Raw genomic sequence first — 57,671 nt, 5'->3', positions numbered from 1 at the left:
CGATAAACACCTCGTGCCCGTTGGCCACCAGCACCGACACGCCGCCCGGGGTCAGGGAAAGGCGACGTTCATCATTGTTGACCTCTTTCGGCAGACCTATTTTCAGGGAGATCTCGGAGTTGGATTTCATCAACCGCTGCTCTAGAGTCTTTATGCCGATCTCTTCGGTTTCAAGGGGATTGATATCCATAAATAAATGTTGTTTGCCCAATGTTGTGTGAATATTTTGAACAAATTAATTTAAACAGTTCCTCGAAGCAAAAAGGGTTTGAAAAACGTGAGAAGCACGGATGCCAGAGTAACACAAGTGGTTATGAGAAGTAATGACAATGGAATCGAAAAAGGTAACGCGAGCTGAAGCTCGCAAAGGAATGCAGGATAGATTACGTTAAAGCAGGCATAAGGAAGAGTGAATATTTAAAGAAAGCCTGAGGTCACGAACCAAAGCTCCCAGTACAGGTATAAACAAACCCGGGTTGAATCATATTTAAAACAAAGAATCAATTACCAATAACTAACAGCCAAAAATGAGTATCCGTCCAAAAAAAAGTTTAGGCCAGCATTTTTTAAAAGATACCAACATGATTGAGAAAATTGCGGGTGCGCTGAATGCGGGCCCGGGGCACCGCATAATTGAAATCGGTCCGGGTACCGGCCTGCTGACGGAGGGTCTATTGAAACGGTATGAGGATGTCGTAGCAGTTGAACTGGACCAGCGGGCGGTTGAGGTGCTGAAGCAGAAATTCCCGGAATTGAGGATCCTCCACAAAGACATTCTTGATATAGATTTTGAAGAGCTCGTCCTTGAAAAAGAGAAGACCCATGTAATCGGGAACCTGCCCTACTATATAACCAGCCAGATCCTGTTTCTTCTGCTGGAAAATCGTGCACTGCTTGCTGACGCCCTGCTGATGATGCAGAAGGAGGTGGCCGAGCGACTGGTCGCCAATATCCGTACAAAAGACTACGGAATACTCAGCGTGCAGACGCAGCTGATGTGCACGCCCGAAATCCTGTTCGAGGTGCCCCGCCAGGTCTTTACTCCCCAGCCCAACGTAGACAGCGCCATGGTGCGACTGCGTTTTGACCAGGGGCCGCTTACGTGCTCCGATCCGCATCTCAAAACGGTGGTTCGCACCGCCTTTAACCAGCGCAGAAAAAAGCTGAGTAACGCGCTTAAACCGATTATCGACAAGAGCGCCCTGCCCGATGGCTTCGATTTTGACAAACGGGCAGAAGCCTGGGAGCCATCTGTTTATGAAAAGTTGACAGCCCTTCTTGAGGAAGATGGCATTTTGACCTGAAATTTCGGCTTCCAAAATTAGTTGACATTGACCAATATTTTGTAATTGGCATGTTTCAGCCGGCAAACCACCCTTTCAGTGTTTGTTGATAACATTTTTATCCATTCCCCAAAGTTTGGTACGGTACTTGCTCATATATGTACCTGAGATACTCAGTGATGTTGTAATGGACTGAGTCAAAAAATTACATGGAACTGAATTTTCAACTTCAACTATTAACTTAAATTAGGGAGTCATACATATGGCTAAAACAAAAATTAAACCCTTGAGTGATCGCGTGTTGGTTCAGCCTGAACCCGCCGAAGAAAAGACAAGTTCGGGTATTATTATCCCGGATACAGCTAAAGAAAAACCTCAAAAAGGTACTGTGGTAGCTGCCGGTCCGGGAAAGGTAGAAAATGGAACCAAGATCGACATGTCGGTTGCCGAAGGCGACAAAGTTCTGTATGGCAAGTACTCAGGTACCGAAATTACATTGGATGGTGAGGAATACCTGATAATGCGAGAAGCCGATATTTTAGGAATTGTTTCCTAATGCAATTCACGAATTTTTTCAAAATTATAAAACTGAAAATTAATCAAACTACAGGAGAACTATGTCTGCAAAATTAGTTCACTACGATATGGAAGCCCGCGATGCGCTAAAGCGCGGCGTTGACAAGCTGGCGAATGCTGTCAAGGTTACGTTGGGCCCACGTGGACGCAACGTTGTAATTGAAAAATCATTTGGCGCGCCAACCGTAACCAAAGACGGTGTAACGGTTGCTAAAGAGATTGAGCTTTCCAACAAGCGTGAAAATATGGGAGCTCAGATGGTAAAGCAGGTTGCTTCCAAAACGAGCGATAACGCTGGTGATGGAACCACCACTGCTACCGTGCTTGCCCAGTCCATTATTCAAACGGGACTGAAAAACGTAACGGCCGGTGCCAACCCGATGGAATTGAAACGGGGTATCGAAAAGGCTGTTGACGCTATTGTTGCCAGTCTCCAGGCACAAAGCAAGGAGATCAGCGACCGAAACGAGATCGCCCAGGTTGGTACTATTTCTGCCAATAATGACGAAACGATCGGCAACCTGATTGCCGATGCGATGGAAAAAGTGGGTAAAGATGGTGTTATAACGGTTGAAGAAGCCAAAGGTATCGAAACCCATCTCGAAACGGTTGAAGGTATGCAGTTCGACCGCGGCTATCTTTCCCCGTACTTTGTGACCGATTCTGAGAATATGGTCGCTGCAATGGAAGAGCCCCAGATCCTGATCTTCGACAGCAAGATCTCCAACATGAAGGATCTGCTTCCCATCCTTGAAAAAGTGATCCAAACCAACAAGCCGCTGTTGATCATCGCCGAGGATATCGAAGGCGAAGCACTGGCTACACTGGTTGTTAACAAACTGCGCGGTTCACTGAAGATTGCTGCGGTCAAAGCTCCTGGCTTTGGCGACCGTCGCAAGCAGATGCTCGAAGATATCGCTATCCTTACCGGCGGTACCGTGATCTCTGAGGAGCGTGGATACAAGCTTGAAAATGCTACGCTTGATTATCTTGGTACGGCTGACCGCGTCAACGTGGACAAAGACACCACGACAATTGTTGGCGGCCAGGGTAACGACAAGGATATCAAGGCGCGCATCAACCAGATTAAAGGTCAGATCGAAAGCACCACGTCTGACTATGACCGCGAAAAACTGCAGGAACGCCTTGCCAAGCTGAGCGGCGGCGTGGCTGTGCTGAATATCGGCGCGGCTTCCGAGGTTGAGATGAAAGAGAAGAAAGCACGCGTAGAAGATGCGCTTCACGCTACCCGGGCTGCCGTTGAAGAAGGTATCGTACCCGGTGGCGGAGTTGCCTTTATCCGTGCACAGAAAGCCCTGGATGATCTTGAAGGAGAAAACCCGGATCAGCAGGTAGGATTCGATATTATCCGGCGTGCGCTTGAAGCACCGCTGCGAAGTATCGCTGATAATGCCGGTGCCGAAGGCTCTATCGTTGTTCAGAAGGTGAAAGAAGGAAAAGATGCATTCGGCTACAACGCTCGTACCGATGTGTACGAAGACCTGATTGGAGCCGGTGTGATCGACCCGACGAAAGTAGCCCGAACGGCTCTCCAAAACGCCGCTTCTGTAGCCGGACTGATGCTGACCACTGAGGCCCTCGTCTCTGACAAGCCTGGCAAAGGCGATGATGACGATGATGACGGACCTGCCGGCGGTGGCGGAATGCCTGGCGGTATGGGCGGCATGGGAGGAATGGGTGGCATGGGCGGCATGATGTAAGCCGACCTGTTTAACCACTCAGACTTTTCGTGCGTCTGAACATATTAAGGCCTCATTCCCGTTTCGGGAGTGGGGCTTTTTTTATTGGCTATTCATGGGATAAATGCGTTCCTCCCTGGAGAAGGAGAAATCTATGATTAGGCCAGTAGATGGGTAGGAACAAGTTGCTAACCGGTATATGCTAGGATGCCCAGTCAGGATCTTGCGCTATTAAAAAGTAACGAAAGCCATTTTTCTTGGCAGGGAGCATTCCTTTTTTATGAATATAAACGAAGCCAACAAATCACCGGTCGGGAATTGTAAATTCAGAATGAAGAAGGATGAATTTCGAAGGGGGGAGGAAGGTTTAAAGCTGAAGGTTGCAGGTTGAAAGTTTGTCCAGGGGCGAATGAAAATTGCCTGCTCTCACGGCCTTGAATGGGACGCGGAAGCCGAAGTAAAATCCAGTACAGAAACCAGGCTGCATGTCGCGTCTAAACGAGCTTCCACACGGAGCGTGGGCCCATTTTTTTGGAGTAAGAGGGTGAGCTATCGTCTTGTTGTATTGGTATGCATCTCCTCGGCTTCACGGGCAAGAGAGAGAACGGCATCGCGGTACAGGCTGCTGGGATTGTACCGGAGCACCGCGGTTTCGATGCTGCCGGTCCGCTCTTTAAAATATGACAGGTAGTTGGCGATAGAGAGGATGTTGTTGTTAACGTCAAAAATGTCGCTGCCAACAAACCATTTATTGATGGAATAGGGGATGAATTGACCATATGACATCGCCCCGGCATAACTTGATTTCAGTTCAAAAACATCCAGCTTGTTACGGGTGGTAAAATCCAGCAGCTCCTTGAGCTGGGCTTGCGCAAAATCAGCCCGGTAATCCACCAGATACATCGAAACATACGAATTAAAGGGGTTGTAGCTACCAAAGTTCTTTCCGAAATCTGACTCAATTCCAATGATGGCGGCAATCACATATTTCGAAATTCCGTACGTTTCTTCCGCTTTTTGGAGTTGTTCGGTGTGGGTTTCCATAAAGCTGGTAATGTTCCGTTTTTTGTGCTCAAATCCCAGTATGCGCTTGTATTGCTCCATACCCAGGGATTTTTTTTCGGCTGAATTCCGGAAGCGATCCCCGATCTTTTCATAAATTTCGAACCGTTCATCCTCCAACAGCGAGCCGATGGTATATCCCTGTTGCTTGAGGTAGGCAACAAGAGTTTGCAACCGCTCGTCATATTTGTCAAGCGGGGAGAGGGAGTCTTGCTCCTCCGTAACGGTAAGAACGGCAGTTGAGCTGTTTTGTGAGAGCAGTGCCTGCCCCTGGCCCAGACTTGCTGTTCCCGTAAAAAGGATAAGAATAAAGATAGCAGTTTTCCCTGCTGTAGCCTGTAGAATATTACCCATTATATCACTCCAACTAAATGATTGTTAACCCATCTATACGTAAGATAAAATATCGTGGGTAACAGGCAAATAGGGGATCTCATTATTTTCAGCATCTGATGTTGTGTTTTTACTGTTCCCTGAATGCAGTCGCATTCGTTTTTCCTGGTTAAAGGCGAACGGAATAAAGGTAACCGTCATAAAAAAGGCCCGGTCGTCATGGCCGACGACCGGGCTTAAAGCAGGGTGGGAGGTTTACTCGTTGTTCAATACGGGCATGGTCCCCCTGTAATGTTCGGCGGCGTTGATATCCATGATGTCAAACCGCTTAAAATGGTTCTGCAGGCGCCTCCAGAACAGGGTAAAGTTTTTCTTTGATTTTGGGGTCCAGTCCAGTTCTGCGATCGCCATTGCGCGCGGGTATGCCATATACTCGGCCTTGTCGGGCGACTTTATATACTCGGTCCATACATTGCCCTGGGCCCCCAGTACGTGTTGAGCCTCCTCTTCGTTAAGTACGTCGGGCACCGGTTCAAAGGAGTAGGTTTTTTTCAGGGTGGTAAACCCACCGATAGCAAGGGGCTCGGTCTGCGGGTCGGCCTGGTAGTAGTCCAGGTAGACGTGGGAGGTGGGGGTCATTACGACGTCGTGCCCCTGCCTGGCGGCAGCGATGCCGCCTTCGATTCCGCGCCAGCTCATGACCGTGGCGTTGGGGGCCAGGCCGCCCTCAAGGATCTCATCCCACCCGATAATCTGTCGTCCATGCTCATTGAGAAAACGCTCCATGCGGGTGATAAAGTAGCTCTGCAGTTCGTGCTCGTCCTCCAGTCCCTCGCGCTGGATCACTTGTTGCGCCACTTCGCTCTCTTCCCACTGCGCCTTGGGCGCTTCATCGCCACCGATATGGATGTATTCGCTGGGAAACAGTTCCATCGTTTCGGTCAGCACATCCTCCAGGAATTTAAAGGTTTCTTCCCTGGGACAGTAAATATCCTCGAAAATACCCCATGTCGTCTGTACCTGGTAATCACCGTCTTCCCGGCAGCCAAACTGTGGGTAGGCGGCGAGGGCGGCACTGGAATGACCGGGCATCTCAATTTCGGGGATGATCGTGACATACCGGTCCCGGGCATATTCAACGACTTCCCGGATCTCTTCCTGAGTGTAGTATCCGCCGTAGCGCTCCCCGTCATAGATGCCGGAGCCGTAATGGCCCACCAGCGTGGAATCGCGCCACGCTCCCACTTCTGTGAGCCTGGGATACTGCTCGATTTCGATACGCCAGCCCTGGTCTTCTGTCAGGTGCCAGTGGAACCGGTTCATCTTGTACATAGCCAGGATGTCGATATATTTTTTAACAAACTCGACCGGAAAGAAATGGCGGGCCACATCCAGGTGCATGCCGCGGTAGGTAAATCGGGGATAATCATCAATCTCCACGGCAGGTACCATCCACTCTACGTCCTGCGGTGTCAGTGACGGATCGGTGTGCTCTATCTCGGGCGGAAGAAGCTGCCGCAGCGTTTGAACACCGTAAAAAACGCCTTGAGCGGAGGGCGACTGAATAGTTACTCCCTCTTCATCAGAGGTCAGGATGTACGCCTCCTTATTTTGATAGCTTCCCTCGTCGTCGATGGTTAGACGGATGCTGTTTTCGTTGCTGGCGGAAGTGGTTACCTCCAGAGAGTACCAGGTAGCCGAGTTGATCAATTTAGCCAGGAATTCTCCCAGTTCCTCGAGTTCGGCATTGCCTTCATCCACAACGATCGAGGTTTCAGGGGTAAGTTGAAACTGCCCCTGGTTGACTTGCTTGTGTACTGGTTCGGGTATGAGGCTCAACGTTTGGCGTTTGACCTGATCTGGCGAACCGCAGCCTGCAACAATGGCTGCAATGGATAATAGAATTAAAAGTCGTTGTACTTTCATCTCAATCTGCTTTAAATGGTTGAGTAATTCGATAAAATTCTATTTAAAGGATAGGGCTTTGCACAAGCCTCAATTCTTTGTTCTGAGGGAGTTTTGCTCTCCCGTTAAAAGTTCAATAAGGTTGGGTGTACAACTACCACCCAATAAAATAGCAGGTTCAGCAAAGGTCCCAGGATTGTCTATCTACTAATGCCTGCTGAATAATCTGTATTACATCCATTTGATCTTAAATAGATTGTCGTGCAGCAATGGTTTTGGCCCTATCACGTGGCGAAAAAGCTATAGATGATTCTTCATTTAAGTTTTGCGACAATGAGTGAAGGCGAACATTTAAAATGTTTTTGACAGGTTACCTGTCATTATCGATTTGTAGCGGGTGTAATAATAATTTTCCTGAATTCAATAGGTCCATGGTCGCCCTGCAGCATGACCGGGCCGGGTTCTCCTTCGTTACTGTCGAGCGCCCCGCCCGTGATGCCGGGAATGGGTCGGTTGCAGATTACTTCGGTTCCGTTGAGTTCCACGGTCACCATCCGGCCGCTCAGCGTGATGTCGTAGGTTTGCCATTCGCCCGCTTTTTTGGCCGCATTAACCGTGGGATCAATAAAACCGTAGATGCCGCCGATGTAGTGACTTTCCGGTTCAACCCCGTAATTATCGGCGATCTGCACTTCATATCGTCCCCGGAGATAAATTCCGCTGTTGCTGCCTTCCGGGTACCGGAACTCCACATGCAGCTTGAAATCGTCGAATTTCTGTTTGGTTACCAGGTTGCCGCCCGCTTCCGGGTTCACCAGGATGCCGTTTTCCATTCGGAACTGGTTGTTTTTCGGAATGATCCACTGGGAAAGATCCTGATCGAGCAGGTCGATTGGCTGGCCCCATTCCGGTTTTTCATCCCGCACCAGGGAAGGCGCCCGCACTCCTGTCCATTCCAGCTTGTTGCCATCGGGCCCGATCGTCCATCCCGAAAGGGTGCCGTCGTTTAGTGCAAATACGAAATGAGGGTCGGGATACTGCTGCATCCATTGTGGCGGAATGGTAAAACTGTAGGTATCGCTTTGCTCATCATACTTTATCTCCGAAATAGGACGAGCACTGCCCGCGGCGCCCACATACCGGCCGACAAGCGCCTGGTTACCGGAGGTCTTGATTTCCAGCCAGGAGGGCAATTGTCCGTCCGGCGTTTCTATTGTTATATCCCATTGCCCGGCAGCTTCAGCACCCGGAATGCCGGATTGAGCCAGCGAGCTGCCGGCAGCAAGTGAGAAAATAAGCATTGATACCGTTGCGAGTATAATGTTGGATATCTTCATGGATGTTTGAATGAACATATTGAGATAAAATGTTAAGGCCCGAGTATTTCGTCTGGTCATTTTGTCCCATACCCGGGTGTATGTTATTTGATTTCAGTAATGTTGATGTTTCTGAATTCCACGCGCGAATTATGATTTTGCAGGCCGATATAGCCTTTCCTGCGTTTCAGACCCGGATGCTCCGTCACCTTTTTCAGGTGATTCACAAGGCTTGTGTTGAGAATCAACTGGCCATTCAGCGTTACCTTGATATTCGGGCCGTCTGCCACGATCACCATTTGTTGCCATTCGCCGGCCGGTTTGGATACGCGCCTGGAGGGCGCCTTGATATCGTAGATACTGCCGGTATATTGCCAGGGCTGCAGACCCGCATATTGGTCTGCATAATCATCCAGCAGTTGAATTTCGAGTCCCTGGTAAGCGGGGTCGTCCTGGTGCGGAGCTCGAAGGAAAACACCGCTGTTTCCGCCTTCCGGCAGCCGGTATTCAAGCTCCAGCTTGAAATTATCGTACATTTCCGTAGTCGAAAGCCATCCGCCCCCGGCGCCTTTTTCCCATTCTTCTCCGTCGCCTTTAGTATAAAGCAGGCCGTCATCGGCGTTCCAGCTTCCGGCATTGCCGCCGACCCGCTCCCAGCCGGCAAGGTCTTCGCCGTTGAACAGCGGTTCCGTACGCGGTATCTCACGAATAAATACATTTTTAAAATACAGCGGCGTATTGTGCGCCTGCAGTTCGATCTGTCCTTCCGGGTAGATCGGCTTGTCGCGGTTCCAGTAATTTTCGAGCACAACATTTGGTACCACGAGCTGACCGTTCAGGTGCACAGTCACGCGCTCACCAATCATTTTAATTCGCATATGATTCCACTCACCAACCGGATTATCGGCATTTACCAGCGGCTCACTCAGGTGATTTTGGTTGTTGTAAAGTCCACCGGAGCCGACCGGCCACTGCGTGATGTCCCAGATCTGAACCTGGGGCGTACCGCGCAGGTAGACGCCACTGTCGCCGCCCGGCTCAATTTTCCAGTCCAGGAGCATCTCAAAATCCTTGTAATCTTTTTCAGTGGCCAGACTTTCACCATTGCCGTCGAAAAAGAGGATGCCGTCACGGACCGACCAGTGCTGCTGCATGATGCGGTCGGCCTCTTTTTGGGCTTCAGCCAGTTCCTCTTTACTCATTTGAGCGCGTACTTCGGGATTTTCGACGAGTCCTTTCCAGCCATCGAGATTTTCTCCGTTAAACAGGGCCGTAAAGCCTTCGGGCGGGTGGTTCATCCCTCCGCCCACTTCCGTATCGCCGGAATAATCCGGGTAGTAAACATTCAGGTCGCGTACCTGGATATTCCGGAAAGCGACTTCATCACCGTGGCCAAGAAAGCCGATATGCCCGCTGGTACGCAATAATCCGGGATGCTCTTCTCCATCCACCGTGTTGGGGGTGGCGGCCTCCTCGAGGTTGGTATCCAGGATGGTCACGCCGTTGAGCTTGACCGTAATCTGCGAACCGTTGGCGATGACTTCCTGCGTATTCCACTCACCGACCGGTTTCAGGTGGCCGCGCTGTGCCGGGGCAACGCCATATACGGAACCATGATACTGGTAAGGCTGGAGATCGGTATACTTCTCGGCGGTATTGTCCAGGATCTGAAGTTCCATGCCCTCGTAGGCGGGATTACCCTGCAATGGCGACCGAATTGCCAGGCCATTGTTGGCCCCGGGCGTCAGCTTGAATTGAAAACGCAGGATAAAGTCGCTGTACTCCTGCGTGGTAAAAATATTGCCACTTTCCCCATCCCGGTGGATCAGCTGGCCGTCGCGGACTTGGTAGGCCTCCGTGTCGCCGGTCCAGCCGGAAAGGTTTTCCCCGTTGAACAACGAGGTAAAGCCTTCGGCAGCCTGCTCCTGGGTTTGGATCTCACCGATAAACTGCTCTATTTGTGCTCTTGTGGTGCTGTCCGTGGTAGCCTCCAGTACCGCAAGTGTTTTGTCAGTACCGTCAAACTCATTGGCAAAATTGTAGGAAGGCGCCAGTATCTCGGCAGCAGAACGGAGCGCTTCATTCCTGACCGGTTCATCATGGCTGTCAAAATAGTGAGCCACCGCTTTTAAAGAGGCCGTGGACTGGATGCCTGAAAGTGCTTCCAGCAGTGTACTCTTTTGTTCATTTCCAGATACGATTTCAATGGCGTCCGTTAGAAATTGCACTTTATCAGAGTCCGAATACCTGGAATCCCGTACAAGCCGGATATAGCCGTCAACAAGTGCGGGACGTTCTGACGGAGAGGTATTTTGGATCACGGTTTTAAGCGGCTGGATGGCATCGGCTTCAGGCCAGTTTGCCAGCGCCGTTTTTGCAGCTGACTGAATTTCTCCGTTTGAATGCGTTGTGGCCTCAATGGCCGTCTCCATTGCTTGTTGCCCACCGATCGCCGGTAGTATTTCTATCAGGTGGACGGACTGGCTCTCAGAGCCGCTACCCAGGGCCTCAATAACAGGAGCGGCCGCGTTTTCCTCCCCGGATGTATTAGCCACATGTACCACCGCTTCCTTGACAAGGTTGATTTCCTGGTCATTACGGGCCTGGTTTAAAAGTCCCACCAGGGTTGAGAGATCATCCGCGGTGGCGATGTCTCTTGCGGAACGGAGGATCGCCAAGCGTACCTGGCGGTCGGCACTGCCGAGTTGCCCCAACAGGTCATCAAGATACTGACTGCTTTGGCGCTCGCCCACAATTTCAATAAGAGCGACCCGCGCCCCGGTTGAGAAGCGAGCCCATCGCTGGGTTGCAGCGGCGTACAACGGCTTCGATGGCAGTTGCTGGAGTGCAGTTTGAATCGCCTTAATTTCACCCGGTTGGTCGGCACGGTCCAGCGACTGCAGCAGAACGGGGATCGACTCTGTTTTCCCGAGTGGAACGGATGCATTGATTGCTGCGAGTCGGACATCTGGATTGCTATCCCGTAAAAATGGTCTCACCTCCGACCAGGCTGAGCTGTCACCGCGTTTCCCGAGCGCTTCAATAATGTCGGCTTGCACAGAAGGATTACTCTGGTCAAGTTGATCAACCAGCCTCTCGGTAATCTCACTACCATCCATTTTCTGTATCAGGGAAAGGGAGGCGGCCCGTAATTCGGGATTGGGATCCTGCACGGCATCAAACAGAAGGCCGGCTGCGATCTCCCCTTCAACTTCAAAAATGGTGGTTAGTGCTGCCGTCTGGACATGAGTGGGATGATCCCCGGCATAGATATCCCGGGCAAGTTGGCTGCCTTGCTGCGCGTATCCTTCTTCTGCCAGCCGCTGCGCAAGGGTAAGCCTGTACTGAACCGGGTCTCCGGCCGAAATGAACGGGGTAGCCCCGGGATCTCCCGTGTTGGCAAGAGCGTAGAGCAGTGCGTCCCGTGTATCCGGATCACTGTTTTCGGTTAACGAGGACGCCTGGTTTATGAGGGCGGGTACGGGGCGCTGCATATCGCCAAGCACTTTCAAGGGGGCGACTTTTTGGGAGCCTTCTAGGTCGGAAAGTTCCTCTGCCAGTGCGTTCGCTGCTTGTTCCGTATTGATACTCCGCAGCGCATGGGCCGCCGGGCCGTTGAGTGCTGCATCTCCCAGGAATGATCGCAGGAGCGGAACCGACCGGTTCGTGCCGATCAGTTCAAGCTGTTCCAGCAGGAAAATGTCAACCGCGACCGGGTGATCTCCGCGCAGCTCTTCGAGGATTACTTGTTCAACCTGGGCGCGCCCGTCACCATTTCCGGGATCCGATACAAATTTTGCGAGACCGTTTACGGCGTAGCGGGCGTTGGTGTCATCCCCGGTGGCCGTCCCGTCGAGCATATCCACCAGGTTGTGAACCGCGGGAGGGCCCATTTCGAGGATCCTGCTGTTCAGCCAATCCCGTTCGGTTTTGTCGGCAGCCGGCATCTGGGCGACAACTTCCGTCAGATTATCGAGCTGGTCAGGGGTCAGTTGCCGGCTGGTACTTTGTACAGCCTGGTTGGACGGCGCGCAGGAGGCTGCTGCAAAGACCAGCAGGAGTACAATTATTGGGTTAAAACGTTTCATTGTCGAGGAGTGATCTAGTTTATTTGATATCATTTCAGGCATTTGTTTCAGTCAGTACTTATATCTTCCAGGGGGCCCGCATCGGCTGATTGATCAGTCGGTTGGCCGCTTCGTCATCTATAAATTGCTCATTCTCGGGGTCGAATTTCAGCTCACGCCCCAGGCGTATGGCGATTTTCCCGAGGTTGACCAGCGTGCAGGACCGGTGCCCGTTTGCTTCATTTAAAGCGAACGTTTGCCGGTTCCGGACCGCCTGGCTAAAGTCAGTGATCTGCGGTTCCGGATCCGGCAGGGAGGCAGCCAGGCGTCGAATATCCGGGATATCAGATTCAAACCCACGGTTCAGTTTGCCGTTGGGTCCTTCAATAAAAGCGGCGTCCGTATCTTTGTTCTCTCCATCGAGGATGATTTTGCATCCATCCTCATACTCCATCTCGATCCGCTTCCAGGTTCCCACGGCATCCGGGTGCTGCTGCTCGGCATCCGCCACCACTCGTATGGGACTGGTGTGGTCTTTGTCCAGGATATACTGCACGGGATCGAGGTAATGTTGCCCCATATCTCCCAGGCCGCCCCCGTCGTAATCCCAATAGCCGCGGAACGTCACATGGGTGCGGTGCTGGTGGTACGGCTTGTAGGGAGCCGGGCCCAGCCACTGCTCATAATCCAGGGTTTCCGGGGTCCATTGGGGAGGCAGGTTGGTAAGTCCGCTCCAGTTGAATTTCCAGTTGAATCCTGTGCTCTCGTTGATTGTAACCTTTAGAGGCCATCCGAACACATCATTTTCCACCAGTTTTTTGATCGGCTTGACCGGCGTTCCCATCCCGTAGAAGATATCCCGGAAACGGAACCAGGTATTCAGCCGGAAGATGCGCCCGTTTTCCCGGACCGCCTCAACAACTTTACGACCTTCCCCGATGGTGCGGGTCATCGGCTTTTCGCACCAGATGTCTTTGCCTGCTTCTGCCGCCTCTTTGGCCATAACGCCGTGCCAGTGGGGAGGAGTGGCGATATGTATAATATCAATGTCATCCCGGGCCAGTACTTCCCGGTAGTCGGTATAGCCATTCACCTCGGGCCCCGTAATGTCCAGTGCCTGCTGCAGGTGTTGCTGGTCTACATCACAGACAGCCAAAAGGCGGGCGCCGGGGTATCGCAGGTGCCCCTTTCCCATCATACCCACCCCGATTACAGCTTTTGTAAGCTCGTCGCTGGGAGCGGTATATCCGGTTCCCCCCAATACGCTCCGGGGTACAATGGAGAAGAGGCCAATGGTGCCCAGTGCACTTTTAATAAAGGATTTTCTATCAATGCTATTTTTTGACATAATCAGCGAATTGGTTTAGAAAGTTGAAAATATTACCGTACCCGACCTGGTTCCATTACAGGAATCATGGAATTTATAATGTACTAAAAAAGCAGGCTACCACGATTTTTACAAATATTTTGATTTTTGAGCACTCAGGAGCAATCATACCGTTCCCGTATCGATTTTTTCAGCCCATATAGTACAACGGCAGAATCCTCCTGTATGCAAATCTTGAAATAGACAATAAATTGAAAATAAAAACAAATAAAAACCTTTCGTTTAATTTCTTTTTGAAAGTTTAAACTTCCATTTATTTTTATATCCGCTTCTTAGGCTCTTTCATTAATTTTTTTATTTATGTATTGTCATGATTGACGTTGAGACTTGAACAACATTCGGGTTTGATTCATATTTCTAACTCCTTCCACATCAACAGTAACAGAACATGGTGTTTTTAGAAACAATTGACTGGTTCATTATTGCGCTCTACATGGTTTTTTCGCTGGCCATCGGACTCTACGTAGCCAGGCAGGCCGGCAAAAATTCTACCGAGTTTTTTGCAGCCGGTAAAAATATGCCCTGGTGGCTGCTGGGCGTATCGATGGTTGCCACCACCTTTTCGACCGACACCCCGAATTTGGTTGCAAATATTGTACGTACCGATGGGGTTTCGGGGAACTGGGTATGGTGGGCATTCCTGCTGACCGGTATGCTGACGGTGTTTGTGTATGCCAACCTTTGGAAACGGTCGGGCGTGCTGACTGATGTGGAGTTTTATGAACTCCGGTACAGTGGTAAAATGGCGGCTTTCCTGCGGGGTTTCCGTTCTGTTTACCTGGGATTTATTTTTAACGTAGTGGTGATGGCAACGGTATCGCTGGCGGCCATCAAAATAAGCGGCGTGTTGATGGGGCTTACCCCGCTGCAGACGGTTGTAATTGCAGGAATAGTGACGGTGCTGTATAGCTCGCTCGGGGGACTGAAAGGAGTATTGCTTACCGACTTTTTCCAGTTTTTCCTGGCCATCGGCGGAAGTTTGATTGCGGCCTATGTAGCGCTCCAGCATCCCCAGGTTGGAGGGCTGGAGGGGCTGCTCTCACACAAAGAAGTGGTATCCCAGCTTAATATTCTGCCCGATTTTTCCGATCCCTCGCAGGCGATGGGCATCTTTATTATTCCATTGCTTATTCAGTGGTGGAGTGTCTATTACCCGGGTGCCGAACCGGGCGGCGGCGGGTACATAGCCCAGCGGATGTTTGCTGCAAAAAACGAGAATAATTCAATAGCCGCGGTCTTCTTTTTTAATGCCGCCCATTTTGCCCTGCGTCCCTGGCCGTGGATTATTGTGGGATTGTGCTCCATTATCGTATTCCCGGATATCGCATCCCTGAAAGAGGCTTTCCCGAACGCTTCCAGCGTGGCCGGAGATGATATGGGATATCCTGCCATGTTAACTTTTATTCCCACCGGGTGGCTTGGGCTGGTCGTGGCGTCGCTCACGGCCGCATACATGTCTACGATTTCAACGCACCTGAACTGGGGATCCTCGTACCTGGTCAATGATTTTTACAAGCGGTTTGTGCGGCCAGGAAGTTCGGAAAAGGAACTGGTAACCGTGGGACGAATCTCAACCGTTGTACTGATGATCGTTGCCGGTGCGCTGGCCCTGCTCCTGCGCGATGCCCTCGACAGTTTCCAGATAATCCTGCAGATCGGTGCGGGTACGGGGCTGCTGTTTATCATGCGCTGGTTTTGGTGGCGGATCAACGCCGGCAGCGAAATCGCCGCCATGTTTATTTCGTTTGCCGTGGCGATGTATTTCCAGTTTGCGCATGTTTATACCGGTCTGCCTGAGCTTACCAGCTGGCAGGAGCTGATCGTCGGGATCGTCATTACCACCATCGGATGGGTTTCTGTAACATTCCTGACGCGCCCGACAGATGAGGAGACGTTGGTGAATTTCTGTAAAATTGCACGGCCCGGCGGACCCGGCTGGAAAAGGGTGGTCAACAAGGCCAAAGCAGAGGGCAAAGATGTGGAACCGCTCGAAGATGAAGCATGGCGGGTACCTCAGGGAATGCTCTGCATGGTATTGGGCTGTATCGCCGTTTATGGGGCGCTGTTTGCAACGGGGTATTGGATCTACGGCCGTTGGATGCTGGCAGGGATTATTACCGTGGTGGCCATTGCAGCCAGTGGATTTTTGTATAAAGCATGGAGAAAACTGATTGAAATCCGGCCGGAAGACCAGGAGCTCTACAGCGGGTAGCGTACCGGCGAAACAGTGGAATCCAATGTCTGTCAAAATAATGTAATGTGAGTTCTATTCGATATGACTTCCTGTTTTGTAATTGTTTCTAAACTTCCCGGGACAGGTCCTTAATCTCCCCTTCAGGGGAGCGCCGCCAAAGGCGGGAGGGGTGTTATTCTCTATGTCAGACCTGCACCTCCCGACCCAATCGCGTGGCTCTCGCGATTGGCCCACCCTCCTCAAGGAGGGACTGGTTTTTTGCCATTTCAAGGCAAACAGGCATTCTGGTTGAGATCATTATGCCGAGTTCAGGTTAATGTTACCAAAAAATGCAGATTATGAATATTCTCTTTTCCAACATGGTGTTCGGTTTTTTGATTCTTATGCTTACGGGTGTCAGCGAGAGCAAAGCCCAGACGAATGTTTCAGTGATGACCTACAACATTCGCTACGATAATCCGGACGACGGGAACAACCGGTGGGACCTCCGCAAAGCGGAGCTGCTGAACCAGGTCAAATTCTTCGATCCCGATTTCCTGGGTACCCAGGAAGCGCTTGTTCACCAGGTGGAATATATGGACCGGGAACTGGCCGGGATGGATTACATCGGCATCGGGCGTGCCCAGGGGGGAGAGAGTGACGAGTATTCCGCCATCTTTTACGATACCGGACAATACGAGCTTATAGCAGAATCCGACAGCACGATATGGCTTTCTGAAACCCCGGGACAGGTGAGTACGGGGTGGGATGCGGCGCTTCCACGCATCATGACGTGGGGTAAGTTCCGGGACAGGTCGACCGGTTCCGAACTGTACGTGTTTAATACGCATTTTGACCACCGCGGGGAGCAGGCCCGGGCGGAGAGTGCGAAGCTGATCCTGCAAATTATTGATAAAATTGCCGGTGACGACCCGGTGGTTTTGACCGGGGATTTCAATGTTGAACCGGGCAGCCGGCCCTACAGCACGCTCACCAGTTCTTCTCTGCGGGATGCCTGGCAGCACAGCACCATTCCCGCAGTGGGACCCGATTTTACCTACTCCGGGTGGGAGGTCGCCGAATCGCTGGACAACCAGGGGCGCCGTATCGATTACGTATTTGTGAATGACGGAGTGGAAGTTCGAAGCATTTCAGCGCTTACCACGTTTCGGGACGGCCGCTTCCTGTCAGATCATCTGGCGGTGTTCAGCGTGCTTGAACTGTGGTAATTCAGTTATAAAGAATAAAGTGACCTGTTGTGAAGTCTTTTTCCTCCCCAATTTTGCTTTCGGTATTGATGGCCCTGCTGCCTGTAGCTGGAATCGGCCAGTCAGCGGATACGATTAAAGTGATGACCTACAACATCTATCACGGGGAAGATCCGGAAAATCCCGGCAGCAGCAATATCGAGGATGTCGCCATGCTGATCCGCAACGAACGCCCCGATTTTGTAGCGTTGCAGGAAGTGGACAGCCTCACCGGCCGGTCGGCCAGACTGAATAACGGGGTGCCACAAAATCTCGTGGAAAAATTGGCTGATCTGACCGGAATGCACGGCTATTTCGGCAAGGCAATCAATTTTGACGGTGGCGGATATGGCGAGGGAATATTGACCCCGCACCCGGTTTCGGTAGAGAAAGTGATGCTCCCGATACCCAAAGGGGGAGAGAAAAGGGCACTGCTGGTCGCCCGGACAGAGCTTGATGAGGGAGGAGAACTGCTGTTTGCAGGGACGCATCTCTGTCACCAGTACCCGGAGAACAGGGCGGCACAGATGCAGAAGATAAATGAGTTTTTTAGCGGTGCGGATATTCCCGTGATCTTGGGGGGAGATCTGAATTTTACGCCTGGATCGGATCCCTATAACATACTGCGTGATCAATGGATTGACATGGCTCAAAATGTCGGGCTGCCGGAAGCTACGTATCCGTATGGGGATCCCGAAAAACGTATCGACTACCTGCTGGTGCATGCAGCCATGCGCGATGTCGTGGAAGTGGTGGATCTTAGGGTGCTGGGGGGTCGGCTACTCAGATCACCTCCCGGTCGTTGCCACGCTGAAGATTTACAATTAAAATGCAGAAGGTTTGTCCCGACATTGCTGAGCGCAATGTCATTTGCGTAAAAAGTTATATTTTTATTTCAATAAGAACCTTGTTTAATTCTTTAAATACAGAGTATTTTTTTGCACGCTTTTTAGGAAAAGGATGGGCGCCGGATGTGCAAAAGATCTGGCGTGAGGTAAATGCTTAAATAAATGGAATAGATGGTATGGAAAAGAAGGGACAAAGTCGTCGGGAATTTCTGTCAAATGTAACCCTGGGCACGCTTGGGACAATCGGCGCAGGAGGACTGTTGAGCAGCTGCGCGGGTAGCCGGGCTGTGCAGAAGAGCGGGGAGAGTACTGCGCTTTCACTGGCTTCGCAGGCCCCGGACGGACCGGTCCTGAAAGCCGGTTTGGTGGGGTGTGGCGGTCGTGGTGGGGGTGCAGCCATAAACTTCCATGACGCAGGACCCAATCTTGAAATTGTGGCCCTGGGGGATGTCTTCAGGGATCAGCTGGACCAGTGCCGCTCGCATCTGAAGGCGGCGAGGGGAATTGAAGTTGCCGATAAAAACTGCTTTGTCGGCTTTGACAGCTACAAAAAGGTAATCGATTCCGGCGTCGATGTGGTGCTGCTTGCCACACCACCCCATTTCCGCCCCCGGCACGTGAAAGCGGCCATTGATGCCGGCAAACATGTGTTCCAGGAAAAGCCGGTGGCCATCGATCCTGCGGGAGCCCGCTTGATGATGGAGACGACCCGGAAAGCGAAAGCAAACAACCTCTGCATGGTCAGCGGTACCATTCGTCGATACCAGAAAGATTATATTGAGACCCGGCGGAGAGTCGCCCGGGGAGCGATAGGCGAAGTCGTAGGGGCGAATATCATACGAAACGGGGGAGCGCTCTGGTGGGTCGAACGCCGGCCGGAATGGTCTGACATGGAGTATATGCTGCGAAACTGGGGGAACTTCACTTGGCTTTCGGGAGACCATTACGTTGAGATGTTTATCCATGAGCTGGATGTAATGAGCTGGTATATGGGCGGCCACCCGGTTAAAGCGGTCGGGTATGGGGGGCGTCACCAGCGGGTGTCGGGCGATCAGTTCGATCATTTTAGCGTCAGCTATGAGTACCAGAATGGGAAAAAAGTGCACTGTGCCACCCGGCAGATCAATGGATGCGACAACGGGAAAGAGCAGTATATTACCGGTACCCGCGGTCGTGTCGATGCCAGTGGAACGATTTATAACCACAACGGGGAAGTGACCTGGAAGTATCCATACCCGGAGGAAGAGGATGTCCATTCCCAATGGAGTGTGAAGGATCCCTACGTCCAGGAACATATAGAGCTGGTGACGGCTATCCGGAACGGTGACTACATTAATGATTCGGAAGAACAGATAAAGTCGGCCCGAATTGCCATCATGGGGCGGATGGCGGCCTATACCGGCCGGGAAATTACGTGGGATGAAGTTCTCGAGTCGGAATCGCGGTTGGGACCTGAGACATATGAACTGGGCCCGGTCCCCGAGATCACCGAGGAGCCACCGATTGTGGGTACATCTCCGGCCCCCACCAACAGGTATGACTACGCAAGTGCAAATTCTTAATCCTGAATAATAAATATTGATATGAACAGAAGGGAATTTACCGGGCAGATGTTGCTGGGAGCGTTCGCTGCAACCACGGCGGGCAAGGGAATACGGCAATTTCAGCCACAGGGGGAGAGAGATTCTGATTTGGGATTCCGGCCGCTGTTCAACGGCACCGATTTGAGCGGTTTTGTGGATGTTAATACCTCTGAAGAAACCTGGTGGGTGGAAGATGGATTGCTAAAATGTACGGGAGAGCCGATCGGCGTGATACGTACAGAGAGACAGTACGAGAATTTTATCCTGGACATCGAATGGCGCCATATGGAACCCGGCGGGAATTCCGGCTTTTTTGTCTGGGCTGACGGCACGCCGTTTGAAGATAATCCCTTCCCCAGGGGCATGGAGATACAGATGCTGGATCCCCAGTGGCCGGTCATCCACGAGAGGCCTTCGGAGTATGCCCACGGTCACCTGTTTCCGGTCATGGGACTCGAGGGGGCCATTCCTGACAATCCCTCGGAAGCAGTTCCCGGCCGAAGTTATGCACTGGAGGAGCGGGTCCGCGAGGCGGGAGAATGGAACAGGTACCTGGTCGTATGCATTGACGGCGCGATTAAACTGGCTGTAAATGGAAAGTTTGTCAACGGAATACGATCCACGAAGCGTAAGAAGGGGTACATCTGTCCGGAGTCGGAAGGGTCAGAGATCCATTTCAGGAAGATCGATATCCTGGAACTGCCCGGTGGCGTGTTAACAGAGGATCAGCAGGCCCCGGTCGTAGAACATTCGTGAACCCCGGGCCCCGACTCCTGCATTCAGTCAAAAGAGTGTTCTGACCTTATTATGATTTTTGTTGCTTTTCCTTTTCTGAGAGCACCCAGTCTGCGAACATAAATTCAAGGGCGGCCGCCTCGTATCCCTGCCAGTGGGCGATCATCTGCTGAAACTCCTCTTCCGTAACCGAATCCGGATCTCCGCCATAGCTCAGGATAATCCATTTGCGGAGGCCTTTTTCTTCGCCCGATTTTTTGTTGCTGGGGAAGGCCGCATCTGTGCGGTTGCGGAACAGCATCAGCTGCTGGGCCGAGGTGGGACCGATGCCGCGCACCTCTTTAATGGTCTCGTAAAACTGCCGCGGATCACATTCTTCCAGGTAATCCAAATCGATCTCTCCGGAAAGGATATCCTCCGCCATGCCGATGATAAACTCCCCTTTCCGCTTGGTGGGTCCCAGCTTGCGGATGCTCATCGGGTCGGCTTTCACCAGCTGGTGGGGCCGCGGCCAGGCGGGAATGTTCTTGCCGTTGTGGACCAGCGTGGTGCCGTATTTTTCGCGGACATCGTGCACCATCCGCTTGGCGGTAGGTTTGTGGGAGAGGCGCATCTCAATGATTCGGTTTACCGCATCCTCAAAAAGATTGGCGCGGGCCATGCGTTTTAACCCGTACAGGTCGGTGAGCTTGGGACTCAGTACGGGGTCGTCTTCAATTCGGTCATACAGGGGACGCAGATCCAGCCTGGTGCCAAAAATGCGGGCCAGGCTTTTGTTGGCCAGCTCGATCTCCTGCTTGCTCAGCGATTCCGGGCTTTGACAGTGAAACTCGGGATTCTCTACATCCCCATTAAAAAAAGCGGTGACGATGATGTCGCGGTCGCCCGCGGGGATGGGGCGGGTGAAGCCGTCCTCAAAAACTGTTTCGGGATCATGTTCGTGATCAAAATACTGTTCAATGTCCAGGCAGAGAAACCAGTCGTGCGGGGGTGTTGAGGGAAGCGTCCAGCTGCTCATAACAAAAGGGTAAAGATTACAAGTTGATGCAGGTTATCCAATGTAACTCCGGATGGTGAAGTCTAACCGAAGTGCGGCTCACTTGCAATTTTTGTTGTCATTTCTAAATTGGGATATCTCAGGGAGAGAAAATTTCTATTTACTCAGCCGTTTGGAGAAAAAATTACCGATTCAACGCAGGAAGCTATGTCTGTGGGGCTAATTCCTCTTCTCCTTGCAGACAAACCAATTTCTTGGTGCGAAATGCAGGCTAACTTCCTTAAAAAGAACTATGCCCTTGACAAAGAACTTTTAAAGGGTGGGAAAGAGTGAATTTTCAGTTTAGGCTAAAACAATTCTTAAGGCTGATGGGCTATGGGCAGGACCACTAAAATATGAGTGCCCCTTTTCGGGGCGGAGGAGATTTCGACCGTGCCATTCAGCTGTTCCACGCGGTAATGGAGGTTCCGCAGACCGATCCCCTGATCGGCATGATAACCGGCCGGTAATCCCACCCCGTCATCTTCGATGGTTAACACGAGTTTATCCCCGTGATTAATCAGTTGAATGTCTGCCTGATCTGCCTGGCTGTGCTTTTCTATGTTGTTGATGCCCTCCTGAACCAACCGGTATACATTCGTGGAAACCTCGGTCGATAGTTTTTCCGGCAGGTCCAGTATCTGCAGGTGGTACTGAATGGAGCTGTTTGCGTCCGATTCCCGAACCAATTGCTGCATATTCTGTTCCAGTGTGGTAAGCTGCAGCCCGGGAGGTGATAATTGGTGCGAAATAGATCGTACTTCTGTAATAATTTGCTGTATCCGCCCGGCCAGACCATTGCTGGAGCCGCGCTCAACCAGGTGTTTGAGATGAGTGAGGCGCGACCCTACTGTATCGTGCAGATCTCTGGCAATGCGGTGGCGCTCTTTATCAACCCCATCCACAAATGCCTGCAGCTTCTCGTTCTGCAGCTTGTTGATGCGCGAACGGAACTCCGCCTGCTCGCGATCCAGTTGGCGGACCTGCCAGCCCATCCCTACCGAAAGAATAATAATTTCGGAAAAAAAGCCGATTTGAAGCGGCGTTAAGGGATATACCACCCGGGGAACCATCCCAAATTGAGCAATTGCTTTATAGACTGCACTCAGAAGCATGGCTGAAAAAGCCGCCAGGTAGAAGCGCGCAGGAATACGGTTAACCCCAAGCTGAATAACCCCGTGGTACAGCAAAAACAGCAGGCACAATAGAATGATCAGGTTTTTGGTACTAAGGGCCAGGATACCGTCAACATTACCCAGCAGAAACCAGGTGGTGAACACCACAAAGTGCAGAAGGGCAAGGCCCAGAAGTATATTGAATCCCCTGTGGTACGAAGGCAGCGTACGACCGGTGGAAAAGTAATGCTGGGTAAACGGAATAAAGGTAAACAGGAAGCCGTAGGTCAGCACCATGCGAGCGTAGTTCGGGATGGTAGCGGATCCGGGGTAGATAAACTGGTGGGCCAGGCCGGTGTCGGCCAGGATGTACAAGCCGATGGTTAAAATATAGAGCAGATACCACAGGTACACCTGCTTGCGAGAAAAGGCAAAGATACAACCGGTCGCTATTATAACCAGCAGTAAAATTCCGAAATAGCCCCCGTACACGGTATATTGAACCTGCTGCTGGCGGCTGAAATCGGCCTGTTCCCACAACCGCAGGTTAAAGTTGAGGGACGAGTGCTGCTTGTAGAGCATCACCAGCAGGTCGAGCTGCGACCGACCGGTAAAATCTATCGGTAGTGCAGGGTTGTAGTGAGATAGCGATCGAACGTGGTGCGGCACCCGGTCTCCGGATTGCTCGATTTTGATCCATTCTCCGGTTCCCGGCGACCGGATATACAGTGTGATATAATCGATATGGGGATTTTCAACCTCCAAAATCCACTGCTGGTAAGCGGACAGGTTCTCAAGTTGCAATCCCACCCAATACCGGTGATCGGTAAAGCCGAAATCGTTAAAATGGGTAGTGCCGGATTGTTGGATCTTTTCCCAGGCTTGACCGGGAGACAGGTTTTGTTCGGTATGAAAGATGGCCGCCGAATCGGTGATCTGCTGACCGGAGGCCGCCCCGGCAAGCGGGAGCGAGGGTAGCTGCTGGGCCGGCATACTCCCCGCGGCCATGAGCCATATTACCAGGCTTCCCCATATCGACCGGTTAGACCAACCCATGCGTGTGAGCAAAATGTATTAATTGTTTAACGCCGTCGATATCGAGCTTTTTGTAGATGTTGCGACGGTGTGTATCCACCGTGTGTTTACTGATATGGAGGAGCTCGGCGACTTCCCGGGCCGACTTTCCACTGGCGGTGTATGCAATAATCTCCTTTTCCCGGGGTGTGAGTTGAAGCGTACCGCTGAAGCCGTCGGTTTGCAGCGACTGGCGGATACCGGGACTCACATAAAAGGTGTCGTGTTCAATAGATTTTAGCGCCTGCAGCAGTTCATTGCGCCCGAAATCCTTCAGCATGTAGCCGTTGCCCCCCAGTGTCTCAATCTGATCCAGAATGAATGCATCTTTATGCATCGTAAGTACTAGTATCGGCAATTCGGGGTGCCGGATTCGTATTTTCTTCATCAGGTCAAGACCGTTGACATCAGGGAGATTGAGGTCCAGTATCAACAGGTCGGGCAGGTGGTGCTGCAGATACTGCAGGCACTTTTTCCCAGTCTTGGCAGTCTGGAGTTTCAGCCGCCCGTATTTTCCAGATAAAATATGCCCGATGCCTTCCGCCACAATCGGGTGATCATCGCAAATGCAGATGGTTCGTTCCATGAGATCAGTCCGATAGCCTGTAGTTTTTACAACGCCAACGCTGGTTTTATATCGCAGGGTAAATTACCTGCAGTGCCGACGAATAATTATCCAAATATTTAAAAAAATCAGGGTTTTGGAAAGAATTTTATGGTGAAGATGCGATGGTCGTTCAAAAGTAACGTCTACGTAAAAATACTCACTTCTGATTATTGACGGTCTTGCATGTCTCATATATACTGCGGGTGTCGAACCGGTTATGTTCGATACAATCAATAGAGATATGTATTCCTATTCCCTGTTACTTGAGCGCTTTTTATAACCTTGTAATATCAACTACAGCGGGAAGAAGTTTTTGCAACGATGGACCTTGAAAACCGATAGCGAACATGGATAGTGACGGTTTCAGGAAGGTGTTGTGATCTGTATCGGTGGTAATGCCACTATACCCGCTCTATTGCGCGCTGCCGCGACAGGATGACGATTTCAGCTGCTTATTTAGGGGACGGGGTTATCAATGCCAGGATATAATATGGAATGAGTCGCTCAAGACGGCTTCATCTGCAAACAGTAACGGTGCCTTCGGTAACACTTACAGAAAACCGTGAGGCAACTATACCGCTGCATCCCGGCTGGAATATCATCTCCAATCCGCTCGATATTGATGTGTCATGGAGTGCTGTTGAACAGGCAAACGGGGTAGACTTGCAACCGATATGGGGCTTTGAAGGCAGCTTTAGCGAGTCTGCTGCATTTGCGTCTGCCAAAAGTGGCCGGGCCTTTTATTTTTTGAATGATCAGCAGCTGGAAACTCTTGTCATTCCCTACCAAATCGCGACCGAAAAGCAGAAATCAGTATCGGAACCGGAACTCCATATTACTCTAGAGCTGGAGATAGAGGGGGGAGGTGGTCTCGAAAAGTGGCATTACATTTATTGATCACGCACGAGAAAAGGCGGATGTAGTCGCACCGCCAGGTACTTTTGAACAAGGATCCCTGCGATTTGTGCGCAGTGCCCTCGACGAGGACTCAAGCCGGAACGACGCGCTTGCACGGAAGTATCACAGGCATGATCCGGTGGGGCAACAGTTTTCCCTGGTACTAAACGCGGTGGATGGTGAACCGGTAGTCGTCCGGTTGCGTGAAAATAAAGAAATTCCCAATGCAGACGTAGCCTTGGTCAATCCTGCCACGGGAAGGCAATGCAGCCTGGATGCAACTGAAATCGAAATTACGTTGACGCCTGAATCGGCAGTCACTGACATGGTGTTGCTGGTGGGTGACGAGCAGTACCTTGAGCGGCAAAAGTCGGAATACCTGCCCCAAACGGTGGATATACAACCGAATTACCCGAACCCTTTTAATCCGACGACGACGTTGCAGTTCGCCCTGCCGGAGCAGGCGAAAGTTCGGCTGAGAGTCTATGATGTGATGGGACGCCGGGTTGGCAACCCTCGTCAACGAAGTGCGGGAGGCTGGAGTACATTCAGTGGATTTTGACGCGAGCCGTCATTCGAGTGGGCTATATTTTGCGGTCTTCGAGATCGGGACGCGCCGATTTACCAAAAAATGATGCTTATTAAGTAGTCAGGCTTGAGTCGTGGGTCTTGAGTCATGAGTTGTGAGATATTAACAGGTGAGAAATTTTAAAATGGAACAGGAGCTATTATGAAGATTCAAGCACTGTTAACTGCAATACTAATATTGGGGCTGCTGGCCGGTTGCGGCGGCAGCCCGTCAGATTCGGGCGGTGATGGCAATAATGACGGGGTGGACGATCCGCCGGACCAGACCGAAGACACCACGCCGCCGTCGGCTCCCGGAAGTGTGGAGGGAACTTCCGGGGGTCAGGTGGTGGAGCTGACCTGGAGTCCCAACTCCGAGGATGACCTGGACGGCTACAACCTGTACCGTTCAGAAAGTAATTTTTCGGATGTTTCGGGCCTCGATCCAGTCAACGGGTCACCGCTAACGCAAACTTCATTTAAGGATGAGGACCTGCAAAACGGCACCACCTATTACTACCGGCTGACAGCCGTCGACGAGGCGGGCAACCAGAGTGATCCTTCGGCACAGGTTGAGTCACCCCGTTTTCGGATCCGCCGGACCGGCCGTAGTAACCTAGTCACGGGGCTCGATCCGGGAAGAAAAGACGTATAGGGTCGAAGAGTAGATGAGCCAGAGACTAAAATTCGAAATACGCAATACGCAGTACGCCATACGGATTCAATCTCCACTGTAATAGAACGATGGGTTTTCCGACTGCTTCAGCCGGTCCCGTTCAATTTTTTGCTGATACAGCCGCTCCACATCTTTGAGCGTATCCGCATCTTTCGGGCTCATATCCCACCGGATCGCCTTGAAGCGCGGCAGCCGCAGCGTGTAATTAGCCTTGGTGCGTTTATTTACCTGGATATCGTCAAACTCCAGCTCCACCACAATTTCAGGAATCAGGCCGAGCGTGGGACCGTACTTTTCCACCGTCAAATCTTTGATCCGTTCGTTCAGCCGCTTCATCTCCTCATCCGTATACCCGCCGTACGCCTTGCCGATCGGGATGAACTCCTCCTCGTATCGCTCATCCTCCTTCACGCTGATGCCCAGCGTAAAATCGGAGTAGTATCCGCCGCGCTTGCCGCTTCCGGCGTGGGCGTACATCAGCACCGTATCGAGCGTACCGCCCGGTTTTTTAACCTTGAGCCACGATTTGCGCCGCTGCCCGTACTCGTAGGTGCTGTCTTTCTTTTTGAGCATGAGTCCTTCGTTGCCGTGGGCCAGCGCCCGTTCAAACAGCTCATCCACATGTTCGTGGTTATCTACTTCAAACTGGTTGGTGATCGGCAGGTTTTGGGATTCGGCCAGTTCCCGGAGGCAGGCCCGCCGTTCCATCAGCGAGAAGTCAAAAATTGGCCGGTCCTCCAGGTATAGCAGGTCATAGGCGATGAATAGTACCGGATACTTCTCCATTATTTTTTTACCCGGTTTTTTTCGTCCCATCCGCTTTTGCAGGAGCTGGAAGGGCAGTATTTCATCATTTTTGAACACACATATTTCACCGTCCAGTACGATATCCGGCAGACCGCGCCTGGCAAAAAACTGGACGATTTCCGGGAAGGAGTGCGTGACATCGTTGAGGTCGCGGGAGTAGAGTTCCACTTTTTGTCCGCTTACATGGGCCTGCGCGCGCATGCCGTCGAATTTTTCTTCGGCGATGTAGCCTTCCAGGCTCTCCACGGCGCGGCTTTCGATCGGGGAGGCCAGCATGAACGAGAGCGGGTGAAACAGCTTGAAGTTGGCCTCATCCAGGCTGTTATTTTTGCTTAGCGTCGCCGTGCGACCGATACTGCCGGTGATCATGTGGGCGTACCGGACTGCTTCCAACGTTTTGTCAAACGCTTCGGCGATGGCAGAGGTCACGCTGCGAGATTCAAACCCGATCCGCAGCGAACCCTGGCTCATGATTCGGATGTAGTACTTGATCTCCACCGGCGTCATCTGTTTCCACATTCCGCGCAGAATATCCTGTTTGTCCTGGCGGGAAGAAACCCGGTACAACTCCTCGTAGCTTTCCTGGATCTGCAGCAATGTCAGCTGTTGGGGGTCCCGCTTCTCCCGCGCCAGATCGATGTTCTGCATCAGTTTTTCGATCGCCTCGGATGAGCTGCCCAGCGCCGTGCGGCAGGGCTTGAATACTTTTTCGTAGTCTATATCGCAAAACTCAGCCGCACAGGTGGAATAGGTGCGGCTGCCCACCGAAGCCCGCCTGCCGGAGATTGACGAAAAGGCTCCTTCTCCCAGGAATTGGGCTGCCAGGTTCAGATCCTCATCCTGTTCAATAGATCGGAAATAATCCGCACAGATCGCAATCTTGGAGTTGGTACTGCGTGTCTCCGCAATACGCTGTGCGGTTTCTGCCAGTTGTTGGAAAGAGTTACTCATTTTTAAAGTCTGGATTATACAGCTTGAAATACAAGTGGTCGAGAATTCAAATCAACGCTCTGTCATCCTTCGATTCCGCTTAGCTCCAATCAGATGACGTACCTTTGTTCTTAAACGCTTTACTTCGGGTTTTAACTTAACTTGAGTTATATAGCTTCCAGCTTTAACATTGTTTCTTAATTTCTTGGGGCAGGCCTTTAATCTCCCCTTGAGGGGAGCCCCGCCGAAGGCGGGAGGGGTGTTATTCTATGTTGGACCTGCACCTCCCGACCTAATCGCGAACCCCACGCGATTAGCCCACCCTCCTCAAGGAGGGACTGTTTTCTTGCCATTTCAAGGCAAACAGGCATTCTGGTTGAGATCACTATGTAGAACTCAGGTTAACTTAATCATCCGTTTCAGCTTCCAGGTCGAGAAATCGGGAGTCTATATCGTATTTATCAAGGTAGTGCCGCACCACGCTGGCGTTGGGGGTGTGGGTGATTAAAACCTGTTTGGGATCCAGGGTCTTGCAGAGGTTGATCAGCTCAAAGAAGTCAAGGTGATCGGAGAGCGGAATCAGCTCATCGACCGTGAGCTGGGTACGCGTGGCCTCCCGCGCAGCCCATCCCGAGCAATAGGCAATTCTCTTTTTACTTACATTTGAGGCAAAGCCGTTATTCAGGGCCGAGGTGGTGGTAATCAGGATGTTACCTTCACAGGTCTCACGATCGTAGCTTTCATACCGTCCCAGGTCGATCCCCGCCTCCTCATACACCGAACAGAGTTTGTATCCCGCACCGTGAATCTGCACGGTATGATCCAGCGGCGCCAGCATATGCATGACCTCCTGCGCCTTGCCGAGGTTGTACGCCAGGAATACCGGTGTGTAGCCCTCATCCAGGGTTGTGCGTGCAAAATTTCGAACCTGCCCGGTCAGTTCCTCCACCGAACTCCACCGATACACCGGGAGGCTGAAAGTAGCTTCCGTGATGAAATAATCCACGTTCTCAGGCAGCTCAAATCCCTCAGTGGCGGGAGAGGGCGGCGTGCGGTAATCCCCCGTATAAAGTACATTGCCCAGATCACTTTCCACATACGTCATGGCCGAGCCCAGGATGTGTCCCGCAGGGTAAAATGTGATACGGGCACTATTGGTCTCAACAGATTCCCCAAAATCCAGCGTGGTTGCCTCACCGGAGTAGCCGCGTTTTTTCATCAGCTTGTAGGTGTTCGGGGTGCAGTACACCGACTCCTTCCGGTTTCGCGGCATGTGGTCGGAATGGGCATGCGATATAAAGATATGATCCACCTCCGGCGTGCTGAAATCAAACCCGATGTTCAGCTCCGGCAACAAAATTCCGTGATATCCGGCTTTCGCTATTTGCATAGATTCTTTTGGAAGTCCCCCATTTATTCAACAGTCTCTTAGACGTTAGACGTTAGACGTAACAAGTAATGAGTGACAAGTAAGGCTGCAATTACTCATTACCTGTTACTCGTTACTACGTGTCAAGTGCTAAAATCTTAATGTAGCTGAGAAGTAGAATAACAACGGCTGCTGACACCATACCGACACCCAGCCAGCGAACAGCTGTCGATACCGTGGATGGGTTTTCCTTAATGACCATGCGGAGTTGTGGCCAGCGCACCAGTTGTGCTCCCGCCAGGTACACCATCAACAAACTCCAAACCGAGAACAGAAGTTCGGTAAGCGAAAACGGGACAAACGAAAGTACCAGGCAGGGCAGGGTAAACAGCAGCCAGTATTTCAGGATGGATCGGAGGAGAGGCGGCGTATCTTTTTTCTCTGCTCGTTGAACCAGGTGATGTTTAAATTTGGAAGGTGTAACGGCCAGCCACCCGCCGCAGACCAGCATCAACATTCCAAACACGCTGTAATAAAGTGTGAACCATTTTATGGAGAAATCTTCCGGGATCATTCTTCGGCGGGTATTTCTTCAACGGGAAGGGAATCCTCATCTTCTTTGGGAAACAGCAGGGAAGCGATGACGGAAGCGATCAGCGTAAGTGCGACGAAACCCAAGGCCCAGGGAGTAGGGATGTGGTAGAAGTCCGCAATCAGCATTTTGATCCCCACAAAAACAAGGATCATGGAGAGGCCGTAGTGCAGGTAGTGAAATAGTTTCATGACGCCGGCCAGGGCAAAATAAAGAGCCCTCAGCCCGAGGATGGCAAAAGCGTTGGAGCTGTAGATAATAAACTCGTCGGTGGTAATGGCCAGGATCGCGGGGATGGAGTCGAGGGCAAAAACCACATCAGTCGTTTCAATAACGATAAGGACCACAAACATCGGCGTGGCGATGCGCCGTCCCATCTTTTTAATGAAAAAGTTGGAACCGTGGTAGCTTTTGGTGATCGGAATAAATCGCCGCACCAGCTTCAGTACCGGGTTTTTCTCGGGGTGAACCTCCTTGTCCTTTTCCAGCGCCAGCTTGATACCGGTAAAGACGAGAAATCCCCCGAATACGTAGATAATCCAGTGGAACCGTTCCAGCAGCGCCACACCGGTAAAGATAAACAGGAGCCGCATGACCAGTGCACCGAAAATACCCCAGAAAAGCACTTTATGCTGGTACTTGGCGGGTACCTTGAAGTAGGTGAATACCAGCAGGAATACAAAAATATTGTCGACACTCAGCGATTTTTCGATCAGGTAGCCGGTGTAATAGTCCAGCGCGGTGCTACCACCCATATAGTAATATACACCAATGCCAAACAACAGGGCCTGGACAATCCAAACTCCGGTCCATATCAGCGCTTCCTTGATGCTTTCCTCGTGCTCTTTGCCGTGGAATACCACGAGGTCTACAATCAACATCGCTACAATAAATGCGTTGAATACGATCCAGAGGGTTAAGCTGTGTTCCACTTGTTAAATTTATTGAGCATTCTGTTGTCAAAAATAAACACCAAAGGTAGGGATAAAAGCGTGAAGTGAAAAGTCAGACGTGAGACGGCAGGAGTGAGATGTGAGACGTTCTTACCAGAAAGGTAAAAAAAGTTAATTATTCTTTTACAAATATCTGAGAGTAGAAAACAACGTCTCACGTCTGCCATCTCACGTTTCACGTCTCACTTCTCACGTCTGCCTATTCAACAACAACGCCCTCTTCCGCTTTCCTGAGTTCTTCGGGAACGCAGGATCTTATTTCATCAGCAAATGCTTCGATAATATTGTTTTTGAGGAATTCCCGGCTGTAGGCCAGGCGGACTTTGCGGCGGGGCACCGGGTCCTTAAAATAGCGCAGGTGGGCTGTGGCACACTGCTGGTTGATCTGGTTGATCGCCAGGTAGGGCAGCAGCGTCATGCCGAAATCCTGCTCCACCAGCTGCTTCAGGGTTTCCAGGTTGCCGCTTTCAAACTCGATATTGAGATCTTTCGATGCCTCGCGGCGATGTTTTTTGCACAGCTTCATCGTCTGGTCGCGGAAGCAGTGCCCCTCGTTCAGCAGCCACAGGTTGCTCGCTTCAAGATCGTCAATAGTCAGGTGTTCCTCCTTCGAAAGGGGGTGGTCTCCTGAAACGTAACCCACGAACGGCTCGTAGTAAAGATCCACTTCATGCACAAAACTCTGCTCGACAGGCGTAGCTATAATAGCCACATCCAGCTGATCCTGCTCCAGCAGCTCGAGCAGTTCGTTAGTGACCATCTCTTCAAAAATGAGCTTCACTTTTGGGTATTTTTCCGTAAAGCTCCTCAGGAAAAGGGGAAGCAAATAGGGGGCGACCGTGGGAATAATGCCGATTCGAAATTCCCCTTTTAGTTCCTCGTCGTTGATTAAGGCCAGGTCTTCAATGCGCTTGGACTGCTTGAGCATCTCTTTGGCCTGCTCGATGATGCGCTCCCCGATCTCGGTCGGGACAACCGGCGACTTGGATCGATCAAAAATGGTGACCCCCAGCTCCTCTTCCAGCTTGTGAATCTGCATGCTCAGCGTGGGCTGGGTGACGTAGGTTTTCTCAGCAGCGGTGGCAAAGTGGCGGTACCGGTCTACGGCAACAATGTACGAGAGTTGAGTTAATGTCATGAAACGAAAATCATATTTCCGAGGTGTTTCTGCAAAGAAGTATACTAACTTTTGGGGATCTTTTGGAATCCATTTTGAATGGTATACATTTGAGTGGAATGGATGGAATGAATCAGTAATCAAAAAACCGAACATTCTGATGAAGCGAGCACATATTTTTATCGAAGGCCGCGTTCAAGGGGTCGGATTTCGCCATTTTACCAAAACCAATGCCCGTCAGCTTGGAGTCAACGGCTGGGTGAAAAACCTGCCGGACGGGCGGGTGGAGGCGGTGTTTGAGGGAGAGGAGCCCCCGGTTAAAAAGATGGTTGAACGGGTAAAAGAGGGTCCGCGTGCCAGCAGTGTCTCCAATGTAGAGGTAGAATGGGAAACGCCCAGCCGGGAATTCAGCAACTTCCGGGTCACATATTGACCGGCCCGAACCTCTCTAAAGGGATGGGGCATAACCGGCCTTGTTGGTTGGTGACCGTTAAAAAGTGATTAAAACTAAACTCCACACCCCGTAATTATGCGTCTGTTTATTGCCATCGATTTACCGGATTGGGTCGCCGGGCGGCTTTCGGAATTGCAGGACCACGGCCTGGATATTCGGTGGACCACGCCAGAGACGATGCATCTGACCCTGCGGTTTGTCGGGGATATGGAGGATGCAGCTGAACGGGAACAGTTGATAGAGAACCTTTACGAGATCCGGGTTCCGGCGTTTGAAATGTCGATTAACGAGCTCGGATATTTTCCGCCGCGTAAACATCCGAAAATTATTTGGGCGGGTATACAGGAAAACAGGACCCTTCTGAATCTACAGGAAATGGTGGAACAGGCTTGTCGAACGGCAGGAGTTGAGCCGGAGGACCGAACATTTATTCCCCATGTCACGATTGGGAGGGTTGGCGGCGTGTCAAGGAAAGAGGTGCATTCCTTTTTTAACAGGAACAAAAAGATTCAAATCGAGGGCATACCTGTGGATAAATTTATACTGTATCAGAGCAAGCTGCGACCGGAGGGAGCGCAGCATATTCCCGTAGAATATTTTGCCCTGAGAAACAATGACGAGGCATGAAGATGTTAACCACACTTTTTTGGACATTGGCAGCCCTCGCAGCAGGATATCTGCTGATTTTTCTGCTGCTCTACCTTTTCCAGTCGCACCTGATTTTTCATCCTGTTTCCGACCTTCCCTATACGCCCGAATTTATGGGACTGAAATATGAAGATGTTACCTTTGAGAGCGAAGACGGTGTGAGGCTCCACGGGTGGTACGTTCCGCATGAAAATCCGCGGGGAACGGTCCTTTTTCAACATGGAAATGCAGGCAACATTTCCGGTCGGCTGGAAACCATAGAGCTGCTTAATCGAATCGGGCTGAATGTGTTTATTTATGACTACCGGGGATATGGACAAAGCGAGGGAGCGCCCTCGGAAACAGGAGCCTATAAAGATGCGATGGCCGCCTGGCGGTACCTGACGGAAGAACGGGATATACCGGCAGATGAAATTATCCTGATGGGGCGCTCACTGGGCGGAGCTATCACGGGCTGGCTGGCCAACCGGGTTACGCCGGTCGCCGTTATCCTGGAATCCACATTTACCTCGGCTCCCGACCTGGCCGCCGATTTGTACCCGATATTTCCCACCCGCATGATGGTGAAATATGACTTCCCCAATAAACGGTATATCAGGAATATTCAGGTACCAATACTGGTTGCCCACAGCAGGGAAGATGACCTCATTCCCTACTCTCACGGCCGCCGCCTGTTTGAGCTTGCCAACGAGCCCAAAACGTTTTTTACAATGCAGGGCGACCACGGAAACGGGTTCCTGGAGACCGGGAGCGCCTACATACGGGCGATTGATAATTTTATAAACGAAGTACTGGAAACGAAGCGAATTAAAAACAAGCAAAAAGAGCAGTAGAAATAATGGATATTTACAGCGAGGAAATCACCATCAATTCGGAAGGATTTTCGGAAATTACAAATATAACGGAGAAGGTGGCCTCGGTATCTGACCATTCAAAATTTGGGGAGGGGCTCGTCCACATATTCCCGATCGGCTCCACGGCCTCCATCTCCACTATCGAGTTTGAGCCGGCCCTGGTACAGGATATGAAGGACAAACTAGAGGAGTTTGCGTCCCGCGACCAGACGACCCGCCACGGAGAGACCTGGGGCGATGACAACGGTTTTTCGCACATGCGCGCCACCATGATGGGACCGGGCATCACCGTGCCGCTGCACAACGGCGGGCTGGTACTGGGCACCTGGCAGCAGATCGTCATTTTTAACCATGACAACCGCAGGCGCGACCGCCGCATTTTTGTGCAGGTCATCGGGAAGGAGTGAATTTAGAATGTGATCTTAATTCGATCAATGGGCATCCAAATTTTAAAAATTGAATCCTTTAATCTTTCCTCATCCTCTGGTAAATTGGCTGGGGTAACAACGTAACGCATCCTCCAAAAACAGACGATTATGCCCGACTTTTCACACCTTCATTCGCACACGCAATTCAGCATGCTGGATGGGGCGGCCAGTATCTCCAACATGATCAAGAAGGCTAAAAACACCGGTATGCCGGCCGCGGCGATCACCGACCACGGCAACATGTTCGGGGTGCCGGAGTTTGTAAATGAGGCTCAAAAGCAGGGTGTAAAGCCGATCATCGGGTGTGAGTTTTATGTGACGCCTTCAGGCATGGACGACCGCAAAGACCGCACGCGCTACCACCAGGTATTGCTGGCCAAAAATATGGCCGGCTATAAAAACCTGATGAAACTATGCTCACTCGGCTATGTTGACGGCCTCTACTACAAGCCGCGTATCGACAAGGAAACCCTGGCCGAACACGCCGAGGGACTGATCGCCACCACCTGCTGTATCGCCAGTGAAATCAACCAGACGATCATCAATAAAAGTGAGGCGGAGGCCAAGCGCATTTTTGAGTGGTATCTGAACCTGTTTGGGGATGATTACTACGTGGAACTGCAGCGCCACGGGCTGGAAGATCAGAACCGCTGCAACGAAGTGCTGAAAAAATGGGCCCGGGAGTACAAGGTGAAAATGATCGCCACCAACGATTCCCATTACATCGAAAAAGAGGACTCCGAGGCCCACGACGTGCTGCTGGCCCTGCAGACCAATGCCGACATCGACGATCCCAACCGGTTCCGGTTTACTGACGATCACAACAACCTGAATCCGGAATTTTACATGAAGACGCCGGATGAGATGCGGGAGCTGTTCAACGACGTGCCGGAGGCGATCGACAATACCAACGAGATCGTCGAAAAGGTGGACAATATCGATCTCAGTTCTGAACTGCTGCTGCCTCACTACAGTATCCCGGATGAGTACGATTCGATGGACGCCTACCTGCGGGAGCTCACCTACAGTGGGGCAAAAAAGCGATACGGTGAGATTACCCAGGATGTGAGCGAGCGGATCGACCAGGAGCTGGGGATCATTAAAAACATGGGCTTTACCGGCTATTTTCTAATTGTACAGGATTTTACCTCCGAGGCACGCAACCGGGGGGTATTCGTCGGACCGGGCCGGGGATCGGCAGCGGGCTCGGTTGTGGCTTACTGCCTGGGCATCATCAACATCGATCCGCTGAAGTATGACCTGCTGTTCGAGCGGTTTCTCAACCCGGAGCGGGTGAGTCCCCCGGATATCGATATCGATTTTGACGATTCCGGGCGACAGGAAGTGATCGACTATGTAGTGGAGGAGTACGGGCGCGAAAATGTGGCGCAGATTGTAACCTATGGCACCATGAAGGCCAAGACGGCGATTCGGGATGTAGGCCGCGTGCTGGGGGTGCCACTGCAGGAGGTTAACCAGATCTCCAAGATGTTCCCCGACAAACCGGGCCTCGATACGTTCGACAAGGTGCTGGACCCGAGTCGCAACCCGGAATCGGCCAAAGACCTGCAGCAGTTGTTTGAACATTCTGATCCCCAGATTGCCAAGATGATGCGCTATGCCCGCACGCTGGAGGGCTCGGCGCGGCAGACCGGCATCCACGCGGCGGGCGTGATTATAGCCCCGGGAGAGATCAGCGAGTACGTGCCGGTGGCGCTCTCCAAGGAAAAAGAGATGATCACCCAGTACGATGGTCCCTGGGCCGAGGATTGCGGCCTTCTGAAAATGGATTTCCTGGGACTTAAAACGCTCTCCATTCTCAAAACTTCCATCAAGTACGTAGAGGAAAATTACGGGAAAACCTACGACCTGGATGAGATCCCTTTTGACGATGAAAAAACCTTCGAACTCTACCAGAAGGGCCAGACCATCGGCACCTTCCAGTTTGAGTCGGACGGCATGCGCAAGTATCTCAAGCAGCTTAAACCGACTTCGCTGGACGACCTGATCGCCATGAACGCGCTCTACCGCCCGGGCCCAATGCAGTTTATCCCGGAATATATCGACCGCAAACACGGCCGCAAAGAGGTGGAATATCCCCATCCCGATCTTAAGGAGATCCTGGAGCCGACCTATGGTATTATGATCTACCAGGAGCAGATTATGAAAGCGGCCCAGAAGATGGCCAACTATTCGCTGGGCGATGCCGACCTGCTGCGTCGTGCCATGGGGAAGAAGAAGAAAAAGGTGATGGAGGAGCAGGAGGAGATCTTTGTAAACCGGGCCATTGAAAACGGGGTGGAAAAGGGCAAGGCCAAAGAGATTTTTGACATGATGGCCGAGTTTGCCAACTACGGCTTCAATAAATCGCACTCGGCAGCGTACTCGGTTGTGGCCTACCAGACCGCCTACTTCAAGGCTAACTACCCGGCCGAGTATATGGCCGCGGTCCTCAGCCACAATATGGGCGATATCGACAAGGTCTCCAAGTTTATCGAGGAGTGTTACAAGATGGGCATACGGGTCGATCCGCCCAATGTGAATACCGGGGAGGGCAAGTTCGTAGCCCGCGACGGCCATATTCAGTACGGCATGGAGGCGATCAAGGGCGTTGGCTCCAACGCCGTGGAGGAACTGGTGGAGGAGCGGAAAGAGAACGGGGCGTTCGAATCCATTTTCGATTTCACCAAGCGGATGGATCTCCGGGTCTGCAACAAGCGCAAGCTGGAGAGCCTGGCACAGGCGGGGGCCTTCGATAGCTTTAACAAGAATCGCCGCCAGTTGATCGAAAACCTGGATATTATCGTAACCTATGCGCACCGAATGCAGGAGCTGGAAGACTCCAACCAGTCCGATCTTTTTGGAGATGGCGGCGGCTCGGCCACGGTCATTGAGGAACCGGCCCTGCAAGAGGTCGAACCGTGGTCCAATATTGAACGGCTGAACAAGGAACGGGAGCTGATCGGTTTCTACCTGAGCGGGCATCCGCTGAACAAGTTCAGAGAAGATATCGATATTTTCTGCTCCCATACGCTGGCGCCGGATGAGCTGGAACAACTGAACGATCGCACCGAAGTGCGGGTGGCCGGAATTATTACCGAGGTAAAACGTGTTACCGACAAGCGCGGCCGCCCGTTTGCCTTTGTCCAGATGGAGGACCTGTACGGCACGGTGGAGGTTATCACCTTTAACGATGTCTATGACAGTCACCTGGGTATGATTCAGGTTGATACGCTGGTGGTCGTAGATGGCCATATCGACACGCGAAACGGACCCACGAAAATTATCGCAAGCTCACTTGAACGGATAGAAAGCATGCGCGAAAAGTACCAGGACCAGATTGAACTGCAGCTGGATATCGATACTTCCTCGATCACGGAAGAAGAGCTCCGAAAAATGGCTGAGCTCTTTGCCGGCCACAAGGGGGAGACCAATATCCAGTTTAACGTGTTGAGCCGGGAGGCCAAACGCCCATTTGTGATGCATTCCAGAAAATTTGTTGTTGATCCCACCCAGGAACTGCTGGGTGAGCTCAAGGGACTGATTGGGGAAGATGCCGTGGCGCTTAAGAGGACGAACGGGGCTTCATAGGGGGGATGGTTGAAGGTTGCAAGTTAAATGTTGAAGGTTTGTTTGTAAGTGGTTGGTGGGCCGTTAACCTGTAACCTTGTCGTTCAACCTGTAACCTTGAACCTTCAACTTTGAACTTACAACCTTAATCGGTAAGATAAGTTTTTGTAATACCGTCTATAGTAAGAAATGATAAGCATTTAAGAATTTTATCTTGCATATTTGCGTTTGCAGTTGTGAGATGAACGAAAATTACAATCGAAGAAGATAATTTGTTATGAGTAAAGCAGTAAAGTTTACAGACGATTCCTTCCAGGAAGATGTTCTCGAATCTGAAAAACCGGTGTTAGTCGATTTTTGGGCCGAATGGTGTGGTCCCTGTAAAATGGTCGGTCCGGTAGTAGACGAGATGGCCGGAGAATATGAAGGAAAAGCAAAAATCGGCAAGGTTAATGTTGATGAAAATCCCGAGATTTCGACCAAGTACGGTATCCGGAGCATACCCTCGCTGCTGATTTTCAAAGATGGCGAAGTGGTAGATCAAATTGTGGGAGCAGTACCGAAGTCACAGCTTAAAAAGCAGCTTGAAGCACAGCTGGCGTAAGTTGAAGCAATGAATGCTTAAGTAGTTTCAGCCCGGAGATCGAACTCCGGGCTTTTTATTTTGTTGGAAGTCGGCCGGAAATAACCGGGTTCAGGAGACAATCTGGCTGAAAAGTGTCACTGCCTTTTACAACAATTGTCAAAAACTTAAATAATCATCTTCTTATATTAATTATTATGCCTGTAATTACAAACAGTTATCATATGAAGTATGAGCAGTTTGGCAAGTAAAATAATCGCGGTGGTAACGGTGTTCCTGGTGGTTGGATTGTTGATGTATCCGAAGATTAAACCTCTGCTGGGTGAAGAGAATGCGTCATCATCTACTGCTGGAAATAATGCCCCCCTCAAAGTGGAGGCGTTCGAAGTAAAGCCGGATACCGTTAATGATATCATTTACACCACCGGCACCCTTATTGCCAACGAAGATATTGAGCTTCGGAGTGAAGTTTCAGGGCTGATTACTGACATTTACCTGCAGGAGGGCCGCCCGGTAAAAAAGGGCGATCTGCTGATTAAGATTAATGACAGCGAGCTGCAGGCACAGCTCAAACGGGCCCAATATCGCCTGGAGCTGGCTGCCGAGCGGGAGAGCCGCCAAAAGAAGCTGCTTGAAAAGGGCGGGATCAGCCAGGAAGATTATGACGCCACGCTGAATGAGGTGAACGTCCTGCGCTCCGAAGTGGCCCTGATCCAGGCACAGATCGACAAAACCGAAATACGAGCCCCTTTTGATGGCCAGATCGGGTTAAAATATGTAAGTGACGGCAGCTACATATCTCCTGCTACGCGCATAGCATCGCTGCAGAGCATCGACCCGATAAAGATAGATTTTTCTATACCGGAGCGATATGCGGGTAAAGTACAGGAAGGTGACCGTATCCGTTTTTCCGTGCAGGGAACGGATGAGGAATTCACAGGTGAAATTTACGCCATCGAGCCCAAAATTGAGTCCGAAACCAGAACGCTGCAAATACGCGCGCGAAGTGAAAATAAGCAACGTAAACTGATGCCGGGCGCTTTTGCCGATCTGGAACTCACGCTTGAGACGATCACAGATGCAAAGATGATTCCCACCATTGCGCTTGTCCCGGAACTTCAGGGACAGAAGGTGTATATATATCGGGATGGGCAGGTCGAACAGCAAAGCGTGCAGACGGGGCTCCGTACGGAATCAAGCGTGCAGATTATCGAAGGTGTCGAGTTTGGGGACACCATTTTGACGACCGGCCTGCTGCAGGTGCGTCCCGGGATGCCGGTCCAGCTTCAGCAGGTCCAATAAAAATTGTAAACGGGATTGCTATGAGTCTCTCATCACTAAGCATTCGCCGGCCGGTGCTGGCCACGGTATTCTCTATCGTGATTCTTCTGTTTGGAATCATTGCGTTTACCTTCCTGGGCGTGCGCGAATACCCTGCCGTTGATCCCCCGATTATTACGGTCAGTACCAGCTATATCGGGGCTAATGCGGAAATTATTGAGTCGCAGATCACCGAGCCGCTCGAGGAGCAGATCAACGGCATTGCCGGAATCCGGACCCTGACCTCGGTAAGCCGGGAGGGACGGAGCACGGTGACGGTGGAATTTGATCTGGATGTGGACCTCGAGACCGCCGCCAACGACGTGCGCGCCCGGGTATCGCGTGCCGTGGGGAACCTGCCGCCTGATGCGGAACCCCCGGTCGTCACCAAGGCCGATGCGGATGCCAGCCCGATCCTTTTTTACAACATAAAGAGCGATTCCCGCAACCTGCTACAGCTTACCGAAATTGCGGAAAACGCGTTCAAGGAGCGCGTTCAAACCATCCCAGGGGTGAGCAATGTGATGATCTGGGGCGACAAGACGTACGCCATGCGCCTCTGGATGGACCCGATGAAACTGGCGGCCTACGATCTTACCCCGCTGGATGTCAGAAACGCCGTGCTCCGCGAAAATGTGGAACTGCCCTCCGGGCGTATAGAGGGGAACCTGACCGAGCTTACGGTTCGTACCATGGGCCGGATGACCCAGGTGGAGGAATTCAATAACCTGGTCATCAAGGAATCCGGCGGGAACACCATCCGTTTTCGGGATATCGGCCGGGCGGAACTGGGACCACAAAACGAGCGAACCATCCTGAAGCGGGATGGGGTGCCGATGGTAGGCGTGGTGCTGGTGCCGCAGCCGGGAGCCAACCAGATTGCGATCGCTGATGAATTCTATAGACGGGTGGAAAGCATCAAGCAGGACCTGCCCGCCGATATCGAAACAGCGGTGGGCTTTGATACGACCGAGTACGTGCGGGCGTCGATAGATGAGGTGCAACAGACGATCTTTATCGCGCTGGCGCTGGTTATTCTAATTATTTTCCTGTTCCTGCGCGACTGGCGTACCACATTCATCCCGATTATCGTTATTCCGATCGCCTTGATCGGCTCCTTTTTTGTGATGTATATCGCCGGCTTTTCCATTAATGTGCTGACATTGCTGGCTATTGTGCTGGCCATCGGCCTGGTCGTGGATGATGCGATCGTGGTGCTTGAAAATATCTATTCCAAAATGGAGCAGGGACTGCCGCCCATCCAGGCAGGAATTGTAGGGTCAAGAGAAATTTTCTTTGCGGTTATCGCCACCTCGCTCGCGCTGGTTTCTGTGTTTATGCCGATACTGTTCCTGGGCGGCGTTACCGGTCGCCTGTTCCGGGAGTTTGGAGTGGTGATTGCAGGTGCGGTCGTGATCTCCTCGTTTGTGGCGTTGACACTGACCCCGATGCTCTCTTCAAAAATGTTGAGGGCGGGACAAAAACACAGCTGGTTCTATATCAAAACAGAACCCTATTTTAAGCGCTTGAACAAAGCGTATAAAAGTACGCTTGAATCATTTATGAGGCACCGGTGGATTTCCATAGCCACAATTGGGATTTGCGGGCTCTTTATCTGGGGACTGCTGAACGTGGTGCAGCAAGAGGTGGCCCCGCTGGAAGATCGCAGCCGCATTCGAATGTTTGCCCAGGCACCCGAGGGCGCTTCTTTTGAGTATATGGATAACTACATGGACCGGCTCATCACGCTCGTTCAGGACAGCGTGCCCGAAGCAAAATCCATTATCTCGGTCACTTCGCCCGGCTTTGGGGCTTCCAGCTCGGTCAACTCGGGATTTGCATTCGCAATTCTTACCGACCCGGATACCCGGGAACGTTCGCAGGATGAGATCGCAAATGATTTGACCCGCATGGTCGGGAATCTTTCCGGGGCGCGGACTTTTGTCACTCAGGAACAGACCATCGGAAACAGCCGCGGCGGGCTGCCGGTGCAGTTTGTGCTGCAGGCTCAAAACCTTGACAAGCTGAAGGAGGCGATACCCGTTTTTCAGGAAGAGGTCCGCAACAGCAACGTATTCACCGTACAGGATGTGGATCTGAAATTCAACAAGCCGGAACTGCAGGTTCAGATCAATCGGAACCGGGCCAAAACACTGGGAGTATCCGTACGCGATATTGCCCAAACCCTGCAGCTGTCGCTGAGCGGGCAACGATTCGATTTTTTTGTGATGGACGGCAAGCAGTACCAGGTTATCGGGCAGGTGGAGCGGGCCAACCGGGATGAGCCTGTAGATTTGAAAACACTCTATGTCCGGAATAACCAGGACAGGCTGATCCAGGTTGACAACCTGGTATCGGTGGCAGAGCGGAGCAGCCCGCCACAGTTGTACCGCTACAATCGCTACGCATCGGCCACCATTTCTGCGGGACTAACCCCGGGCAATACCATTGCCAACGGCATTGACGAAATGAATGCGATCGCTGACCGCGTGCTTGATGCCTCCTACACTACCAGCCTTGCGGGACCTTCCCGCGATTTCGTGGAGAGCTCCTCCAGCCTTTGGTTTATCTTTGCGCTCGCACTCGTCCTTATTTACCTGGTGCTGTCGGCCCAGTTCGAGAGTTTTAGAGACCCGTTTACGATCATGCTTACCGTACCGCTGGCCCTGACCGGCGCGCTGATTACGCTCTGGTACTTCAATGACACGCTCAATATCTTCAGCCAGATCGGGATGATTATGCTGATCGGGCTGGTTACCAAAAACGGCATCCTGATTGTGGAGTTTGCCAACCAGCGGCAGCGCCAGGGTCTAAGCATATACGATGCCATTATGGATGCGGCGGCAGTACGGTTTCGCCCCATCCTGATGACCAGTCTTTCAACGGTGCTCGGCATTTTGCCAATTGCCCTGGCCCTGGGAGCGGGAGCGGAAAGCCGCACCTCGATGGGTATTGCCGTCATCGGCGGACTTATTTTCGGCAGCGTCCTGACGTTGTACGTAATCCCCGCAATGTACACGTACCTGTCGCCGGTAAAAAGCGCGGATGATATCATCGACCAGGAAGTGGTTGAAGAAGCCGAGCGTAAATATGAGCCGGTGAAAGTTTGATTTCATTAAATCAACTAAATTTATCAAATCTGTTGAAAGTTGAGGGTTACAGGTTGAAAGATAAACCTTCAACCTTCAACCTGTAACCTTCAACACGAAGTATGTATATGTTTCGAAGTCCTATCCTGACCCTGATTCTCATCGGTGCTATAACCACAAATGTAACAGCCCAAAACCAGGAGCTGCTCACACTTGACCAGGCGATCCGCATTTCCCTCGATAATAATTTTTCGATCCAGATTGCCCGGAATAATGCAGCTATTGACGATAATAACCAGTCGTACGGCAACGCAGGCTTTTTCCCTGAGCTTACGGCAGCGGCTTCGCGCAGCAAAAGGATCGAAGACAGCAAATCTGAGTTTTCCGGCAACAGTATTCCTGACCGGGACGTGAAGGGAGCCGAGACAACAACCACCAACGCCACGGCCTCCCTGAACTGGACGATATTTGACGGACTGGGTATGTTCACCACGTATGAAAAACTGGGGGAGCTGAAGAAGCTGGGGGCGATAGAATCGCGATTGACGATCGAAAACAATGTGGCCCAGATTATTACGGCATATTTTAATATCGTTCGGCAGCAAAAGATAGCAGAGGTACTTGAAAGCACGTTGGAGGTGTCGGAACAGCGTATCCAGATTGCCGAGACGCGCAAGGATCTGGGGTCAGGATCGGAATATGATCTGTTGCAGGCGCGGGCCGACTATAATGCCGATCGGGCCGCCGTGATCCGGCAGGAAGTTACCCTGGAGGATGCCAAAATTCTGCTGAACGAACTTATGGGTCGGAATGTGGAAAGCACCTTTTCCGTACAGTCCGAGATCCCTGTAAATACCGACCTGGTATATGACGAAATTATTACCCGGGCGTTGTCCGGAAATATAGAGCTGGCGCTGGCTAAAACGAATGAACGGGTTACCGAGCTTGAGATTCAAGAGATTAGGGCAGAACGGTTTCCTGAAATTGATCTGAACGTGGGATACGGGTATAATCTGAATGAGTCGGCTGCGGGTTTTATGGAGCTCAGCCAGAATAAAGGCTTTAACTACGGGCTCACGGCTCGCGTTACCTTGTTTGACGGGTTCGATCTAGAGCGTCGCAGGCAAAACGCCGAGATAGCACTCAAAAATCGCCGGCTCTCTATACGGGAACAGGAGCAGCGGATAAAGGCGGGCATTAATTCCGAATTCAACAACTATCTCAGCGCTCTTCGGCTGGTTGAGCTGGAGGAGGAAAATCTTTCATACGCCGAACAAACGGTTGATATCGCCCTTGAACGATTCAAGCTGGGTACGATCAACTCTATCGAACTTCGGGAAGCCCAGCGCACCCTGATTGATGCGGAAAGCCGCCTTATCCAGGCCCGGTTTGAAGCCAAGGCCGCTGAAGCTGAACTTTTCCGACTGATGGGCATCGGGAGCAGCCAGGTTGATCGGTAAACTAAACGGGTCTGAAAAGCAGAGATTAAATTGGCTAAATGGGGCTTGGACTAGGTGTACCTAGTGTTGACCAAGAGAATATCTCAAAAAATACCCTCCCCCGATTACATCAGGTTCTCACAAGATAGTGGCCAGCACCTGCAAATTGAACTCCTTACCACGACAGCCGGGAATCGGGAAGAGTTATTTTTTTACTCTGCGATTAGATCTTTCGATAAAGAAACAATCATGTAAGTGAAGTATTTTCAAATGTTTGTAACAACTATTGAAGTGGGAGTTCTTACTTGTAGATCAGGTAAATGTTTTTTGAATATTTACCGGGAGAAGAAGTGTGGCAAAGGATTGATCAACAGGTGGTGGATAGTACATTTTACATAACTGCCTGATACCCGTCGGGCGGATTGGGAAATGTTGAATATTATCACTTATTTTAGACTGCTGAATCTAAGGGAACCGATAAACCGGGAAAGGCAGGTCAATCATATCCAGATCAAAACGAAATAAACACCAAATGTTAATCAAGAGGTATATGAACTAGATAGGTACGGGATCTATTGCCATGTCAGATAAAAAGATTCATTCGGTAAGAAAGGTAACCCCGGATGAAAACAATCTTTGGGAACTGTTTTTGAATGGAAATCTGGATGCGTGGGAACAGATTTTCACCCTGTACTATGAGGACTTGTATGGTTATGGCCTCAAGCTGTCGGGACGCCCGGAGCTTACCAAAGACTGCATCCACGAGCTTTTTGTCGTGCTTTGGGATCGCAGGGAGCATCTCTCCGAAGTGGATTCCACAAAGGCATACTTGCTGGCCTCCCTGCGAAGAAGTCTGCTGAAAAAGATAAAGAAACGTCGCAAATATTTTGAGGAGCAGGAAGAACCGTTGGAGAGTATACCAAAGATTCAGTTCTCACCAGAAGTCATCTTGATCAAGGATGAAGTGAAGGCGGAAAAATTGAAAGCGCTGTATAAAGCGCTGGATGATTTGCCCAGCCGCCAAAAAGAGGTGCTCTACCTGAAATATTTCAACGGGATGAGCTATGATGAGATAGAAGATATCCTGTCAATCAAGTACCAGTCGATCAAAAACCACATCTACCGGGCGATATCCAATCTACGTGAGATTATGGGAGATGATATCACCAAAATTGCAATTTCATTACTTCCCCTCCTATTGTTTGTGTAGCCTCTTGCATGAAAGCCTGCTTTCAATCCATCATTCGACTACATCACGCTGTAGTATATTCTCCGCGATTTGGTTTTATCACACATCCGACGAGAAGCCCCGTCTATGGTTGAGGGCTTGTGTATCCACGCATCCCCATTCCGGGTTAAAGACGAAGATGAGTGAAGGAACACGAGCAACCAGGGCTAATTCAGGGACGGACGACCCGGTGGATCAGGTAGCTCGGTTGCCCCCTCTCCCGTAAGCAGGGTAACACCGAGGGTAACGGCGGTGGTAGCCGCGGCAGGGAGAATCCACCAACGCGGATGCCGTTCCCATAAGGTTGCAGGTGGAGATCCTGGCGATGAGGCAAAAGCCGTTTTTGTGAGTGTGCTTGCCCTGCTGCTCGAGGACAGCGCCGGCGGCCGGAGTTTGGTAACCAGCGGAATATCTGTTGCCAGTTGGCCAGTTGGCGGAGTGGATTCATACCAGTTGCGAAGATGAATTACCGGCTCATCATTGATTTCGATTATCAAGACCAGGTAGCCGTTGTCGGCATAGGCGGGGCTGTTCCACCGCTGCTGAAGTGTTACTGCAACAATACCGGGTCGCGTGGGATGCTCATAGACTGTAGCCCGGCGGAAATCGATCTCTATATGATGACCGGAATCGTATACTTCGCGCTTCAGGCGTTGAATATATTGCGAAGGTGACATGCTTAGGTACCAGAATCCGGTATTGCCCGCCTTTTCCGTAATATCCAGGGAGAGGGTATCGATGCCGGGTGCGTGGATGATGATGTCATCGGCACTGCCAAAACCGTCGCCGTCGACGTCGATCTCAATTTTACCGCTCAGGGTACGCACCGTGGCGGGGTAGGAGAGTCCCGTGGTGCTGGTGACCAGCAGGGAGTTGCCCGTTGTGGCATCAGTAACCGTATCTCCGTTCAGTTCTTCCGGCGTCCCTTGAATTTGGTCTGCGCCATTTCCGAGCGTGATCGTATCGGCTCCCTTCCCGGGGCGTACCAGGTCGTCCCCGTCGTCTCCCGCAAAATGTTCTCCGGCGTCACTTCCAATGAGGATGTCGTTACCCGCTCCACCTTCAATGGAGCCCGTAATTGTACCCGATTCAGCAGTAAACGTGTCGTCACCGTCGCCCAGGTTTACCGCCGTACCATCGCCCCCGGCTATATCTCCGCGGTTAATAACAGTGTGATCCGCGCTGCCAAGCTGCAGGGCCACGCTGCCCGTACTTTCAAGCGTTCCACCCGACTCATTGACCAGTGTACCGCCGATGGCCCCGTCGATTCGCAAAGCGTTGCCTGCAGAAGATATCGTGCCGGAGTTGATGACACTGCCGTCCACATCTTGTGCCAGATAGCCCCCGTAGCTGTCGCCGGTAATAGTACCGCTGTTAAAAAAGTCACCCTTGACAGAAGTACGGAGGTCAATGGCTGTAGCGGCGCCGGCAAGGGTTCCAGTATTGGTGAAATTCCCGCCAAAAGTGGAGCCGTTGTCGATAAAAATGAGTTGCCCCGTTGGCGCACCATAATCGTTCTTGACAAGGCCGTTGTTTTCAAATCCGCTGGCAAGCGTGGTGTTTTGGATGTAGAAAGCGAGGGTCGGGTCAGTGGAACTATTTTAACCTTGCTTCAGGTCGCCGTTGTTTATGATCTTTTCAAATGAACTGCCATCTGAACTAAAGATATAGGCCCCGTTGGTGCCCGTACGCGTTACACCGGGGGCGATTTCCAGTACGGCATTGACCTGCCGCTGCTTGCCGGATACAAAAATCTGTTCCGAAGAGGTCTCCGGCTCCTCGATGCGAATGGTATCGAGGCTGCTGGATTCCACCTGGGCCAGCCCGATCGCCTCGTAGACATCGAGCCCGCCCCCGTCGGTACGTTCCCCGGCTTCCGACTTGCCGTCAAAGGAATCCTGGGAATCCCCGTCCACTACAAACGTTTCTGCCACATCATGGAGTGTGATATCAACTGCTTCACTGGCCGACAGTCCGCCGTCATCGGTGGCTTCGATCGTCAGCGTTACTGAAGTGCTCCCCTCATAATCCAGGTCAGCCGCATCAACCACCGTAATTTCTCCAGTATGTTCATTAATCTGGAAAGCTCCGGTGCCATCGCTGTTATAATCCGGGTTGCCGCTTGTAATACTGTAGGTGATATTGTCATCGGCCGAACCACCATCCCCATCGGTCGCATCAATATTTACAACAGGTGTTCCGGGTGAAGCATGCTCATCAACACTTGCTGAAATAGGAGTCGATACAAAGGATGGCGGCTCGTTGGGCTCCGACTCATACGCCCCCATATCTACGGTGCCGCCCCGGGTGCGCTGGTTGCCGGCAATATTGGTCGTAACACCTGATGGAATGGCGTCGTTATCTCCGGCATCAACAGCGGGGGAACTGGGTTCCAAAACCAATCCATCATCATCGGTGAACCACTTTCCGTCGGGGCAAGCGGGGTTGGAGGCATCTACGAATTTGGGATTGGCATCGATGTTACTTCCGCCGTCATCATTGGGATCTCCATGCACTCCTGATCCGTTTACCCCATTTTCAACAAGTGAATAACTGATGGTAGGGGTTGCATTAAAGTTTTCAATATGATTTCCTTTATCGGAAGCAGTATTACCGTAAAATATAGTGTTAGTAATCGTTGGAGTGGATGTACCATTGGAGCCGTCACTGTATAAAGCTCCAGCATTATAATCAGCACTATTATTGGTAAAAAAATCACATTAGTTATCGTAGGATTACTTATACCACTACGATTACCTCCGTTTACAATAGCTCCCCCATAATTCGCATTATTACTCTTAAAAAGAACGTTGGTGAGGACGGGGCTGCTTGCCCCTGATTTGCCACCTTCATTATAAATAGCTCCACCTTGAAGAGAAGCTTCATTGCCGATAAAAATAACATTGCGTAACGAAGGGCTGCATTCATTACTGCTCCCATATCCGTCGCAGTAGAGGCCCCCACCATATCTGTCAAAACTACTACCATTGGCCTGCCCACCAGTAACAATAAGACCATCAAGCTCGGTATTCGTTGTAATGTTGGGATCTACGTCGTTACCTCCTTCATAAACATCCCCGGCGTCAAGAAAGAGCACGTTGTTGCTAATGGTACCGCTAATATCATCGGCATCCATCGTGACACCGTTCGTTTTGGTATCGTTGTTGTCAATATCACCCGAAAGGATTGTAGTATGACCCGAAATATCGCGCTCATCGATCTGACTTTCGGTGCCGTCAAAGCCGCCATAGATTTTAAGGCCGTCCTGGTTGCCGGGAATGGTAAAAGAGGCGGTTTCGTCTCCATCAGTAACATTATCTCCCTCATCAGGGTAGTAGGTGCCTTCGGCGATCCAGATCTGGTCGTTGCCCGTGGCGTCATCAAGCGCATCTTGGAGGCTGTTGTAGGCATCGGTCCACGAGGTACCGTCGCTGGTCCCGGCGGCATCGGCATCAACGTATATGATTTCTGCCGGATCACGCGTAATTACGGCATTTCCAGCATCGGTATGTGCCTGGAAACCATCTGGCGAATTTCCAGAGAAGGTCAATGTCATATCAGAACTGTCAAAAGTATCGTCATTGTTTGTATCGAGCGTAAGCGTGTTGGTACTGCTATCAAATTGTATAAATATTCCATCAACACTACTTTCTTCACCCTCAATAACGATCTCGTCGGTTAATCCCAGGTCGGTAATAGTGTCTTCGTTTAGTTCATCAGCAGTACCAATAAACGTATTTTCACCCCCACCGCCAGTCAGGTTGTCGGCGCCGAGGCCTCCATTTATCGTATCATCACCGCTTGCCCCGATGATTGTGTCACTGTTGTCAGTGCCTGTAAAATTAGTTCCATCTGTGTTGGAGGTGGTGAGCGTATTGATGTTGGTCAACGTGATGTCAGATACGTCTAATTCACTGCCAGCTGTTTCGAGGACATCACTCCCAATTGGGTCGCTGGTAGCAAACTCCGTTACATCGTCAAATTGTGTGTTCTCGTCTATCTTGAATGTTGTAGAATTACGGGCCGTATTTTTGATGACTTCAAATCCGCTCAGGTCCGCGGTTGTGCCGAAATTACCGGTAAGTGACTCGGTGCCATCTCCCGTAGCTGTGAAATCGGTAACGTCGGCCAGTACTCCCTCATCAATAGTGAGTTCAGCTCCGGGATCCATCAATCGAATCTCATCCCACTGCTCAAACTGTTCCTGAGGCAAGTCAACCTCGGATCCGTAGACAAGCAAGTTGTTCGTACTGTTGTTCTGCCCTATATAATCCGTAAAATCATCGAGGCCACTTGTCGCATCCACATTAATATCGAACGTACCACTGCCGGTAGTGCGCAACGTTGAAAAACTCTGTATCGTCGAGGTCGTAAAGTCGAATGAGCCACCACCTTCAAGAACTACCCTGTCCTTCCCAAGTCTTCCATCCAGGATGGAATTCGAATCCAGATGATCCGGGTCCACAATACGCAGCCAGTCATCACCTCCGGTCGTGGTCTCCCCACCATCAATCCCCGTACCATCCGTAACATCGAAACCGGCGCTCGTGGTTATCAACGTTGGCGGTGCCGTGGTAAATTGATACGTACCAGTACCATCGAAGGACTGTATTTGATTACCTGCTGTATCGGTAAGCGCACCAGCCTCAATATCAAGGGAAAAATCTCTGGGATAAGATAGCGGGCTGTTGCAGGGATCAATTGTAAGCGAGGAACCGCTGATCGTTAACGTACCCCCCCATCGGCGCTGCTGCCGGTAGCCAAATCGAATGTCTCGTACTCCTGACCATAGGTCTCATCGATAATCGTAATATTTCCGTTACCAGCCTCAATGGGCTCCGAGAAGACAAGCTCAATGTTCGTATTGGCGGAAACCTGACGTGCTCCATTAACAGGCATTGATGCGTCGGTATTCAGTGTAGGCGGCGTGTTGTCAACAATAAATGTTTCGTGGCTGGTGGAATGGTTATCCATATTGTCCACCTTTGCGCTATCCTCTTTTACATCATTACCCAAGTAGGATTTATTGGTGAATTCACCGGAAAAAGTGGGTTCGTCAAATTCAACAGTTTTGGTATCCAGATAGGCTTTCCCATACGTCAGTCCCGTAATACTGCAGAACATCAGCAAAAGAAAAACTATGCGTATTTGTTGGCGGAATGTTGTTAATGAGGTATAAAGAAGGGTTAAGCCTTTTTTAAGGGCATCAGATAGTTCAAGTCGCATGTCAGATGATAGTTTAGAGTAGATACCGTACTGTCCGAAAAAGCCAGGTTCTGTTTTCTCTCACTAAAGAAAAGAAATTCTCTCTTGCCGGGTATATTCAGATAAGTTCAAACCAGGATACTCAGATAAGCCCAAATCTATACAGGTGATCAATATCAGAAATTTTGAAGCTCAAAAAGAGAGAGCTTTACATTGGCGAGTTGTACTCACGATATCGACCGGGCGTGGTATCAAATTCTGTTTTAAATGCTCGGATAAAATTTGAGGGATTGTTAAATCCCAGCTGAAAAGCGATTTCGGTAACCGTCAACTCAGACTCTTCAAGCTTCCTGCAGGCCAATTGCATTTTTTTTCGCCGGTAATATTGGAAAGGAGTTGTATTGAATTCTTTTTTGAAATGTCGTTTTAATCCAGACACAGATATTCCAAACGTGGCGGCCAGGAAATCCATACCCGGGAAAGGGGTCGCAAGACAATTATCCAGGTAGCTGGCTACTTTCCGAGCCGTATTTTCATTTACTCCTATCGCTGATGAATCGGTCTTGGTTGAAGCCTTTACCTGGAACAGTTGCGCCAGCGCACTGCTGATTGTTTTTAAAAGTCGAAGTTTATTAATTGATTTCCCCGCGGTTATCTTTTCCATGTCAAAAGCCAGTTGATTCATGAATTTTTTTATGGGTGCGGGCGATTGCGGGAGGATGAATAATAGATCATTACATCCCTTGATTATTTTTTGAAGTCGCCAGTGGGAGATATTCTGTGGCTTTATGTACTCTTCAATAAATTTGTGACTAATAATAATTTGCAGGTTCTCTTCGTGGTAGCCCTCCGGGAGCTCGGCAATATAGCTGGCAGCTGGCATAATTACTAAACAGGTCCAGCGTACCCTGATAGATATCGTAGTGTTGATTTTCGGAGATTAGCCGGGCGGTTTTGTTCTGGTCCATTGAGCATTTCAGCGTATAAAACTTGCCGTTGGGCCGAGGGGTGAGCTTCATCCTGTGTTTGATATGGCACGCCGTTTTCTGGTGTAAAATCAATACATCATCACTCAGTACCTGATAGGAAAAATCGAAAGAGTGATATGAATTATCCGCCCGGTAAAGGTTGTTACGTGGCTGGTGTACCAGCAGGTCGCCCCACTGGTCCATAATGCTATGAAAGTTGGAAATCGGGAAAAACTGCTGGGTTAGTTCAATAACTTCGTTTTGCATACGCTAACTGCCAACGCTGTACTTCTGTTGTTAACCATCCAGATTGTTAGGGTAAAAAAAGTCATGTAAAATGCAGAGGGTAAACAGGGCTTGCAGCCAGCATTAAAAGGAGCTCTGTTCCAGTGACTCTGTCATGAGTACGACCGCCCGAAATTTTCCCGGTATCTATCCCATCCCGTAGAACTTTGCCCGTTCTTTAAAATAGGGGATAAAGACTTTTTTGAGCTCTGCATGTTCTGATTGTTCCAGGTCGGGATCATGTTCCATCAAATTCCAGGCGGCGGTTTTGGCCCGTTCCAGGATCTCCCGGTCTTCCACAATATCTGCAAATTCAAAATCCGGCAGACCGCTCTGCTTGGTGCCTAGAAAGTCGCCGGGTCCCCGCAGCTTGAGGTCCGCTTCCGCAATTTTGAAGCCATCATTTGTGTTGGCCATCGTCTGCAGCCGGTAGCGGCCCTCCTTGCTGATATTGTCGCCCTGCATCAGAATGCAGTAGCTTTGCCGGCTGCCCCGCCCGATCCGCCCCCGCAGCTGGTGGAGCTGGGAAAGGCCAAACCGCTCGGCGTGTTCAATAATCATGATGTTGGCGTTGGGGACATCCACCCCGACTTCAATGACGGTTGTGGAGACCAGGATCTGGATCTCGTTATTGATAAAGGCCTGCATCACCGCATCCTTTTCCTCCGAGGTCATCCGTCCGTGCAGCAGGCCGACGCTGTAATTCGGGAATTGAGAGGCCAGGTTTTCAAAGCCCGCCGTGGCATCCTTCAGGTCCATCGCCTCCGACTCTTCCACCAGCGGATAGACCACGTACGCCTGTCCGCCCTCCGCCAGTTCACTCCGCATAAAGCCATAGATATCCTGACGGCTTGTATCCCTGCGGACGGCCGTTTTGATCGGTTTGCGTCCTGCCGGCAGCCCTTTGATGACAGAGATATCCAAGTCACTGTAGAGAGTCATCGCCAGCGAGCGGGGAATCGGGGTGGCAGACATCACCAGCACGTGGGGATGAGAGCCTTTCTGCAGGATTGCAGCGCGCTGTTTTACCCCGAAACGGTGCTGCTCATCGATGACCGCCAGGCCGAGATTGTGGAAGTTCACCTGCTCCTGGATTACGGCATGGGTACCCACCACCACCTGGCAGCCGCCCCCTTCCACATCGGTCAGGATATCGGTGCGGAGCCGCGATTTCTGGTTGCCCACCAGAAGCCGTACACTGATATCGAGCGGCTCCAGAAATTCAGTAAGCGTGCGGTAGTGCTGTTCAGCCAAGATCTCGGTTGGGGCCATAAATGCCGCCTGGTAGCCGTTGTCGATCGCCATCAAAATGGCACCGATGGCCACTACGGTTTTTCCGGACCCCACATCGCCCTGAATCAGCCGGTTCATCTGCAGGCCGGAGCGCACATCCCTTTTGATGTCGGAAAGCGCCTTTTTTTGTCCCCCGGTCAGCTCAAACGGGAGTATGTCTTTAAAAAAGTGGGTGGTGCGTGTGCCCATCTTGTCAAACAGGGGGCCCGACTGCCGTTCAATGATGATATACTTGGTTCTCGCGATGCTCAGCTCAAACAGGAAAAGCTCTTCAAACTTAAATCGCTCCCGGGCCTTCCTGTATTCCCGGGGGCTTTCGGGAAAGTGTGCCATGCGGTATGCTTCGGCACGTTCGGGCAGGTCATGCTCACTTAATATATGTGAGGGGATAAACTCCGGTGGAGTCTCCTCTTGTAGTATCTTTCGCTGCCACTGGTTGATCAGCTTGCTGGTGATGTAGTTTTTGGAAAACGCCTTGTTGCCCGGGTAGACCGGCATGATGCGGGTCAGATCCTGCAGGTCATTTTTATCCCCCACTTGGTCCACATCGGGATGGGCCATCGAGATATACCGCCCGTACCGCTTCGCCTTCCCGAAAAAAGCGTATATTTCCCCCTTTTTGAACTGCTTTTTAAAATAGTGTACCCCTTTGAACCAAACTCCCTTCATGGAGGCAGTATCATCCTGGATAATCACCTCGAGCCGTTTCTTTTTTCCGCGACCGGCTTCCTGAATCTTTTTAACACGCCCCACTACGGTTACCTCCTCCCCCTTTCCGTCGAGGTTCCTGATCGGGAGTACGGTGGTGCGGTCGAGGTACCTTCGGGGCAGAAAGTGCAGCAGATCCCCAATACTCTCAATCCCGTGTTCAGAGAGTGCTTTTAACCGTTTTGAATGCAAATTCGGAAGATTTATTAACCTCAATTGATATAATGTTATATATCAGTTAATCTTATTTTTCAACCCTTTTGAACACATATACTCCGGCCAAGAGGGGATTGGCAATAAAAAGAAAAAAAGAGAAAGTTTTTGGCAGAATTTATTTGCATCGGTAAGTACATATTCCTTACCTTTGGCAACTCTTGTTTGACTGAATAACCAACAAAACGAGCATAAAGTGCCAACAATCCAACAACTTATACGCAAAGGTAGAAAAAGTAAGACGAGCAAGACAACTGCTCCTGCCTTGGAAGGGTGCCCTCAAAAGCGTGGCGTCTGCACCCGTGTTTACACTACAACACCCAAAAAGCCAAACTCGGCCCTGCGAAAGGTGGCTCGTGTGCGTTTGACCAACGGCATGGAAGTGACCGCCTATATTCCCGGCGAGGGTCATAACCTGCAGGAGCACAGCATTGTGTTGATACGAGGTGGCAGGGTGAAGGATCTGCCCGGCGTTCGTTATCATATTGTCAGGGGTACGCTGGATACGGCCGGTGTTGAGGACCGAAAGCAGGGACGTAGCCTTTACGGGACCAAAAAGCCTAACTAAGTTGTTCGTCACTTTAAGAAATTAACTGAACTGATATGCGAAGAAAGACAGCAGAAAAACGTACAGTACAGCCAGATCCGGTATTCGGTGATAAGCTGGTTACGCGTTTTGTCAATAACCTGATGAGAGACGGCAAGAAGAACATCGCACGCAAGATTCTTTATCAGGCTTTTGAAATTATTGAAGAAAAGACGGGTGAAGAGGGTATTGAGGTATTTAGGAATGCCCTGGACAATGTGACGCCCGTGGTTGAGGTTCGCTCGCGGCGTGTGGGTGGCTCAACGTACCAGGTGCCGGTGGAGGTTCGCCCGGACCGTGGCACCTCGCTCGCGATGCGCTGGTTGATAAATGCGTCCAAGAGTCGTAATGACAAGTCGATGGCCCGCAGGCTTTCGCGAGAACTGATGGATGCCTCAAATAATGAGGGCGGCGCCGTGCGGAAAAAGGATGAAGTGCACCGCATGGCAGAAGCCAATAAGGCGTTTGCTCATTTTAGGTTTTAACAATATTGCCGTTCGGGCAAGATTATGTGCGTTGCTCGTTTGTCGGCAGGTATCATTTTGAAAAAAAGAAAGATTTTTGAGTTTTAGATTCTAATACTATGGCTGAAGCAACAAAGAAAGTTGACCCCAAAATACAGGACAGGATACGGCGTACCCGGAATATCGGGATTATGGCCCACGTAGATGCCGGTAAGACAACGATTACCGAGCGGATTCTTTTTTACACCGGCCGGAGTCATCGGATGGGTGAGGTTCATGACGGCGCTGCCACGATGGACTGGATGGACCAGGAGAAGGAGCGGGGTATTACCATTACTTCTGCGGCAACGCACTGTGAGTGGAAAAATCACCGCATTAATATTATTGATACGCCCGGTCACGTCGATTTTACCGTAGAGGTCGAGCGTTCGCTTCGCGTTCTTGACGGCGCGATCGGTGTCTTTGACTCTGTTGGGGCTGTGCAGCCACAGTCTGAGACAGTCTGGCGGCAGGCTAATAAATATAATGTGCCGCGCATGGCGTTTGTCAACAAAATGGACCGCGTCGGGGCTGACTTTTATAATGTGATCAGGGAGATGCGGGATAAACTAAGTGCCAACCCGATCCCGATACAAATTCCGATCGGCAAGGAAGAGAATTTCCGCGGCGTGGTAGACCTTATTAATATGCGCGGCATCGTCTGGGATGATGAGTCGCTCGGGGCCAAGTATGAAGAGATTGAGATTCCGGATGATCTGAGGGAGCAGGCCGATGAGTATCGTAAAATTATGCTCGAGTCTATTGCGGATCACAATGATTCCCTGATGGAAAAGTATCTGATGGAAGAGGAAATTACGGAAGATGAAATTGAGGATGCGATTCGAAAAGCCACCGTGGCACAGGATATTACTCCTGTCCTATGTGGCTCGGCCCTGAAAAACAAGGGGATCCAGATACTGCTCGACAAGATCGTTGAATACATGCCGAGCCCGTATGACATTCCCCCGGTTAGCGGAAAAGACCCGAAGGATCATGATATAAAGATGGAGCGCGCCCCGCGGGTTGATGAGCCATTCTCCGCGCTGGCATTCAAAATTATGACCGATCCTTATGTAGGTAAGTTGACGTTTTTCCGGGTGTATTCCGGGGAGTTGGAAAAGGGTTCCTATATCTATAATGCCACCACGGGTGAGCGCGAGCGGGTTGGACGAATTCTTGAAATGCATGCAAATGACAAAAAGGATCTCGACATTGTGAGAGCCGGTGATATTGCGGCTGCTGTCGGGGTAAAGGAGGTTCGCACCGGCGATACATTCTGCGATGTTGAAGAGCCTATCTTGCTGGAAGAAATCACATTCCCCGAACCGGTAATCAAGCTTGCTGTTGAACCAAAGTCGAAAGCCGATGCGGAAAAGCTGACCACCGGCCTGGTCAAGCTTGCCGAAGAGGACCCCACATTCCAGGTCAAAACCGATGAAGAGACCGGCCAGACCACTATTGCCGGTATGGGAGAGCTTCACCTCGAAATTATTGTAGACCGTCTGAAGCGTGAATTCAAGGTGGAATGCAATGTCGGCAAACCCCAGGTTTCCTACCGCGAAACGATCACTAAGAGTGTGGCACACCGTGAAATTTACAAAAAACAATCTGGTGGTCGCGGGAAGTTTGCCGATATGGAATTTGAAATTGCTCCTCTCGACCATTTTGATGAGTACGATGAGGATGATAAGAAGGTAAGCGTTGACGAAGGATTTATGTTTATTGACGAAATTGTGGGTGGAAATATTCCCCGCGAGTTTATCCCGGCCGTGGAGAAGGGATTCAAAGCGGCTATGAAGGGGGGCATTCAGGCAGATTACCCGGTACAGAACGTTGGATTCCGCCTGTATGACGGATCATATCACGATGTTGACTCCGACGCGTTTAGTTTCGAGCTCTGTGCGAAGCTGGCATTCCGGAATGCGGCACGAAAAGCCGGTCCCACCATTCTTGAACCGATTATGGATGTCGAGGTCATTACCCCCGAGGAATATATGGGAGATGTAATCGGTGACTTGAACGGCCGAAGGGGAATCATCGGGAAGATGGAAGACAATCCCGCAGGATCGGTAGTCAATGCAAAAGTGCCACTCTCAGAAATGTTTGGTTACTCTACGGACCTGCGATCTGTTACCCAGGGACGAGCGGCCTACTCAATGGAATTTGCTGAGTATGCACCGGTTCCCGGCAATATTGAAAAGGAAATTTTAGAATCAAGATCATAAACATCATTAAATAAATTCTGTTATGGCAAAAGAAACCTTTCAGCGAACGAAGCCGCATGTAAACATAGGAACGATAGGTCATGTGGATCACGGCAAGACGACCCTGACGGCGGCCAT

The 57,671-nt window shown here is 51.0% G+C and carries 46 protein-coding genes (1 of these 46 running past the window's edge); 25 read left to right on the top strand and 21 right to left on the bottom strand.

Going from position 1 to position 57,671, the window contains the following annotated elements; translation table 11 throughout:
* Window positions 1-190, bottom strand: the start of a protein-coding gene (locus ACG2E4_RS13160) for an alanine dehydrogenase (RefSeq protein WP_395261617.1). Its footprint begins 1,025 nt before the window's first position; the window shows 190 of its 1,215 coding nt (coding positions 1-190); its start codon is at window positions 188-190; its stop codon lies off the left edge, out of view.
* A 337-nt stretch (window positions 191-527) separates the two neighbouring features.
* Between ACG2E4_RS13160 and rsmA the strand changes: the two genes are divergently transcribed.
* The 3 genes from rsmA (at window position 528) to groL (ending at window position 3,580) form a co-directional block, all read left to right on the top strand.
* Window positions 528-1,304, top strand: coding sequence for a 16S rRNA (adenine(1518)-N(6)/adenine(1519)-N(6))-dimethyltransferase RsmA (rsmA, locus tag ACG2E4_RS13155; protein WP_395276845.1), 777 nt, complete (start codon window positions 528-530; stop codon window positions 1,302-1,304).
* 241 nt (window positions 1,305-1,545) lie between these two features.
* Complete coding sequence (gene groES / locus ACG2E4_RS13150; RefSeq protein WP_310685076.1) at window positions 1,546-1,839, top strand: co-chaperone GroES; 294 nt, start codon at window positions 1,546-1,548, stop codon at window positions 1,837-1,839.
* 61 nt (window positions 1,840-1,900) lie between these two features.
* The gene (groL, locus tag ACG2E4_RS13145) at window positions 1,901-3,580 is read left to right on the top strand and encodes a chaperonin GroEL (protein WP_395276844.1); all 1,680 of its coding nucleotides are present in this window, start codon (window positions 1,901-1,903) and stop codon (window positions 3,578-3,580) included.
* A 528-nt stretch (window positions 3,581-4,108) separates the two neighbouring features.
* On the opposite strand, the gene ACG2E4_RS13140 is transcribed toward groL, so the two are convergent.
* The 5 genes from ACG2E4_RS13140 to ACG2E4_RS13120 all read right to left on the bottom strand — a co-directional run bounded on the left by ACG2E4_RS13140 (window position 4,109) and on the right by ACG2E4_RS13120 (window position 13,590).
* Window positions 4,109-4,975: a lytic murein transglycosylase gene (locus ACG2E4_RS13140; protein WP_395276843.1), complete on the bottom strand. Its 867-nt coding sequence runs from the start codon at window positions 4,973-4,975 to the stop codon at window positions 4,109-4,111.
* Window positions 4,976-5,209: 234 nt separating this feature from the next.
* Window positions 5,210-6,880 (bottom strand): beta-N-acetylhexosaminidase, encoded by a 1,671-nt coding sequence (locus tag ACG2E4_RS13135; RefSeq protein WP_395276842.1) that lies wholly within the window; start codon window positions 6,878-6,880, stop codon window positions 5,210-5,212.
* A 359-nt stretch (window positions 6,881-7,239) separates the two neighbouring features.
* The gene (locus ACG2E4_RS13130) at window positions 7,240-8,196 is read right to left on the bottom strand and encodes a DUF1080 domain-containing protein (protein WP_395276841.1); all 957 of its coding nucleotides are present in this window, start codon (window positions 8,194-8,196) and stop codon (window positions 7,240-7,242) included.
* An 83-nt stretch (window positions 8,197-8,279) separates the two neighbouring features.
* A complete protein-coding gene (locus tag ACG2E4_RS13125) occupies window positions 8,280-12,263 on the bottom strand; it encodes a DUF1080 domain-containing protein (protein ID WP_395276840.1) in 3,984 nt (1,327 codons plus the stop codon).
* A 58-nt stretch (window positions 12,264-12,321) separates the two neighbouring features.
* Window positions 12,322-13,590, bottom strand: coding sequence for a Gfo/Idh/MocA family oxidoreductase (locus ACG2E4_RS13120; RefSeq protein ID WP_395276839.1), 1,269 nt, complete (start codon window positions 13,588-13,590; stop codon window positions 12,322-12,324).
* Between the two features lie 427 nt (window positions 13,591-14,017).
* Here ACG2E4_RS13120 and ACG2E4_RS13115 point away from each other — a divergent pair, with 427 nt between their 5' ends.
* The 5 genes from ACG2E4_RS13115 (at window position 14,018) to ACG2E4_RS13095 (ending at window position 20,236) form a co-directional block, all read left to right on the top strand.
* Window positions 14,018-15,841 carry a sodium:solute symporter family protein gene (locus ACG2E4_RS13115; RefSeq protein WP_395261625.1) on the top strand — a complete coding sequence of 608 codons (1,824 nt, stop codon included), beginning with the start codon at window positions 14,018-14,020 and terminating at the stop codon, window positions 15,839-15,841.
* Between the two features lie 320 nt (window positions 15,842-16,161).
* Window positions 16,162-17,031, top strand: coding sequence for an endonuclease/exonuclease/phosphatase family protein (locus ACG2E4_RS13110; protein ID WP_395276838.1), 870 nt, complete (start codon window positions 16,162-16,164; stop codon window positions 17,029-17,031).
* Between the two features lie 29 nt (window positions 17,032-17,060).
* Window positions 17,061-17,927: an endonuclease/exonuclease/phosphatase family protein gene (locus tag ACG2E4_RS13105; RefSeq protein ID WP_395276837.1), complete on the top strand. Its 867-nt coding sequence runs from the start codon at window positions 17,061-17,063 to the stop codon at window positions 17,925-17,927.
* 146 nt (window positions 17,928-18,073) lie between these two features.
* Complete coding sequence (locus ACG2E4_RS13100; RefSeq protein WP_395276836.1) at window positions 18,074-19,459, top strand: Gfo/Idh/MocA family protein; 1,386 nt, start codon at window positions 18,074-18,076, stop codon at window positions 19,457-19,459.
* Between the two features lie 21 nt (window positions 19,460-19,480).
* Entirely contained in the window at window positions 19,481-20,236 is a 756-nt protein-coding gene (locus ACG2E4_RS13095) for a DUF1080 domain-containing protein (RefSeq protein ID WP_395261629.1), read from the top strand.
* Window positions 20,237-20,285: 49 nt separating this feature from the next.
* On the opposite strand, the gene ACG2E4_RS13090 is transcribed toward ACG2E4_RS13095, so the two are convergent.
* The 3 genes from ACG2E4_RS13090 to ACG2E4_RS13080 all read right to left on the bottom strand — a co-directional run bounded on the left by ACG2E4_RS13090 (window position 20,286) and on the right by ACG2E4_RS13080 (window position 24,026).
* Window positions 20,286-21,233 carry a DNA-3-methyladenine glycosylase family protein gene (locus tag ACG2E4_RS13090; RefSeq protein ID WP_395276835.1) on the bottom strand — a complete coding sequence of 316 codons (948 nt, stop codon included), beginning with the start codon at window positions 21,231-21,233 and terminating at the stop codon, window positions 20,286-20,288.
* Between the two features lie 338 nt (window positions 21,234-21,571).
* Window positions 21,572-23,434: a 7TM diverse intracellular signaling domain-containing protein gene (locus tag ACG2E4_RS13085; protein WP_395276834.1), complete on the bottom strand. Its 1,863-nt coding sequence runs from the start codon at window positions 23,432-23,434 to the stop codon at window positions 21,572-21,574.
* Window positions 23,409-24,026 (bottom strand): response regulator, encoded by a 618-nt coding sequence (locus ACG2E4_RS13080; RefSeq protein ID WP_395276833.1) that lies wholly within the window; start codon window positions 24,024-24,026, stop codon window positions 23,409-23,411. The genes ACG2E4_RS13085 and ACG2E4_RS13080 overlap by 26 nt, the downstream gene beginning before the upstream one ends.
* A 516-nt stretch (window positions 24,027-24,542) precedes the next feature.
* On the opposite strand from ACG2E4_RS13080, the gene ACG2E4_RS13075 reads away from it, so the two are divergent.
* The 3 genes from ACG2E4_RS13075 to ACG2E4_RS13065 all read left to right on the top strand — a co-directional run bounded on the left by ACG2E4_RS13075 (window position 24,543) and on the right by ACG2E4_RS13065 (window position 26,166).
* Window positions 24,543-24,944: a hypothetical protein gene (locus ACG2E4_RS13075; protein ID WP_395276832.1), complete on the top strand. Its 402-nt coding sequence runs from the start codon at window positions 24,543-24,545 to the stop codon at window positions 24,942-24,944.
* Window positions 24,913-25,506, top strand: a complete 594-nt coding sequence (locus ACG2E4_RS13070; protein WP_395276831.1) for a hypothetical protein — start codon at window positions 24,913-24,915, stop codon at window positions 25,504-25,506. The genes ACG2E4_RS13075 and ACG2E4_RS13070 overlap by 32 nt, the downstream gene beginning before the upstream one ends.
* A 168-nt stretch (window positions 25,507-25,674) precedes the next feature.
* Complete coding sequence (locus tag ACG2E4_RS13065; RefSeq protein WP_395261634.1) at window positions 25,675-26,166, top strand: fibronectin type III domain-containing protein; 492 nt, start codon at window positions 25,675-25,677, stop codon at window positions 26,164-26,166.
* Between the two features lie 66 nt (window positions 26,167-26,232).
* Here ACG2E4_RS13065 and ACG2E4_RS13060 read toward each other — a convergent pair whose 3' ends face one another.
* The 5 genes from ACG2E4_RS13060 to ACG2E4_RS13040 form a co-directional block, all read right to left on the bottom strand.
* Window positions 26,233-27,945: an ATP-dependent DNA ligase gene (locus tag ACG2E4_RS13060; RefSeq protein WP_395276830.1), complete on the bottom strand. Its 1,713-nt coding sequence runs from the start codon at window positions 27,943-27,945 to the stop codon at window positions 26,233-26,235.
* A gap of 385 nt (window positions 27,946-28,330) precedes the next feature.
* Complete coding sequence (locus tag ACG2E4_RS13055; protein WP_395276829.1) at window positions 28,331-29,314, bottom strand: MBL fold metallo-hydrolase; 984 nt, start codon at window positions 29,312-29,314, stop codon at window positions 28,331-28,333.
* A 115-nt stretch (window positions 29,315-29,429) separates the two neighbouring features.
* Window positions 29,430-29,867: a hypothetical protein gene (locus tag ACG2E4_RS13050; protein WP_395276828.1), complete on the bottom strand. Its 438-nt coding sequence runs from the start codon at window positions 29,865-29,867 to the stop codon at window positions 29,430-29,432.
* A complete protein-coding gene (locus ACG2E4_RS13045) occupies window positions 29,864-30,817 on the bottom strand; it encodes a TerC family protein (RefSeq protein ID WP_395276827.1) in 954 nt (317 codons plus the stop codon). The genes ACG2E4_RS13050 and ACG2E4_RS13045 overlap by 4 nt, the downstream gene beginning before the upstream one ends.
* A 220-nt stretch (window positions 30,818-31,037) precedes the next feature.
* Window positions 31,038-31,976 carry a hydrogen peroxide-inducible genes activator gene (locus tag ACG2E4_RS13040; protein ID WP_395261639.1) on the bottom strand — a complete coding sequence of 313 codons (939 nt, stop codon included), beginning with the start codon at window positions 31,974-31,976 and terminating at the stop codon, window positions 31,038-31,040.
* A gap of 139 nt (window positions 31,977-32,115) precedes the next feature.
* On the opposite strand from ACG2E4_RS13040, the gene ACG2E4_RS13035 reads away from it, so the two are divergent.
* The 10 genes from ACG2E4_RS13035 (at window position 32,116) to ACG2E4_RS12990 (ending at window position 45,550) form a co-directional block, all read left to right on the top strand.
* Window positions 32,116-32,388, top strand: coding sequence for an acylphosphatase (locus ACG2E4_RS13035; protein WP_395276826.1), 273 nt, complete (start codon window positions 32,116-32,118; stop codon window positions 32,386-32,388).
* 96 nt (window positions 32,389-32,484) lie between these two features.
* Window positions 32,485-33,036 carry an RNA 2',3'-cyclic phosphodiesterase gene (thpR, locus tag ACG2E4_RS13030; protein ID WP_395276825.1) on the top strand — a complete coding sequence of 184 codons (552 nt, stop codon included), beginning with the start codon at window positions 32,485-32,487 and terminating at the stop codon, window positions 33,034-33,036.
* Window positions 33,037-33,038: 2 nt separating this feature from the next.
* The gene (locus ACG2E4_RS13025; RefSeq protein ID WP_395276824.1) at window positions 33,039-33,890 is read left to right on the top strand and encodes an alpha/beta hydrolase; all 852 of its coding nucleotides are present in this window, start codon (window positions 33,039-33,041) and stop codon (window positions 33,888-33,890) included.
* Window positions 33,891-33,895: 5 nt separating this feature from the next.
* Window positions 33,896-34,318, top strand: coding sequence for a secondary thiamine-phosphate synthase enzyme YjbQ (locus tag ACG2E4_RS13020; RefSeq protein ID WP_395276823.1), 423 nt, complete (start codon window positions 33,896-33,898; stop codon window positions 34,316-34,318).
* A gap of 129 nt (window positions 34,319-34,447) precedes the next feature.
* The gene (gene dnaE, locus ACG2E4_RS13015; protein WP_395276822.1) at window positions 34,448-37,930 is read left to right on the top strand and encodes a DNA polymerase III subunit alpha; all 3,483 of its coding nucleotides are present in this window, start codon (window positions 34,448-34,450) and stop codon (window positions 37,928-37,930) included.
* Window positions 37,931-38,186: 256 nt separating this feature from the next.
* Window positions 38,187-38,513 (top strand): thioredoxin TrxA, encoded by a 327-nt coding sequence (trxA, locus tag ACG2E4_RS13010; RefSeq protein ID WP_395261645.1) that lies wholly within the window; start codon window positions 38,187-38,189, stop codon window positions 38,511-38,513.
* A 210-nt stretch (window positions 38,514-38,723) separates the two neighbouring features.
* Window positions 38,724-39,794, top strand: coding sequence for an efflux RND transporter periplasmic adaptor subunit (locus ACG2E4_RS13005; protein WP_395261646.1), 1,071 nt, complete (start codon window positions 38,724-38,726; stop codon window positions 39,792-39,794).
* Window positions 39,795-39,814: 20 nt separating this feature from the next.
* Complete coding sequence (locus ACG2E4_RS13000) at window positions 39,815-42,922, top strand: efflux RND transporter permease subunit (protein WP_395261647.1); 3,108 nt, start codon at window positions 39,815-39,817, stop codon at window positions 42,920-42,922.
* Between the two features lie 107 nt (window positions 42,923-43,029).
* Window positions 43,030-44,361, top strand: coding sequence for a TolC family protein (locus ACG2E4_RS12995; RefSeq protein ID WP_395276821.1), 1,332 nt, complete (start codon window positions 43,030-43,032; stop codon window positions 44,359-44,361).
* Between the two features lie 559 nt (window positions 44,362-44,920).
* Window positions 44,921-45,550: an RNA polymerase sigma factor gene (locus ACG2E4_RS12990; RefSeq protein ID WP_395261649.1), complete on the top strand. Its 630-nt coding sequence runs from the start codon at window positions 44,921-44,923 to the stop codon at window positions 45,548-45,550.
* Between the two features lie 185 nt (window positions 45,551-45,735).
* Here ACG2E4_RS12990 and ACG2E4_RS12985 read toward each other — a convergent pair whose 3' ends face one another.
* The 7 genes from ACG2E4_RS12985 to recG all read right to left on the bottom strand — a co-directional run bounded on the left by ACG2E4_RS12985 (window position 45,736) and on the right by recG (window position 54,243).
* A complete protein-coding gene (locus tag ACG2E4_RS12985; protein ID WP_395276820.1) occupies window positions 45,736-46,893 on the bottom strand; it encodes a calcium-binding protein in 1,158 nt (385 codons plus the stop codon).
* Between the two features lie 276 nt (window positions 46,894-47,169).
* Entirely contained in the window at window positions 47,170-48,084 is a 915-nt protein-coding gene (locus tag ACG2E4_RS12980) for a cadherin domain-containing protein (RefSeq protein ID WP_395276819.1), read from the bottom strand.
* Window positions 48,085-48,095: 11 nt separating this feature from the next.
* The gene (locus ACG2E4_RS12975; protein WP_395276818.1) at window positions 48,096-50,126 is read right to left on the bottom strand and encodes a hypothetical protein; all 2,031 of its coding nucleotides are present in this window, start codon (window positions 50,124-50,126) and stop codon (window positions 48,096-48,098) included.
* Between the two features lie 167 nt (window positions 50,127-50,293).
* On the bottom strand, window positions 50,294-50,794 hold the full coding sequence (locus tag ACG2E4_RS12970) for an Ig-like domain-containing protein (protein WP_395276817.1): 501 nt from the start codon (window positions 50,792-50,794) through the stop codon (window positions 50,294-50,296).
* Between the two features lie 187 nt (window positions 50,795-50,981).
* Window positions 50,982-51,437 (bottom strand): helix-turn-helix domain-containing protein, encoded by a 456-nt coding sequence (locus ACG2E4_RS12965; RefSeq protein WP_395276816.1) that lies wholly within the window; start codon window positions 51,435-51,437, stop codon window positions 50,982-50,984.
* A gap of 148 nt (window positions 51,438-51,585) precedes the next feature.
* Window positions 51,586-52,008 carry a hypothetical protein gene (locus ACG2E4_RS12960; protein ID WP_395276815.1) on the bottom strand — a complete coding sequence of 141 codons (423 nt, stop codon included), beginning with the start codon at window positions 52,006-52,008 and terminating at the stop codon, window positions 51,586-51,588.
* A gap of 165 nt (window positions 52,009-52,173) precedes the next feature.
* Entirely contained in the window at window positions 52,174-54,243 is a 2,070-nt protein-coding gene (recG, locus tag ACG2E4_RS12955; protein WP_395276814.1) for an ATP-dependent DNA helicase RecG, read from the bottom strand.
* 193 nt (window positions 54,244-54,436) lie between these two features.
* On the opposite strand from recG, the gene rpsL reads away from it, so the two are divergent.
* The 4 genes from rpsL to ACG2E4_RS12935 form a co-directional block, all read left to right on the top strand.
* Window positions 54,437-54,808 carry a 30S ribosomal protein S12 gene (rpsL, locus tag ACG2E4_RS12950; protein ID WP_395262475.1) on the top strand — a complete coding sequence of 124 codons (372 nt, stop codon included), beginning with the start codon at window positions 54,437-54,439 and terminating at the stop codon, window positions 54,806-54,808.
* A 35-nt stretch (window positions 54,809-54,843) separates the two neighbouring features.
* Window positions 54,844-55,311: a 30S ribosomal protein S7 gene (gene rpsG / locus ACG2E4_RS12945; protein WP_395262476.1), complete on the top strand. Its 468-nt coding sequence runs from the start codon at window positions 54,844-54,846 to the stop codon at window positions 55,309-55,311.
* Between the two features lie 98 nt (window positions 55,312-55,409).
* Window positions 55,410-57,554, top strand: a complete 2,145-nt coding sequence (gene fusA / locus ACG2E4_RS12940) for an elongation factor G (protein ID WP_395262477.1) — start codon at window positions 55,410-55,412, stop codon at window positions 57,552-57,554.
* Window positions 57,555-57,576: 22 nt separating this feature from the next.
* The coding region (locus tag ACG2E4_RS12935) for a GTP-binding protein (RefSeq protein WP_395257691.1) at window positions 57,577-57,671 on the top strand (95 nt) is incomplete at its 3' end.

This window comes from Halalkalibaculum sp. DA384 (assembly GCF_043951955.1).
Taxonomy (GTDB): Bacteria; Bacteroidota; Rhodothermia; order Balneolales; family Balneolaceae; genus JAMQKA01.
Note: the sequence above shows the minus strand (reverse complement) of the source record. Positions and strands in the feature narration are given on the sequence as shown.

Bases quoted from the DNA above. Each gene is read 5' to 3' on its own strand.
- rpsG (WP_395262476.1), top strand. From the start codon at position 54,844: ATGCGAAGAAAGACAGCAGAAAAACGTACAGTACAGCCAGATCCGGTA.
- ACG2E4_RS13135 (WP_395276842.1), bottom strand. From the start codon at position 6,880: ATGAAAGTACAACGACTTTTAATTCTATTATCCATTGCAGCCATTGTT.
- dnaE (WP_395276822.1), top strand. From the start codon at position 34,448: ATGCCCGACTTTTCACACCTTCATTCGCACACGCAATTCAGCATGCTG.
- ACG2E4_RS13080 (WP_395276833.1), bottom strand. From the start codon at position 24,026: ATGGAACGAACCATCTGCATTTGCGATGATCACCCGATTGTGGCGGAA.
- ACG2E4_RS13020 (WP_395276823.1), top strand. From the start codon at position 33,896: ATGGATATTTACAGCGAGGAAATCACCATCAATTCGGAAGGATTTTCG.
- groES (WP_310685076.1), top strand. From the start codon at position 1,546: ATGGCTAAAACAAAAATTAAACCCTTGAGTGATCGCGTGTTGGTTCAG.
- ACG2E4_RS13050 (WP_395276828.1), bottom strand. From the start codon at position 29,867: ATGATCCCGGAAGATTTCTCCATAAAATGGTTCACACTTTATTACAGC.
- ACG2E4_RS13065 (WP_395261634.1), top strand. From the start codon at position 25,675: ATGAAGATTCAAGCACTGTTAACTGCAATACTAATATTGGGGCTGCTG.
- ACG2E4_RS12970 (WP_395276817.1), bottom strand. From the start codon at position 50,794: ATGCGACTTGAACTATCTGATGCCCTTAAAAAAGGCTTAACCCTTCTT.
- ACG2E4_RS13090 (WP_395276835.1), bottom strand. From the start codon at position 21,233: ATGAGCAGCTGGACGCTTCCCTCAACACCCCCGCACGACTGGTTTCTC.
- ACG2E4_RS12990 (WP_395261649.1), top strand. From the start codon at position 44,921: ATGTCAGATAAAAAGATTCATTCGGTAAGAAAGGTAACCCCGGATGAA.
- ACG2E4_RS13055 (WP_395276829.1), bottom strand. From the start codon at position 29,314: ATGCAAATAGCGAAAGCCGGATATCACGGAATTTTGTTGCCGGAGCTG.
- trxA (WP_395261645.1), top strand. From the start codon at position 38,187: ATGAGTAAAGCAGTAAAGTTTACAGACGATTCCTTCCAGGAAGATGTT.
- ACG2E4_RS13025 (WP_395276824.1), top strand. From the start codon at position 33,039: ATGTTAACCACACTTTTTTGGACATTGGCAGCCCTCGCAGCAGGATAT.
- ACG2E4_RS13125 (WP_395276840.1), bottom strand. From the start codon at position 12,263: ATGAAACGTTTTAACCCAATAATTGTACTCCTGCTGGTCTTTGCAGCA.
- ACG2E4_RS12965 (WP_395276816.1), bottom strand. From the start codon at position 51,437: ATGGAAAAGATAACCGCGGGGAAATCAATTAATAAACTTCGACTTTTA.
- ACG2E4_RS13040 (WP_395261639.1), bottom strand. From the start codon at position 31,976: ATGACATTAACTCAACTCTCGTACATTGTTGCCGTAGACCGGTACCGC.
- ACG2E4_RS13005 (WP_395261646.1), top strand. From the start codon at position 38,724: ATGAGCAGTTTGGCAAGTAAAATAATCGCGGTGGTAACGGTGTTCCTG.
- ACG2E4_RS13095 (WP_395261629.1), top strand. From the start codon at position 19,481: ATGAACAGAAGGGAATTTACCGGGCAGATGTTGCTGGGAGCGTTCGCT.
- ACG2E4_RS13110 (WP_395276838.1), top strand. From the start codon at position 16,162: ATGAATATTCTCTTTTCCAACATGGTGTTCGGTTTTTTGATTCTTATG.
- ACG2E4_RS13130 (WP_395276841.1), bottom strand. From the start codon at position 8,196: ATGAAGATATCCAACATTATACTCGCAACGGTATCAATGCTTATTTTC.
- thpR (WP_395276825.1), top strand. From the start codon at position 32,485: ATGCGTCTGTTTATTGCCATCGATTTACCGGATTGGGTCGCCGGGCGG.
- rsmA (WP_395276845.1), top strand. From the start codon at position 528: ATGAGTATCCGTCCAAAAAAAAGTTTAGGCCAGCATTTTTTAAAAGAT.
- groL (WP_395276844.1), top strand. From the start codon at position 1,901: ATGTCTGCAAAATTAGTTCACTACGATATGGAAGCCCGCGATGCGCTA.
- ACG2E4_RS13035 (WP_395276826.1), top strand. From the start codon at position 32,116: ATGAAGCGAGCACATATTTTTATCGAAGGCCGCGTTCAAGGGGTCGGA.
- ACG2E4_RS13115 (WP_395261625.1), top strand. From the start codon at position 14,018: ATGGTGTTTTTAGAAACAATTGACTGGTTCATTATTGCGCTCTACATG.
- ACG2E4_RS13000 (WP_395261647.1), top strand. From the start codon at position 39,815: ATGAGTCTCTCATCACTAAGCATTCGCCGGCCGGTGCTGGCCACGGTA.
- fusA (WP_395262477.1), top strand. From the start codon at position 55,410: ATGGCTGAAGCAACAAAGAAAGTTGACCCCAAAATACAGGACAGGATA.
- ACG2E4_RS13140 (WP_395276843.1), bottom strand. From the start codon at position 4,975: ATGGGTAATATTCTACAGGCTACAGCAGGGAAAACTGCTATCTTTATT.
- ACG2E4_RS13120 (WP_395276839.1), bottom strand. From the start codon at position 13,590: ATGTCAAAAAATAGCATTGATAGAAAATCCTTTATTAAAAGTGCACTG.
- ACG2E4_RS12995 (WP_395276821.1), top strand. From the start codon at position 43,030: ATGTTTCGAAGTCCTATCCTGACCCTGATTCTCATCGGTGCTATAACC.
- ACG2E4_RS12960 (WP_395276815.1), bottom strand. From the start codon at position 52,008: ATGCAAAACGAAGTTATTGAACTAACCCAGCAGTTTTTCCCGATTTCC.
- ACG2E4_RS13060 (WP_395276830.1), bottom strand. From the start codon at position 27,945: ATGAGTAACTCTTTCCAACAACTGGCAGAAACCGCACAGCGTATTGCG.
- ACG2E4_RS13075 (WP_395276832.1), top strand. From the start codon at position 24,543: ATGAGTCGCTCAAGACGGCTTCATCTGCAAACAGTAACGGTGCCTTCG.
- ACG2E4_RS13100 (WP_395276836.1), top strand. From the start codon at position 18,074: ATGGAAAAGAAGGGACAAAGTCGTCGGGAATTTCTGTCAAATGTAACC.